Below are 57,671 nucleotides of genomic sequence, written 5' to 3' on the forward strand. Positions count from 1 at the left end.
AATTACTAATTACAATTAAACCGTTTGCTTAATACCAATTATTTCAAAGATACATAAGTTAGACAATCATAAAAATTAAAATTGACATTTTTCTTTTTCTTGAACTGAGACTGGATAATGGCTTATTTTCGTAGATTACAATGGTCGACAAAGGATTTTTTTTAAAATTATCGAATTCTTTATTTTATATAGGTTTAGGTTCCATTTACTATGATGTCCTATTGGGAGAAAAGTAAATGGATAACAAATAAATCGTTTGAATGTAGCGAAATATGATGATTAAGAGGAGGAGACATGAAGTTGGATAAAAAAAAGTATTCTATCGTACTAATGTGCATTCTATTTAGCCCATTATTAATATTATTACTAATAAGAAGAATCACAGTCATCAATATTGGAAACTTACATATAGGTGAAAAGACAGAGTAAGTGGCTACTTGAGTTCCAAAGTAACCAATTTATTTAAAAGAAGTCATTATTAAAATAGAAAACTAAACCAATTAAGAAAATGATATTATTATAATGATTAGTGTCTATATGTATTGTATGTTTCATGAAATTTATTTTATAGCTGATCCAATAAGTGGGATTTCTGAACAATCTTTCGAAGGGTGTATGCTTCTTTCTTTTTCGGTAAAGTTAAGATCTGATCCGATTTTAGCTTTACCAACTGCGTATCTACCTAATACCATATTACTTCAATAACGTTTTGTTAAAAACTTTGGTTACTTCTGCATATCCTACTAGATATTCCATAGTCGGTAATTTGGGGTTAGAATTTATTCCAAAATCTTTAATGATTTCTTCAGATTTTTCTTTTACTTTAATAAAATTAAACTCCATTTATAATCCCCCTCATCTTCCTACCAGCTGTTCACTAATTTTCTAGGTTCGCTTCATACAATTATTTCAAAGACAGCTAGTTTAGACAATCCTAAAAAGATACATTTCTTATTCCTTAAATGTACCCTATCCTTAAAAGACTTGAGCTAGTTTTGTGGCAATTTGGTTCCATAGGTTCTGGTAAATTTTAATGATGATTATTAATCGAATAATAGAATAGATCAAAATACAGCTCAGCTTTACTAATAATTAGTTATTATGACTGAATAGACTTCGAATGGTTCAATATTTATTTCACCTTCCGCCACTTCCCCTTCAATTTCTTCTACCGGAAATCCATCATGATAGGGAAATTGCAAAAATTTAATAAGGATTGGTTCTATATTATCAATAGTCTTGTAATTACGACCAAACGGTAATTTTTTGTGGAAATCAGATATAAGATTGAATCGTAGCCCTGCAGATTGCCAATCAAACCAAACATAAAAAATCATATTATGGTCACTGTTTTTAAATACTTGTTCTTTTCTATTATTTTGAACTTGATTAAAGAATAACTTTAAATCTTCAGTTGTAAATTCGTTGGCCAATTCTTTTTCCATGGAAATAGACCAGGTATTATTGGATATTTCATTATCAAGGTCGTTAATAGAATTTCCGATAAATAACCTATCTTCAATAATCTCGTCTAATTCTTTTAAAAAATCTTCTTTACTCATAGTTTCCTCCTAATTGCTTTGAAATGGTAACTTTTGTACGGTCTCTGGCAACAAGAATAAAAACTTGTTCGTGGCTCATTCCTCTATGTTAAGATTTTCTGCCACGCTTTCGAGGTTGGCGTTCTGAAATGCTTCGCTTCCTTCTTCAGAGTATATGAAATAGACCTCTTCTACTTCAACAATCCCTTCAAAATTTTCAAAAAACCATTTGTTTAAGTGCATTTTGTCGTTTATGTCTCCATTAAAAAAGTGGAACCGAAGTTCTTTGTAATAGTCAATTGACCGTAATAAATCCCTAACTGGTAAAATGCGCTTCATATAATCCTAAGTTTTGTTCAACATTTTATTTTCTTAATACTAAATATTGAATCCTTCTTGAATTTAACTGCCTGGTTCTTAGAAGCAGAACTAGACATCGTCTATACTCCTGCACCCTTTAATTGCGGATCATTTTAAACTATTTTTCGCAAAACTATTTTTCTATACATACCGTTGAAAAGTATTGGAAGGTCCTCTTCAATGGAAAGCTTCTCTTTCTGATTTTCATACATTGTTTCAAAATTTCTTCCAATGTCAGTACCAAACACCTGTATAATCGGTCTTAATATTTGCTTCAAAAAAGCAAGGTTTTTATCTTTCGGAGCGAATTTATCAAAGATCATAATTTTGCCTTGCGGCTTTAATACTCTCGCCATCTCCTCCATACATTTATCTGCATCAGGAACAACCGTCAAAATAAGGCTTGCCACGACCAAATCAAATTGATTATCAGAAAAATCCATTTCTTGTGCATCCATATTAAAAAATTCAATTCCAGAACCTTTAAATTTAGCTCTTGCTTTATCCAGCATATCATTGGAATAATCAATAGCGATAATAGTTAACTCTTTATGATTGATTAACTCTAAATCTGCTCCAGTACCCACACCAACAAAAAGAATTTTATCTTCACTCTTAAAAATACTGTCTCTAAATATTCTTTTTCGAGCTTCAAGAAACTTTCCTGTATTAAAGAACTTGTCATACACAACAGACCCAAATTTATAGATAACTTTATTCCAACGATTGTTCATCATTCACCTCATTCTAAATAATGGAATAACAAATTTATCTTTCTTCAATTAAAGCACTCGTTAGTTCAATAACTGTTGACTAACATGTTCAATCCATTTACCTCTATTGTCTGCAAGTAAAGTATTCCAACCTATTTTTCGTGCTTCAATCAAGTTTTTCTCTTGATCATCAACAAACAATACGTTTTCTTCAACGTTTAAATAGGGATTAACTTTTAAATATATATCAACTTCTGGTTTACAAAATCCCACATTACTAGAAATAGTTATACTTTTTATGTAGTCTTCAACAGGTCTAATTATATGTTTCACCCATTCAATACGATGATTACTTAAAAAATGAATATTAGCATACTTACTCCACAACGGGATTTCCTCAAGAGCGGGCAAAGGTTTTATTGAAGATAATAATTGGTTTGAAGCATAACCTATTTCGATTGTCGGGAATCTTTCAACCAATATAGCCCAAAATGTTTGTTCGTTCATTTTTCCAGTCCATAAATCTTTGCGGACTTCCTTTCTAAACGTCATAAGATCCTCATATTTAACCTCAAATTTTGAAGATAAATCCTCCCAAAATATTGGTGAAAAGTTCGTTGCTATCACTCCTGCAATATCTAATACTAAATCAGTTTTTTTGTTCAACCATTCATCCTCCCAATTTCAATCAAATACTTTATTTTGCTTATTCTAGCTTTCTGTAAGTTCAATCAAAATACTGTTTTTATTTTATCACTCTAAAAATGGCCTTAAAAAAAAGCGGCATATCAATTTAGATATACGCCCTTTTAATTGAACACTACTCTATATCTTATTTCGATATTCAAGTAATATTGTATGTAATAAATCCTTATCAAAGCCAACCTTATTCCCTATAATCTCTGTAAAGTCACTTATCGTCCTTTTAGTATCTTCTTTATATAAGCCTTCTGTTGTACTTAAAGTAATACTCCAATTGTCGAATTCCCAATGAGCCATTTCATTCTTATAAAGAACCCGACTCTCTATTAATGGTATCGGTCTAATAATATTTTGAGAGATTTCAGCAGCTTTCATAAAATATCCTTTTTCTAACGGGGTTGTTTCATACGTTTGTCTTGAAACTTTTCCATTCGGTCTGTGATAGAGTATTTCTACATGATTACGTAGTGGTTTCACCTGTATCTTTGCTGCAGGAAAGAATCCACTGAGTTTCTCATCAGTAAAATCTTCATTATGTCCATCTATTAGAATAGGCATAATCCATTGATCGCCCAAATCGCATAAATAACGATTTCCTGATTCATCTAATGCTACTACTGCTACATGGGCATCTTCAGTGTTTAGATTATGTCCTATTGGATATGCTTCTACTCCATCTTTACGAAATTCATCCAGAAGCCAAATAGCCAAATCAAAGCAATTGCCAGTAAGGCCGTATCTTTGTCTATGCTCTCTCATGAGAGAAATATCTCTTTGTTTGCCAACCTTCTCTTTATTATAAACCCATAGCTTACTTAATGTTTCCATTGGGAAGTCATCAAACTTCCTCCATGTTTTAAGAATAACTTCATTTGTTAAAATAATAACACCCCTTTTACTAAATTAATTAACATTATAATAGTGGTTCTTCCCATAATACCCTTTATTGATGAGGGCTTACATTTCAAGATTATCCTAAAATCCCCACTCTACTCTTTCACGAATTAACAAGCTTTTGTACAAACTAGCTTATCAACCATAACAATTTAGTGATTTATTTGATAACTATTTTCAGAACTCGAAACTTAAACCATTCCCCACATTTTAGTAGGTCTAGTCATCGTTTTCCTTTCACCTCTTGTGTACTTTGTTGAAATAACGAATATAGAACATCGTTATTCTTTCACTAACACTACCTTTAGCGAACAAAAAAAATACTCAATGTTTAATAAATTCCATATTATGTAAATCGTTATTATTAATGACTACATCAGCATTCAATTGAGGTGAATCTTGCTCTAAATAAAATTTCGAAGCTGCATGATATCTTTTAATGAACATTTCTTCAGCTTCTTTATAACTTCCAAAGGCTCGTTCCTCTCGTTTAGCCCCTCTTTTTCTCGCTAATTCAAAATCAGTATGAACGAATATTTTAAAATCAAATAAATTAACCAATCCCTGCTTGAATAAAAATGTCCCATCTACAATGAAAATCATATCCTTGGTTGCTACTTTTATTTCTGGATTAACATACTCATCCTTTGCTAAATCTAAAGAAACCAATTGGTAATGAAGGTTTCCGCTTGGTCCTAGAGGAATTAGAAGCTTCTGCCTAAAAGACTCATAATCATGCGCATCCTCATAATACCCAATAGCTGATATCTTCCCTTGCTTATAACGAGTGGTTCTTGGATGATGAAAATTATCTATACTTGTTCTAATTACCTTCTTTTTTCTGGATAGAAGTTCCTCAGCAAGCTCATTAGCAAACGTCGTTTTTCCAGATGCCGTTATTCCACTAACTCCCACTCGCACAGGGTGATCTATTTTTAAATTTACTATTCTATCAGCTAAATCAGAAATAAGTTTGCTCCTCAACATTTAAGTGCCTCCTCTTATTAGTCTTTTGTAGTTCATCTCTCGATTTCATTCTCTTAATCTACTAACTAGGTCTCTGATAAGAATCAAAAAGGTTGTTATAGAAGGGAAAAACTGCTCAACGCTTTTACGAAAAAGACATTCTGACCGAGGAAAAATAGATGTTAGCCACTTTTTCTTCCCTACTTTAATGTAATTCTTTTATTCCAGTAATAATAGCTAACCACAAGTTTAATGTATATTCATCATTTAACACGTCGACTTTATATTTTCTACGTTCCAAAACATTCATAAATATAAGTGAAACTAGTTCTCCTTCGACACAAATATTGCTACTTTTGTCTTCAATTACAAACTTTTTTAAAGCAAAAGTATATTTTGCTTCGTACTCCTTTTTACCAATTAAAATAGTATATTCCTTAGAAAGTTGGTTCTTCAGCTTCTTCTTATATATCGCTTTTTCACTTACTGTTGCTACAATATCATTTTCTTCATTGTAAATATCAAATTTCTTGTTAATAATATTTTTTGATAGCGTAAGTACTCCACGAAAAACCAATTGATTTTCGTCATAATAATAGTATATTGGTTTAGGTCTTATTTTGGGACGAATTCTTAAAATCTGATTCCCATCTATATCTGATAAAAAACGTTGGAAAAGAATAAAAGTGGAGCGCCGATAATAATAGAGTTCGCCTTTTTATCATATCCTAAAACATTTCGATTTAAAGGAAACATACACTTAAAGAAATACCCTCTTGATTTGGAATCCATGCAATTTTGCCGAGAAAGTTCCCTTTAACCGCCATTTCGTTTAATGATCTTTTTTACAACCCAAATCCAATAATAACATAAATATCCACCCTTACTTCTCTCCAAAAATGAAAAAAGCCGCCTATCATTATTTCTTCTTTCATCCATGCCCATCTGTAGTCGTAGAGAAAATCCAACCAAAAACATAGAATACTTTTTACTAAATAGAAATAGAATGATAGTGCGTGTTCAAGAGGGAGATTATTTCTTTCCTAGACAACGAGTAAGGAGACTATAGCTCTTTGAAACCTGAATTAATCAAACTTATTTGAACAGCTTTAAATTTGAATAAAGGAGGATTTTGATTGGTTATTTATAAAAAGCCAGATGTAGAGCAATTTTTACGTGCGTATACAATTCAAGATTTTGTCCTAAACAATGATGAAAGTCAGCTCGTTTTCAGTACAAATATTAGTGGGAAATTTAATTTATGGGGAATGGATTTACCGAATCAATTTCCATATCCTCTTACATTCAACGATCAAAATTGTAAAGGACTCTGCTATGACAAAGACGGTAATTTCATTATTGCTGCATTTGATCATAATGGAGATGAAAATTCACAACTATACATGATCACACCAGATGGAGGACAACTGAATCCAGTTAGAACCTCAGAAGGACATCAGTATTCACTTCCAATTTTATCTGATGATGGTAATCGATTATACTACACGTCAAATAAGGATGACTCTACCTATCTTAAAAGCTATTGCTATCACATTGATACCGGAGATGAAGAGACAGTCATTTCTGGAGACGCTGCCGCTACATATTTAGTGGATGTTAGCCCAAATGAAAAAAGTTTTGTGTTTCTCAAGTTTTACTCTACTACGCATATTCCAGCCTACGTAAAATTAGATGAGGAAGTGATTCCTCTTACACCAGAATCAAGTGAACAACACTCAGTAACAGATGTTATCTATACCTCAGAATCAGACATTTATTTCATTACAAATTGTGATGAAGACTTTTCTTATATTGCAAAATTTAACATAGAAGAAAAAGAGTTTAGTAAAGTCGTTTCACTTGAAGGTCAGGACTTTAAAACAATTAAGTACGATAAGAAACAGCACCTTTTATATTTGGTCAGTGAGAGCGGTGTGGAAGACCAATTATATTCTTATGACATCGACACAGCCAAATTAACAGAACTTGAAAGTCCTGTTGGAATTATCAACAAAGTAGAAGTGACTAGACAAGGTAATGTCTATTTAGTTGGTACATCCGCTACAAACCCTTCAAATATTTACAGAAAAAAAGTAAATGAACAATGTTGGGACAAGCTTACGAATAACCGTATTTTAGGCATGAATGAAGAACAGCTTGTTAATCCGGAAGTAATCTCCTATCCATCATTTGATGGATTGGAAATTGAAGCGCTATACTATAAAGCAAACTCGTCAACTAGTAACGGTCACGTCATTTTATGGCCACATGGAGGACCTCAGTATGCTGAACGAAAAACCTTTATTGGCGTGTTTCAGTATCTCTTAAGTGAAGGTTATAGTATTTTCACCCCTAACTTCCGTGGCTCTACCGGATACGGCTCGGCATTCACAAAAATGGTTGAAGGAGATTGGGGACAAGGCCCAAGGCTTGATAATATTGAAGGTCTAGAATTTCTATTTAGAAATGGACTCGCTGATCGTGAAAAAGTTTTTGTTATGGGTGGAAGTTTCGGTGGTTATATGGCCTTATTACTTCACGGTAGGCATCCAGAATATTTTAAAGCAATTGTCGATATTTGTGGACCAAGTGATCTTCTTTCATTCATTGAAACAGTGCCAGACCATTGGAAACCAATGGTGACACAGATTGTTGGGGATCCAAATAAAGATAAAGATAAGCTTATTGAGTACTCGCCGATTACTTATTTAGAAAATATGTCTAAGCCTATGCTCGTCATTCAAGGAGCAAATGATCCGCGAGTGGTTAAAGAAGAATCTGATCAAATTGTCGCTGTATTAACTGAAAAAGGTCGAGATATTGAATATATGGTGCTAGAGGATGAAGGCCACGGGTTAACTAAAAAAGAAAATGAGTTAAAAGTTTATCGGGCAATAAACGAATTTTTCACTAAACATTTGTAGCCAAATAGATTCATATTACATGTAAAGTTACAAATGACAACACACGACAAGTATCACCGTGTGTTGTCATTTTCTTATTATGGTAGATATTATTAAGCTTTTACTTCAACTTTCCCCCTTCTATTCTTTTTTCAATACATTTAAGAGAATGGCAGTAATTAAGAATGTCTGAATGACACCTATTTAGATTGCATCGTTCCTCATGTTATAACACTATTAACTATCTCAAACACCCTTCCTATCATATGAACAGATGTTTCAAGCTGTGCTGTTAAAGCAATACCTCTTCCACTTAATAGATAAAAGCCCGGGGATTTTTTGTCCTCCGAGCTTCATCCGTTCATTTATTTTGAAAATCAGGCTAGTAAAGTCGTTATAACTACGACAGTTTTATATTGTACTCCAAAACAGAGCCCATTAAGCTAATGACTACTTGGTTACACTACTCATTTATGATTTTCAATCCTCTATCAATCAATTCATTCGTTTCATGATTTATACTTTTTAATTGCTCTAATTGGCTTAATAGTTCTCCTTGCTTATCTGGTAAAATATCATTTTTAAGCAATAGCTCCAAAATTTCAATTCTTAATAGCCAGTCAATCGGTGCCTCAGTTGTCAGCTCGTCTATAATCATAGGGAGTGAACTTTCAAGGTCAACTAGATTATTTGTTGACTCTCTTAGCACACGAACGTTTCCATATAATTCTTCTAAACGAGTTGGGTTTTGTTGTTCGATTTCCACGTTAACAGCTTGTTCGATATGGTCGTAAAATGCTTCAGAATCGGCTGCACCTGCAAATACAGATACAATCTTTTCACCCACTGCCATATCATAAGAACCCCAACTTGGATCAAATAACGTTTCTCCATTAAAAGTGACGGCACAATCCTTAAAGGAAATGACTTGGATTTTGCCTGCATTGCGAATCACTTCTGTCGGAACTCCAGTAACGACAACTCCACTTTCAAACGATAGCTCTGAAGGAACCCCTATCACGATACCCGCTTCTACTAATTCTTGATTTGTCCACTCTTCTAAAGGCTTTTCAGTATCTTTTAATAATCCGATTGGTGAACCAAAACCATCAGCATGCGTTTCTTTACCATGACCATTGATTTCTTTATTTCCACTATTTAAAGTTGTTTCTCCAACAGTATTCATATAAATCGCTTCACCGTTAGTATCTTTAATAATTTTAGATAGTGTGCCTGTCACTTGAAGGCCAGAACTGTATTCTATCGTAGCGGTATGAGCAGAGTTAATCGCTTTTTCAAGGCTCTCCGTTCCCCCACGCTTCCACGCCATCGTTTCTGAAAATTGTTCTACGGCTTCAATAAGTTGCTCGAATCGCTCACAGACGAACAGCTGTGGTTGAGGTTTCGTAATATCAAAGCCAGTTTGAATGACTTGTTGTAAATCAAAAGGAATTTTCTCAACGGCATCCGTGATACTATTTTTCCCTTCAGCTACAGAAGAAAGAAGTCCCGCTCCATAAATTTTGGGATCATTTACCGTTCCAATGAGTCCATATTCTACTGTCCACCAGTATAGACGAGAAATTTGTTCTGCCTCTGATAATATGGTTACTTTCTTCTGTTTTTCTTCCATATCCTTTTTCGCTAGATTAATCTCCGCCTCAGTTGCTGTACCACTTTCTAAAAGGTTGGAATAATGACGAGTCGCTTCAAAAACATCGTGTTCTTCCTTCGTTGCAATTGCTTTTGAGCCTATATGGCCAAATAGTTTAACGTATTCAGAAAACTTATCATCACAAAGAATAGGAGCATGGCCTGCAGCTTCGTGAATAATATCTGGAGCTGGAGTGTATTGAATGTTTTCTAGCTTTCGAATATCAGATGCAATGGGTAACAGACCGTGTGCCTGAAAATCAAAGAAAATAACACCAGGGATAAATCCATCAATATTGACCGCTCCCCACTCGAATGGCGATAAAGATTCGTTCATTTCTTCAACATTAGGTATTTTCTCGATGGAAATACCAGATGCGGCCAAACCATCACTGTAAGCTGGATGTGCTGTGTTGTTTAAGAAATGCTTATTTTGTCTCATAACATATCGCCACACTGCCTGATCAATACTCGTATAACGATCATATTGTTGATCTATCACATATTTTTGTAAATGGTTTGGGATTCTTTTTTTGGTTGTTTCCATTATTAATTACCTCCAGTATTTTATTAATATTTAGCAAACAGGTTGGTATTAGGGAAGAAAGCAATCTGGATTTTCTCCACTCTTCCATAACGAAACTTGCGCCTAGAAGAATCCTGCTTCTTAAATATACGTAAAAAAGCCTCTTTGTCCCCTAATACAAGGGACGAAGAAGCTCTCCGCGTTACCACCCTACTTAACAAACCAAGTTGATTTGTTCACTCATTCAGTCAAGTCCTAACATGATAACCGTAATTCACTAAAGTTTCGCCTGAACTTTCACCAGCCGTTCAGTCTCTATTTTCTGCTAAAACTCTCGTTACTGCTTGTTATCGGACTTCTTTTATATTTAGCTTTTTATCTTAGACGCATAAACGCTTTTAAGTAATAAAGTATATAAATATATTATAACTCTTTAATAAATTTGTCAATAATAAGTAAATAGATTAGTTTTTTAAACTTTTCTCTAAAATGCTGTACTATTAAAGGGTTCCATCACGTATAGTAAATACCAATTTTTATCTATTCCTAATACTTTTTGCATATGGTACCCTGTTAACGTCACTTTCTTTATTTGTAAAGAATAGCTCTTATTGCACATTACATCTCGTCAGTAAAATGTTACATTAATTTCGCTGCATATATTAATAGTTATCAACAAGAGTTTTAATAGCTAGAAGAATCAAATAGATTACGAGAAGCAAGAATAAAAATAAGGAGGTTGTAGATTTACTATGAAAATGAACAAAAAATTCATGATTACGATTACTACCGCTTTTTTATTAACATTGGCACCGTGGGGAATGAAGGCAAATGGAGAATCTAGTACTCACAATAAAACGATTAGTAAAAGTGACACATTGATGATCACACTTAATGAACATGTAAGTGCTAAAGTTCTTTTCCACCAATTCATAAAAGACCTTGATGAAAAATTTGGTATAACCATTCATTTTAATGACTTGTCACTAAATGTTGAAGAATCACCAGTACCCTTTCCATTTTCCAATAAAATTTTCGTAATGGGCAAAACACCAACTCAAACTACAGAGAAACCGGTTGAAGCAGAGCCTACTCAAACTGCTCAGAAACTAGCTGAAGAAGAGCCTACCCAAACTGCTCAGAAACCGGCTGAAACAGAGCCTACTCAAGTTGCTCAGAAACCAGCTAAAGCAGAGCCTACTCAAGTTGCTCAGAAACCGGCTGAAGTAGAGCCTACTCAAGTTGCTCAGAAGCCAGCTGAAGAAGAGCCTGCTCAAACTGCTCAGGAGCCAGCTGAAGCAGAGCCTGCTCAAACTGCTCAGGAGCCAGCTGAAGCAGAGCCTGCTCAAACTACACAAAAGAAAGCTGAAACTGATCCTCCACAAACGACTAGTACAGTTAGTGCGTTTGAAAGGCAGGTCGTAGACTTAACAAATGCAGAGCGTGCTAAACAAGGATTGGCTCCATTAACGTTAGATACGAAATTAAGCAGTGTTGCCAAAGAAAAATCAAATGATATGCAACAAAATGGTTATTTCGATCATAATAGTCCTAAATACGGTTCTCCATTTGAAATGATGAAGAGCTTTGGCATTACTTACTATGCTGCAGCTGAAAACATCGCAAAGGGGCAAAGTAGTCCTGAAGCTGTAGTAAATGCATGGATGAATTCTAGTGGTCACCGTGCAAACATATTGAACCCAAACTTGACACATATTGGTGTGGGTCACGTTGGAGGAAGTAACATATGGACTCAAATGTTCATCGGAAAATAATTGTTTGCTAAATTGAAAAAATGATAAATATACGTTGAAAAGAGTAAAGACTTTAACCCCATTAGCTAATATTTGCTAATGGGGTATTTTAATATATTTATTTTTTACCATCACCAAATTAAGTAATAAAATTCATCTTATTGTCCACGATCGGAGTAGATTTTGAAGGGAGTCCCTATTAAAAGGTAGTGGGACTTTTTTCATTTCGCTATTAGAAGCTTTCCAGTACTCCCCCCTCTCTCCCTACCTGATTTAAGCGATTCATACGTTCAAGAACCGTCTTATAAAAGGAGCGTTCGTGTGGAACGAAGTGATGCATTTGCACTACTTTATTAAAATTTTGTTGCTCCCCACATTCATTTATTTCAAACCCTTCTATTTTCACTTCTGTTCTTTTCCCCTCAATTAATTCGCTAAATACTTGTATTGGAACCCGTCCAATCCCTGCCACTTCCTCTTTTTGTAATTTCCATTCGACGTTACCTTTTAATAGATACAAAAATACGTTGGCCAATTCATTGTCGATTAACTCATCATGGTGAACACTATAGCGGATTTGTCCTACTTCAATTAATTCTGAAAATGAAACCGCTAACCCAATCTCTTCTTCTATCTCGCGGACACCATCTTTAATGGTCTCATGTGCTAAAATATGCCCTGCTGCGGTAATGTCGAATAAATAAGGATAATCTTTTTTGGAACGACTACGTAGTTGAAAATATAGGTAATCAACCTCGTCTTCCCTTTTCATCACCCAGCAGTGAAACGTTTCATGCCAATATCCCTTTTTATGTACCTCTTCACGCGTTGCAATTCCGCACCGCTCATAGTTCTCGTTGAAAATTGTTAATTTTTCAGTCTCCACTTTCACGTTCCCCCAATTGTTCATTCATATTCCGCTACTAATTTTACCAAAAAAGGATGGAAAAATCTCCCCTTGCCATTCTCCTTTTCTTCTCTTAACTACACATGAAAAAATATAGCCTTAATGATGTAAATAAAGAATTACTCTAGGTGTGTACAACCTAGTTGCAAAGGTATATGTCGCTAATAGATCCCTTCTTTCCATTATCACTTTATCTTGGTACACAATTAGGACAACAATCATATGCTATAGAAATAGAATGGAAGGAGGGCTCGTATGGGTTCTGTTAACAAATCCTCTTGTGGTTTATGTTGTATTGCAGCTGCGCTTGCCATTTTATCTTATGTTGGTCTTGGTTTAGGGTTTGGTATTGGGCTAGGATCTGCTGCGGAAGCTATTGGGCGGAATCCAAGTGCTGTAGTGCAAGTACTGATTGCGTTAATCCTTGGTATTTTAGTTTTTCTCGTTTTTGCTATATTGGCTTTCATTATTGCATTTAAATTAGTTAAGATTGCAAAAGATTCTTGTTCAAAAGATTGTTAACCAAAGTGATTTTCAACAGCCTATTTCATATATTCTTGTAACCAAGCTGACTAATCGATTTCTTCGTATATGTCAAAACGGTGTTAAGGTTGGGTTAAAGGGATCATTTTATCAATTTTACGGAAAAGCTATTTTGGTGTTATTTAGATAAATAACATAAACATTCACTCCACAAAAAAGATCGACTATGACTTGCTATACAGCCATTCCATTTATCAAGTATGTTCGTTGAAGTTTTTCTCTATAGAATCCTTGTCTCTTTATGTATTTTCTTACAACCCATTATTTCATGAAGTTTATAAAAAATATCCATTTAGCATATTTATGTTATTGAATACACATTTAGCTCTGATGCGGTGTTAAATTCCGTTTATAAAATAAAGAGAACTCTAAAGTGAAATAGCACCAATTCGCCTTTTTCCCAAACTTCCACAAACTGAATAAGTTGGATGTATAGATATGTACTCTCCGTTTAGAAAAATAGGTATAGAAGACTATTAGGTTTTATTCAAGCTCATCTACTATTCATATATAAAAGAAATTACCTTTCATTTAATCAGTAATGACCTTCTAATTGTCGACATTCCATAACTACATTACTTTAGCCATTTGGCCTATAAAGTTCACATTGTTAACATAGACATTCTGAGATTTGTTTAACATAGGAGATTTTCGTTTGTGGATTTGTTTAATTATGTCTTTACATATTCGTGTAGAATGAAATGAATTTTAAAAATTACCAATAGCATTGCAAAACCACTTTCAAATCAAAAAGCACCCTCGAAAGGATGCCTTTTGATCAAAACGATTACTGTTTATTTTTTTTCCAAAAAGATATAATGATCGCTGCTATCCCTAACAAGATAACACTATTTGTCAAACTTCCGAAACCAGCGATTAACTCCTCTTCTTCAAATGAGAGAAGAACACCAATCCCTAACCCTACTCCTGCCAATGCTAATGTCCCTGCAAAACAACACAAGCTTTGACGTTTCTTTAATGATATAACAATAATCAAAAACGCAGCGATTAAGATCACGAGAAAAAGGATAGCCAATAAAAGAAGGCTAATTTCCTCAAAATCCCCAAATAAATCTTCAATTTTTGATAATATTATCCCCGCTCCAAGTCCGACTCCTGCAAAAGCAATTCCTCCACCTAAACAACAAAATTCCTTTTTCTTCAAAACAGATAATAGCGTGAAAATGCTTAAAAAGAGGGCGATTAGAATCAAAATAATGATGCTAATAAGGCTAATCAGATCCTCAATATCCCCACCTTCTTCGATAGCTCCCCAAACGAAGAGACCAATTCCAGCAGAAATAACTCCCAGTGCCAATCCTGCACCTAAACAACAAATGGGGTCATCCTTTTTGAATGATAATACAAGGGTTATTATAGCAAAAATGGCAGCGATCAATATAATTAAGAATCCTGTTAAGAAAATCAATTCATCCATTTTCTCACCTCCGCTATAATTCTATGTGAAGGTGAAATGAATCATGACTAACGGTTTCCAAATGGAAGGAAGTTCCTTATCCTTCATAAACCATACATAATCTAGTTTTATAGCTCTTTAATTTTCCATTTATTTATACAATTCCAATTTCAGTGACCTATTCCTCTGCATACACCAAATTACTATTATACCTGTAAAGGAAAACAGTCCTTGAATCGTTATCCTTAATGGTAAAGAACATCAGGTCGCTGCTAGAAACTGTTAAGGTTATAAGGAATGTCAACATAATTTCGTGTATTTCTGTTAAAATTTATAAGTGTTTAATTATAAATCAGCCCATCATCGCCATAAACGGATTCAGAATCCACAATTGTATTTAATCCTTACAAAAAAATCTCAAATTCATGAGATTAAGTTTATTTTTTTATTTATGATTTTTTTTCCAAAACACTGTAGTTAATATAGCAATGATCGAAAGAATGATACTTGGTAAAACATAAGCAAAAATAAACGTTAGGATAAGGGTGTTTATTATGCTCGGATTTCGTGAGATTGCAAATATTAGAAATCCAGAACTAATTCCAAACCCAATTGCTATAGCAGCAAAAATAATACTCCCACATAAACAACAGGATTTATTTTTGTCCATTTCACCACCTCCTCCTATACCTTATGAAGGGGTCGAGTGTTAAGTGATGAAGATGAACAATGAGTTTTCTGCTATATTATTTGCAGGAAAAACGAATCTATATTTTTGCCTTTACTTATGATAATTCCCCATTCAGAATAGAACGTTTTAATTGAGATTTAGATCTATGTAATATGCAGTATATTTAAAATTCTTAAAGGTGAGGTGATTGGATGAATTTCATTATTGGAGGAATATTTATTGTTTGGGGGTTGTTGGTCAAATTATCCTCTATAAAAAATGCTTACACAAAAGAGAAGGCTGTTATTGGGGCATCTGGATATTTAGAGTTAGAGTTTTTGTTTTCTTTTTTTCATAAACTATCCAATAAATCGCGAAATATCGTAAAAAGTGGTATCGGAATGATGTTTGTCATCGTTGGGATTATCAGTTTATAACCTATAGCTGATGCCCTTCAATGCCGTTCTTCCTCAATCGTCTAATTTGCACCCACTATAGAGCAGATATCCGATTTAAAGGTAGTTTATGAGAGTTACCTGCATAAATGTTTTTTAATGACAGTACCGAAGTCTGTTCAGATTTAACAACTTGTTAGGTTCATAAAATAAAAGGTGGTCAACGAGTGTCCAGTCTCTAAAATAGAGACTGACACTGCTAGTTGACCACCTTTTTTCATATTTCTTAATACATTTGCATATATTGATCGCGTTCCCAAGCGTGAACTTGAGTACGGAACATATCCCATTCGATCTGTTTCGCTTCTAAGAAGTGTTCTAAAATATGTTCTCCAAGAGCACCACACATTACTTCATCCGCTTGTAATTTTTCTAAGGCAGTGTTTAGCGTTGCAGGAAGGTCTGCAATACCTTCTTTTTCACGCTCTTGTTTGTTCATTACGTAAATATTACGATCAACTGGGCTTGGAGGAGTTAATTGATTTTTAATTCCATCAAGACCTGCACGTAACATTACTGCCATTGCAAGATATGGATTTGCTGCAGGGTCTACACTACGAACCTCTACACGAGTACTCATGCCGCGAGATGCTGGAATACGAATTAACGGGCTACGGTTACGAGCAGACCAAGCTACATAACATGGCGCTTCGTATCCTGGTACTAAACGCTTGTATGAGTTAATGGTTGGGTTTGTCACAGCTGTAAAGTTTGGAGCATGCTTAATGATACCTGCAATAAATTGGCGAGCTGTATCACTTAATTCTAATTCCCCGTTTGGATCATAGAAAGAGTTTTCACCATTTTTGAATAAGGAAAGATTTGAGTGCATTCCAGAACCGTTAACACCGAACAATGGTTTCGGCATGAACGTCGCATGTAAACCATGTTTACGAGCAATTGTTTTAACAACAAGCTTAAACGTTTGGATATCATCACATGATTTTAGTGCACCAGCATATTTAAAATCAATTTCATGTTGACCAGGAGCTACCTCATGGTGAGATGCTTCAATTTCAAAGCCCATTTCTTCTAGCTCTAATACGATATCACGACGACAGTTTTCACCTAGATCCGTTGGAGCTAAGTCAAAGTATCCACCTTTATCGTTTAGTTCTAGTGTAGGTTCACCTTTTTCATCTAATTTAAATAGGAAGAATTCAGGTTCAGGTCCAAGATTAAAGTCTGTAAAACCAAGGTCTTCCATTTCCTTTAAGATTCGACGTAGATTGTTACGAGGATCTCCTTGGAATGGTGTACCATCTGGATTATAGATATCACAGATTAAACGGGCAACTTTCCCTTTTTCAGCTGTCCATGGGAACACAACCCAAGTATCTAGATCTGGATAAAGGTACATGTCAGATTCCTCAATGCGAACAAATCCTTCGATAGAAGAACCGTCAAACATCATTTTATTGTCTAACGCTTTGTCAAGCTGAGAAATTGGAATCTCTACATTTTTAATCGTTCCTAAAATATCTGTAAATTGAAGGCGGATAAATTTTACATTTTCTTCCTCCGCTAAACGAACGATATCTTCACGAGTATACTTTGCCATTTCTAAAAATTCCTCCTTGAATTCTTTCCATTATTTATTTAGTGAAAGCGAGACATATCCCCAGACTGAATCGAAGAACGTTGGTAACGTCCAGCGCGCAAAAATTCATTACGAAGTAATTTGCGAAGCTCTTCGTCTGATAGGTCACGTCTTGCATTTTCAGCATCTTTTTTGTCCTGTTCTGAAACAGGTGATTCATCTTGAATAGAGAAGATTTTTTTAATTCCTGCCATATTCATCCCTTGTTCTAATAAATCCTTTATTTCTAGCAGCTTATCAATGTCATTTAATGAAAATAAACGACGTTTCCCTTCAGTTCGAGCAGGAGAAATGAGCTTATGCTCTTCATAGTAGCGAATTTGGCGAGCGGAAAGTTCCGTTAATTGCATCACAATGCTAATTGGAAACACAGGCATTGATCGTCGAATATTACTTTTGCTCATCACCGTTCCTCCTTTATAAGTCTATTATATGCAATGTTAAAAATAATGTCAACACCATGTTAGCTTTTCTTACATAATCCCATAAAAAAAGTAGATAGCGACAAAACTATCCACTTTTCTTCTATAATTTATCCTATTTATTGGGTAATCATTCCTCTTTTAACTAATTCATTCAACGCAATGCAAATAGCGATTTTTACGTGAGAATACGTTAACCCACCTTGAACATAAGCTACATACGGTGGACGTATGGGTCCATCAGCAGATAATTCAATGCTTGCCCCTTGAATAAATGTCCCCGCAGCCATGATGACATCATCTTCATATCCAGGCATGTAGCTTGGGTATGGTGTAAAGTGAGAATTAATAGGTGAAGCAAATTGAATCGCTTGGCAAAAAGCGATCATACGATCTTTATCGTTAAATTCAATGGATTGAATCAGATCTGTTCGATTTGAATCCCAGCTCGGATTGCTCTTCATCCCCAGTTCGTCGAGAATAGCTGCTGTAAAAATGGCTCCCTTTAAAGCTTGTGCAACAACATGAGGTGCTTGGAAGAAACCTTGATACATTTCTTGAAGGCTATATAAGGATGCCCCAGCTTCAGCACCAATACCCGGGGAAGTCATCCGATAGGAACAAGCTTCTACATATTCTTTCTTTCCAACGATATACCCTCCTGTTTTAGCTAGTCCCCCACCAGGGTTTTTTATTAGCGAACCGGCTATAAGGTCTGCTCCAACATGACAAGGCTCTACGTCTTCTACAAATTCTCCATAGCAATTGTCAACAAAAACAATGACATCTGATTTTACTTCTTTTACAAAGGCGATCATTTCTTTAATCTCAGCTATCGAAAAGGACGGACGGTTTGCATACCCTTTTGATCGCTGAATGCCAATCATTTTCGTCTTAGAGGTGATTGCTCTCTTCACAGCTTCAAAATCCACTTTCCCTTCACTGGTAAGTGGAACATCATTATAGTCTATATGAAATTCTTTTAGAGAGCCATTTCCACTTCCCCTGCTTCCAACGATTTCATCAAGTGTATCGTATGGCTTTCCCGTAATATAGAGAAGCTCGTCATTCGGCCTGAGAATACCAAATAATGCAATTGAAATTGCGTGAGTCCCTGAAATGATTTGAGGACGGACAATGCCTGCTTGTCCACCAAATACTTCAGCGTAAATATTTTCTAAAGTATCTCTTCCTGCATCATCATATCCATAACCTGTTGAAGGATGAAAATGAGAATCGCTTACTTTATTCTTTTGAAAACTTCCTAGAACACGAAATTGATTATACTCCGCACGAAGGTCTACTTCTTGATGTAGAGAGCGAATCTTTTCTTCTACTTTAGCGACTATCGGCTTTAGGGTCTCCCCATGACTTAGTTGATCAAACATGATGCCTCTCCTTTATTGGTATTTCGCAATTTCTCCTGAAACAGGATGATCCTTCATTACATATCCCTGCGCAATATAATGAGACGTTTCCTCATTAAATTCTAAAGAGGTTAAAATCGACTCTCCTTTTAGCTGAGCAATTACCTTTCCTTCACTTGCAGGAACCGTTATATGATACGCATCCATCATGGAGATCATCTTTTTTTCAATGATTTCCTTTAAATACTGTTGATCTTTTTGCTCTTTAGCACTTACAACAACCTGTTGAAACGAGCTAGCTGGGATGAAGTCATGTTGAAATAAATCCTTCTTATTGTACACCGTGATTTGTGGGATCGAACTCATATCAAGTTCTTCTAGTAATTCATGAACCGTATCCTCATGATGACGAAACTCCGCATTTGATCCATCGACAACATGAAGGAGCAAGTCTGCTTCTTTAACTTCTTCTAATGTTGAACGAAACGCAGCCACTAATGTCGTCGGTAGATCTTGAATAAAGCCAACCGTGTCGGTTAATAAAGCTTGATAACCACTTGGCAAACCTACTCGACGAGTCATCGGGTCAAGTGTTGCAAACAGCTGGTCTTCTTCATATGAATTAGCACTAGACAAACGATTGAATATGGTTGATTTCCCAGCATTTGTATAGCCAACAAGCGCAATTTGAAACACCCGGTTTTTCTTTCGTCGCTCACGGTACCTTTCGCGATGTTGTACAATTGTGCGAAGTTGAGATTTAATATCATCTAATCGACGTCGAATGTGACGACGGTCGGATTCCAACTTTGTTTCCCCAGGACCTCTCGTTCCTATTCCACCACCTAACCTAGACAATGCTAATCCTTGCCCACCTAAACGAGGCAGTAAATATTGCAGTTGTGCAAGTTCTACCTGTAGCTTCCCTTCTTTTGAACGAGCCCGTTTTGCAAAGATATCTAATATGAGTTGCGTTCGATCAATAATCTTTACATTGATATCTTCTGATAAATTACGAATTTGGCTAGGGGATAATTCGTCATTAAAAATAATTAAATCCGGCTCGAACTGCTCTACAAGTAAGACCAGTTCCTCAACCTTCCCTTTCCCAATATATGTAGAAGGGTGAACACGATCACGTTTCTGAGTTAGCGTCGCAACGACATTTCCTTCTGCTGTCTCAGTTAAAGAGGTTAATTCATCCATTGAATAATGAAAACGCTCGTCTTCCTCGTCTAACTGACAGCCTACAATAATTACTTTTTCAAGAGTTATTTTATTCAAGCAAACATCCTCATTTCTAAAAATAAGTCTATATTTCATCATATCAAATATTGGCATTAAACTCTATTGAAAAAAACAAGCACGATTTCAAGTAAAACTAGTTGCAATCTACATTTTCCGTGTTAAAATTTTTATGAATCATTTTAGGGATAACCCGTAAAAAAGGGGATAGCAACATGACTTGGGAAGTGCTCAGTATCATTGGAACGGTTGCTTTTGCCGTTTCAGGAGCCATCATTGCAATGGAAGAAAAATTCGATATTTTTGGTGTATATATTCTTGGGATTGTCACTGCGTTTGGTGGAGGCGCCATTCGTAATTTACTGATTGGTATACCTGTATCTGCTCTTTGGGAGCAAGGGATGCTCTTTCAAATTGCTTTATTATCCATTACCGCAGTGTTCATATTTCCTAATAACTTACTTAAGCATTGGAAAAGATGGGGAAATTTCTTTGATGCCATTGGACTATCTGCCTTCGCCATTCAAGGTGCCATTTACGCAACAGATATGAATCACCCTCTTAGTGCTGTAGTCGTTGCTGCCGTTCTAACTGGTAGCGGTGGAGGAATAATTCGGGATTTACTCGCCGGTCGCAAACCACTAGTATTACGTTCTGAAATCTATGCCGTTTGGGCGATTCTTTGTGGAATTGTTATTGGATTAGGATTTATTAACACTCCGATTGAACTATATGGGTTATTTGTAATGACTACAGGGTTACGCGTGTTAAGCTATTCCTATAAATGGAAACTACCTTATCGTAACATACGAGCATTTCAATGAGAGAGAAGAATTTATGTTCTTCTCTTTTTTATTGCCTGTACTAAATGGAATCAAATGACCATATAGTTGAATGTTAGCCATACTCTTCGAATTCTTTATGAACAAATTTAGAGCTAACAACGATACATGATAAAATAAAAGTATAGGAGGGATATTTTGTGAAGAATCATGAAATCGATTATTATATTCATGGAAATGATATGCAGTTTGTTGAAATTGAACTGGACCCGCAAGAAACAGTCATTGCTGAAGCAGGTAGTTTAATGATGATGGAAGAAGAAATCAGTATGGAAACGATATTTGGCGATGGATCCTCCAATGGAGTCAGTGGCTTAATGGGGAAACTAGTAGGAGCTGGAAAACGTCTTATTACAGGGGAAAGTTTATTCATGACCGCTTTCATGAACAATGGACATGATAAGAAAACGGTATCATTTGCCTCCCCCTATCCAGGAAGTATCGTTCCACTTGATTTAGATGAATTAGGTGGGAGAATCGTCTGTCAAAAGGATGCCTTCCTCTGTGCTGCAAAAGGCGTTTCTGTTGGTGTGGACTTTCAACGAAAATTAGGAACAGGCTTTTTTGGTGGGGAAGGATTTATTATGCAGAAGCTCGAGGGTGATGGTATGGCCTTCGTTCACGCTGGAGGAACTCTCCATAAGAAAGAATTGCAACCAGGCCAGAAACTAAGAGTAGATACTGGCTGCCTTGTAGCCATGACAAAAGAAATTGACTATAATATTGAATTTGTTAAGGGCGTTAAAACCGCTCTATTCGGTGGGGAAGGGTTATTTTTCGCGACGCTTAAAGGACCTGGAACGGTTTGGGTACAATCCTTGCCATTTAGCCGACTGGCAAGTCGAGTCTTCTCTGCAGCTCCAAGTAAAGGTGGGTCAAAAGGAGAAGGTAGTATTTTAAATGGTGCGTTTGATTTATTTGGTGGCGATTGAGTTTTTTCTACCACACCTGAGTAAGGGTTCTCCTTTATTTAGGTGTTTTTTATGTTTGCTCCTTTTGTTCTCTTTCATTCAATAGACGGATCATTCCAATCATTGCCCTCGTTACATATAAACTTAATGTGACTGAAACAAACGTGATTTTCCATGACCATTTTTTATATAGTATGAGTCGTGTATTCGTCACAAACCACGTCTCAAGCAACATCAGTGCTATACTAATAAACAACCCCTTACATAAAGTAACCATAAAATTAGAATGAATCGTCCACTGATTATAGAGAACGGCGGTTATAGGAAATAACAAAGCATCAAAAAGTACGCTACTTTTAAATGAACGTGGAAACAATCGTACAGGAAAAGAGATAAGCTTGGCTCCTGTTACGATCGAGGCAATGACCATCGAAAAATACCCATGAATAAAGAAAACTAATAACCAGTCCTTTGATCGTTTTTTCATTGTGAACGGAAATAAAAAAAGACCTAGCAAAGTGAGAAGCAGCAAAATGCGTTTATCTTTCTGTTCACCTCTCATCACTACCACCTTCCTTCTGTTCAAAGGTCACTATAGACTCTCCACTAAAAGAGTATCATTATCTTCTCCTACCACTGAAATTGTATCCCGTTAATTTGAAGAATGATGTCTTGTCAAGTCTCTTTTTTTCTATAAGGTTGTAGTAATCATCCATTGAATTATGAACCTAGCAAATATTCATCTCCTCTCCACATTCGTCATTTTTTAAAGACGTATAGGAAAAGAAAAAAGATTTTCCCTTAAAAGATTGGGGACCAGAAAGATAATTAGTAAAGCTTAGGTGGACATGGTAAAATATAAGAAGATTCATTACCACCTTTATGAAGTTCCATTGACCTCAGATTTTGACTCCACTTTTTGTTCTTCACTCCTTTTTCAACATATGACTTTCCGCAAATGTACTTAATTTATCGTCCATATTCCCTGCAAACAATCGTAAGTAACCTTTATTGTACTATTCGATTGGAACAAACAATAAACAAGTGTGTGGAGTGTTTCACTTCATTCATAGAGGCTATTTCAAGACCAAGTGAATGATCTTAACATACTTATTAAAGGAGGAAAAAATGGTTAACTTAATTCCTATGACCAACCTAGAATTTGAAAAATATATTGAAACATCTGTTTCCGATTTCGCAAATCAAAGTATTGCTTCTGGAAATTGGAGCGAGGGTGACGCTTTACAAAAGGCCAAAGAAAAATACCACAGCCTTTTACCCGATGGCAAAGAAACAGCAAATCAATACTTTTATACGATTTTCGACACAGATCAAGAAGTTGGGATTTTATGGTTTGCTCAAAAAACAACTGACTTAGGCTATATTTACGATATTCGGATTGATGAGAACCGCCAAGGAAATGGCTACGGAAAAGCAGCCATGTATTCTATAGAAAGAATCGCTAAAGAAGAATTGGGGTTAAAAAAAATAGGCCTTCATGTGTTTGGGCATAATAAAGTTGCAAGAGATTTATATGAGAAGCTCGGCTATGACATTACAAATCTAGTTATGGAAAAAGTAATCTAATGGAGTGGAGAAAAAAGCTTGAAGAATGTCTTCAAGCTTTTTTTCGTAAGATTTTATGAAACAATGGAATATATACATGTGTCAGTTAGGTTGCAACCGTCAGCTGATAAATCATCATTTCTTAATGTCCCTTCAAGGGTAAATTGAAGTTTTTCAGGGATGGAACGACTTTTAACGTTGGTTGATTCACACCTTATTTCCATTCTTTTAAATTTGATATGGTTCAATCCTAAGTTTATCAATTCCTTGACAGCCTCTGTCATATATCCTTTTCCCGTATAAGTTGTATTCATCCAGTAGCCAATCTCACATTTAGGAATATCCCAATCTATCCCCTGAAGGCTAGCTGTTCCAATAAAATCATTCGTATTTTTATGAAAAATTAGAAAACGAAAGCTGTCCCTTTTTAAAAATTTCATATGAGCCTCTCGCAAATTCATTTCGGTTTCTTCAACAGCAGGAACTCTTTGTGCAAATGGCAACCACTCTTTTAGCTCATTAATAGAATTTTTTATTGCCTTATTCACAATCATTCCGTCTCCACTTTGATGTGGTGCTCGAAGAATGAGTCTTTCTGTCTCTATCTGCAATGGGATATCTAATAATAAAGGATTCATCTAGCTGCCCCTCTCCACGTTTATTGATATGTTACTATACTAACCTTTTCTGGTCTAGCCTATCGATGCCTCTAAAGAACCATTCAAACGAACCTAATTGTTCATTCGCTTCACGGCTTATTTATTAGGGCAAGTATACCTCCTTTTAGCAGCTTGGAACTCTCTGTCAATATTCTCCTATCCTTCTCTTCAATAGGTAATTTTCGATATTTTTATCCCGTAAATATTCATTCTTCTTATGCAGGGTTCCTCTAATCACTTTATCTTAAAGGTCATTTTTTCTTTTTTTATGATTGGGAAATGACACAACACAAAAAAAGGAGTTCATACTCGTACGTCTTGAACTCCCTCGATAATCCATATTAAGTTAGCCGCATAAAGTTCAATAATCAGCTCGCTCTTTTTTTTCATCTTCTGGAAATACTAAATCGCTACTTGTTAACGTTAATAAATCATTTCTTGTGTAACGATTTTGCATTAAGAGCCTCATGGCCTGTGAACGAATAGACTTTTCAATGACGTTTCGTACATATCGTCCATTGGAAAAATTATGAGCCGTTATCATTGATTTCACATGATAAAGATGCTCCCTAACTTTTCGTTGTGCTTCAGGTGTGAAAGAATACTCTTTATCCTCAAGCATTTGTTGCCCAATTTGGAGTAGTTGATCAACACTATAATCTGGAAAATCGAAAACGAGCGGAAATCGAGAATGAAGCCCAGGATTTAGTGTTAAAAAATGGTCCATTTCACGTGAATAGCCTGCAAGAATTAAAATAAATTCATGTTGCTTATCTTCCATATGTTTCACTAATGTATCAATCGCTTCCTTCCCAAAATCTTTCTCCCCACCTCGGCCAAGGGAATAGGCTTCATCTATAAATAAAATGCCACCCATTGATTTTTTTACTAAGTCTCTTGTTTTTTGGGCTGTATGTCCAATATATTCACCGACTAAATCCGCTCTTTCTGCTTCGATAAGATGTCCTTTAGATAACATATCCATCTTTTGGAATAACCTACCAATCAATCGCGCTACTGTTGTTTTTCCGGTACCAGGATTGCCCTTAAACATCATATGGAGCGCTTGTTTCCCACCTTTTAAACCTTCCAGTTCCCTTTTTTTATTGACGTAAATCCACGCATAGATTTCCTTCACCATTTTTTTCATTTCTTCCATACCGACTAAGCTTCCCAGTTCCGTTTCAATCTCCTTTAACGCTAAATGTTCACTAGACGTTGTATCCTGTACAATAATATCACGCTTAATTTTGTCATGAATCTTTACGTTTTCCTTTGAATTTAACACAATATTAATTTGACCTTTGTTTTTCATCCGAATCGGTTCATTCACACCATTCACCTCACCGTTCCTAAAGTTTATGTCCAAAGTTAGGAGGGTGACCCTTGAGTTTTCCTATAACAACTCCTTATGATTTTCCCATAAAACTTCAGCATTTATGAGGTTTGTCATAATTTGCGGTTTCCCAAGAAATATACACAGCTCTATTTAAACAAGCTTTTATCTTTAGAAACTCCTCTTCCTTGTATTTTATTCGATTGAATTTAAAATAATGTCAATATCTTTCCCCATTGATAACCAATACAATAAGCGGTTAGTATTTCACTTTCATTAAATTGACGTTTTTAAAGGGCAAAAAATAAGAGGCCGTTTTAAAAAGTTGAAAAGCAACCTTTTAAAATAGCCTCGTTCAGTAAAGAAGATTCCATTTATTCTTCAAAATTAATTTGAACATTTCGTTGCGGTGCAAAAGTTGAAATAGCATGTTTATATACAAGCTGTTGTTTACCTTCTGACTCAAACAGGACAGTAAAATTATCAAACCCTTTGACCGTCCCTCTTATTTGGAAACCATTTAATAAAAAAACGGTGACTAGCGTATTATCTTTTCTCAATTGATTTAAATATTGATCTTGAATATTAATTCCTTGTTTCATCTGTTCTTCCTCCTCTTTTCTCTCTATGTTACTATTTCGCTGTCTAAGATAGCTTTCCTGCAACAAATTGAGATATCTGTTCAATTTTTTCCAATTCACTCATATCGGTTACATCAAACCAATGAACATTCATTTTATTCCGAAACCAAGTTAGTTGACGTTTTGCATAGCGACGTGAATTTTGTTTAAGCGATAAAACCGCTTCTTCTATGGTGGAGTTTCCTTCAAAATATCTATATAACTCTTTGTATCCAATTGCTTGAATGGATTGTACATTATTCAATCCTTGATCGTATAATTTTTTTACTTCCTCAAATAACCCTTGCTCCATCATGATATCCACACGTTGGTTAATTCGGCTATACAATTGCTCACGATCCATCGTTAAGCCAATTATGGTGGTATTATAAAGCAATTCTTTCTGTTGGTCTGCTTGATACTGTGCCATTGTTTTGCCTGTTGTATGATATATTTCTAATGCACGAATCACTCTTCTTGTATTATTAGGGTGGATGTTTTCTGCACTTTTTGCATCAATCTTTCTTAATTCATCATAGACAATTTGGATGCCTTCCTTCTCGATTCTTTGCTCCATTTCTCGGCGAAAGCCAGCATCACCTTCTGATTCTGTAAAGTGATAATCATAAAGTACCGATTGAATATACAATCCTGTCCCTCCAACGATCATCGGAAGCTTTCCACGCGACGTTATCTCCTTTATCTTGGCCCTTACCTGTTTTTGGAACTCTGCTACAGAGAACTCTTCATCAGGATCTTTAATATCAATTAGATGATGTGGTATCCCTTCCATTTCTTGAGGAGATATTTTTGCTGTTCCAATATCCATTTCACGATAGATTTGCATTGAGTCTCCGCTAATAATTTCCCCATTAAATTTCTTCGCTAATTGTATGCTTAATGCTGTTTTTCCGACAGCTGTTGGTCCGATAAGTACGATTACCTTTTGCTTATTCAATACGTTCACTGCTTTCTATGTATTCTGTTTCTTATCGTATCGTACCACATTCATGACAACGGAATAAACATCTGAATAGTATATCCGTATTCATATTATTTATACTATCTTTAAAGAGAATTGTTCTTTTCATACAGAAAAAACACATTAGTATTTTAAGCACTAATGTGTTAAACCGCTCTATTCGATTAGCAGTACACACAATCTATTTGGCGAAGTTTAATAGATTTTTCAGGAAATTAAAGAAATACTTAGGTTGTTGCTCCTTTACTTCCGTACGATTGCGAAGACGTTCTTGAACAAAGGAAATAAATTTTTCTTCTCTCTCTGATACCTTTTCTTTAAATAGATCTCTTTCCTTCTCCAGTTCTTCTTGATAAAACTCTCTTTCAAATTCTGATACCTCACGTAATGTATCTACTTTGTGAGATAATGATGAGATTTCTGAAGAGTGGATTCGAGTTTGCTTTGTCGTAATCGTTTCCATCTCTTCCTTGACTGCCTTTCGAACTTGAGAGACAATGTTCCCCTCCAACTGTTCTAGCATAGGGGCCATCTCATTTTGAATCGATTCCTCTTCTTTCCTTTTATCTACTGTCCGATTACAAGCTTCAACTTCTTCTCGTTGTAGTTCTCGTTCATATATTCTTTCCTTTTCACCGATAATTAATTGGATAATCTCTTCGTCACTATTTCCTTCATTTTTTAATTCTTTTATTCTTTTCAATACTTGCAAATTTTCTGCCGTGAACTTGCGGGCGTGATTTTGATCTCTCTGTATAGATAAAATCGGAGTGAAGGCTATTTCCCAAGACTTTAGCGTATGTGATGTCATATTTAATAATTTCGCAGCCTTTGAAATCGTGACCGTTGTTTTTTTCATCAGGTACCCTCCCTTTTATTTTCTTCTTTACGTTTACTTTCGCTTAGAGAGGGGTTTTTCCTGCTAAATGACAAAGGTTCTAAAAACAAGGCAAATGTTTAGGTATTCATGCATTATATGAGAAGATTCCTCAGAAAAATCGTTTTCGACGGAGAAGTTTAGGTTTTGAGGAGAATATTGTACGATTGACAGAGTGGTTATCTTGTTCGATTGAAAGTAAAAAAATAACGAACGTTACACCACCCCACCCTCTTGTTTACTTTATGAAACCTTCCATTCGTTAAGTGAGAGGCATATGATTTTATTTTTCCCTACTCCATTATTCATTCACTCTTACATAAATTGTCCTTATTCCTTACCACCCATCCTTTCTTCCGTTTGTTACATAAAATCGAAGTAATAGCGAATAACATGAAAGAAAATGGGAGCAGAGTAGGTTAAACTGTCGACTCTTGTTAAATAGCTCTCTTTTAATTTTTGAAACTTTTCAGCGTTCCCAATTAATAAATCACGCTTTAATACCCAAATAGTCAAATTACCTAAAAAACCACTAAGACTAATAATAACGCCAGATAATATGCCAAACTTCAAATCTAGCGGAGTTAAATAGGAATATAAACTGGTAGAAAGGGCTGTAGTTGTCATTAATGATAGCAGAAAGCCTTCCCAAGTAATATTCGGGTGGGCAGAAGGAATGACTCTTTTCTTTCCTAAAAATATAGAAACTAAAAACTGAACAACATCATTTGCTTGGGTAAGTACTACTAAAAAGAGAACTAAATTCGCTCCATAAATAGGGTTAGCGACTTGATAATATGCTAAGTGGCTTAAGCCAAATACCATTAGCATAATTCCCCATTGTGTTGAACTGACTGAGCGTAAAAAGCCAACGGTCCCATTTCCAATAATTCTCGGTAGAGGGAGAAATAAAAAAACATATACTGGAATAAATACAATAAACATCCCATACCACTCGATACTTATCCAATAAAATTGGATGGGAATGGCAAGATATGCCCACCAAAATAATTGACGATCCACTTTTCGTGTTGTAATCATTGAGAAAAACTCCTTTAAGGCAAAGAAGCTTAAAAAAAGGATCGATATTAAAGAAATTGTAGGATTAAACAAAGTAGCAATGGCAAAAACACCTAACATCCCCCACCACGTTTTGACTCGAGCATTAATGGTGGAAAAATCTTCTCTTTCCTTCAAGGATTTTACAGCGTAAAATAATAAATGAAAGATAGCCATTGCACAGGCCATTATTAAAATAGTGATGTAAGTATGGGTCATTTTGTACCTCCGAAACAATGATTCTAGCATTATTATGATTGAATATTCTTTATTCTTCAACAAAATTCTGCATTAATGAGGGATGAAATATGAAGAAAAAAGTCTACATTCTCCTTACGGATACCGGGACTCTTTTCACTAAATCTATTAAAAAATATACGAAAGCGCCGTATAATCATGCGTCTATTGCCTTTGATTATGAACTATTGGAGCTTTATAGCTTTGGGCGTAAACAGCCTGACAATCCACTAAATGGGGGATTTGTAAAAGAAGACATATTTAAAGGAACATATAGCTATTACCCAAATACAACCTGTGTTGTATATGAACTCACTGTATCGGAACGTCAAGTTGAAAAAATGAAACGAATCTTAAATGTATTTATTAAAAACCGCCGGAAATGGTCATATAATTTATTAGGTGTATTAGGTATTACGTTAAAAGAACCCGTTGAGATTAGTACTTCATACTTTTGTTCCCAATTTGTTGCAGAAATCCTAAGACGCTCTGGAATACAATTATGGGATAAAATCCCAGCGTTAGTAACACCAGATGACTTCCGTGACCACCCAGACCTACATCTTCTTTATGAAGGATATTTATTTGAATACGGACCTATTAAACAAAAAATGAATAGTTAGGATTTAATGTCAGTCTTTCTCACCCTATTTTAAGAAAAATGTGGAGAGGAAGACTAGAGATAAAGGGAAACATACTTTTCATTTTAAAAAATTGTAGTATTTATGGCTTGCATCTACATTTAATTCGCTTCATCTGTGGTCATGGTCTTACTTGTCATTGATCATTTGCCCCAAACTCATTTAACCATCATGCTTTACCCTAAAAATAATATTCAATTATTGAGTTTTCATTCTCTTCGATTAACTCTACAACGATATCTTCCACTTCAGTTGTAAACACAAAATCGACATGACTTGTTTCCTTTAACCCTTTTTTAAATTCACTTTTGGTATCAAATTGACCGATTGTCAAATGAGGAAGATAGTTTATCTTACAATAGATATCCTCCTATAATTTCCCTGTTTATCATTTGTCGTGAAGTCTGGTTAACGTATCATTATCTCCCTTTACTCAAAAAAATAAATACCAATTATCCGACCTTTAATGCCATGTAAATTATTTTTATATGGGTTTTCACATGCTAAAATATATTTGATATGACTTTGTATTAATTCAGTCAATATATCACTTCCAAATGGGAAGACGAGTGTAAGATGCAGTGGATTTAATTAGGAAAGAGGGTCATATTTCTCTTTCATTCTATCGTTCTCATTTAAATGTTAGAAAAATACATATTGACCTATTAATAAAAAAACAAATGTGTAAGCTAGATGACAGAAATAAGAACAAATCAGTTGTAAACTGATGTTGTTTAAGAATAGAAATCCCTTTTTTAAACATATTATTAGAAGTACTTTTTGATATCTTGTATGATAAATATTCGTACTTCAAATTACATTACTAATCATAATAAGGAGTGATGGTTTTGACGACATTAGCAGAACAACTAAAGGCATATAACGAAAATGCAGTAAAGCAAATTCCTCAAGAAATTTTAGATAAGATGGTAAAGGCAACGACGGAGTTAGCTACCTCCGATTTAGCAAAAGGGTTACAAGCTGGTGAATTAGCCCCTGATTTTGCTTTAAAAGACGCTACTGGTAAAGAAGTAAACCTTAATGAGCAGTTAAAAAGCGGTCCTGTTGTCTTAATTTTTTATCGCGGGGAATGGTGCCCATATTGTAATTTAGAACTACGTGCGTATCAGCAAGCCTTACCAGAATTTGAAGCATTAGGTGCTCAATTAATAGCCATCAGCCCTCAAACGCCCGATCATTCTTTATCTATGAAGGAAAAGCATGAGATAGCCTTCCCTGTCTTAAGTGATGCTGGGGCTAAAGTAATTAATGAGTATGATTTGTTATTCCGTTTACCAGATTATTTGATTGAAGTGTATAAAGGATTTGGCATTAATCTAGAGGAATCTAACAATAGTGATACTTGGACATTACCTGTTCCAGGCACATTTGTCATTGGATCTGATAGTAAAATCAAGATGGCGTCGGTAAACCCTGACTATACTAAACGAATGGAACCAACAGAAGTGATTGATACACTAAAATCATTGTAAATTTAATTATTATGATATTGTCACGATAAGGAGGCCAGTTCTTTTTCTTTGAACTGGCCTTTTCTAGTGTATTTATTACAAAAACGTTTACTATTTTGATTTAAGAAATGGATCAACAAATCGAATAATTGTTTTTGCTGTTTCTTCTTTACTACAACATTCAGTGATTTCATTCTTTTGATTAATAATACAGTGCTCGGCTTGAGACGTATTTAACGAGTCAGAGAAATTAGCAATCATTAAATCAGCCTTCGAAGTAGCCATTCTATCTTTCGCTTTATCTATAAGAAGGTTTTTATCCGCATTGCTTTCTAGCTTGAACCCCACTAACACGACATTAGGGTCCCATTCTTTTATTTGTTTAAGTACTTTGGGAGCTTTTTTAAAATGGATAATAGGAGGATTATCACTACTCATTTTGCCTTGTTGGGATAACACTTCCCCGTTTTGACCTAGTACTTTATCTATGATCCAATCCGATCCTGCAGCAGCCATTATGACCACATCAATTCGGTTCGATGCAATTATGCTCTTCATTTTGGCCTGTAAGTCTATTATTCCTTCAAACGGTACGAGCGATAGATTTTGTCCCTCTTTTATGGTTGGTTTTTCAGCAAAATAACCATGTAAATACGTTACATTTGCGCCTTTTGCTAACGCTTCTTCTGCCATCATTTTTCCTATTGTCCCTTTGGCTAAATTCGTATGTCCACGAACTTGATCCCATTTTTCAATACATCCTCCACTTGTAATTAACACGTTTTTCCCAAGCATTGCAATCACCTCTATATGTTTCAATATTTATATAATCTCTTTCCTTATTTCAGCTCGTTAATGAGTCAAAACTGATAAAGCGAGGAAACAAATTAATTTATTTTTGACTTTTAACTGGGTCGTTAGAAAAACCCGTACTGAAGAAGCACATTATCGCCGCAACTCCCGTGACGGTAATGGCCATCATCCACCCTATAAAGATCATCGTGACATCTTCGCCAGGATATGACGGCGTCAATGTTACAATCTTATAGATGAATATAATTGTTAAAATGATATAAAAACTACTTCCTATTATCCCTAGCATAAGACGCCCTTGCCTTGTTCCTATCCAAGCTTTATGAACGGAGATCCAAAAATAAAGACTTCCGAGTACAGCGAAAATGATAATAAACAAATGAAGAAAAGGAATTGTGAGAAAGGTCAATCCAAAAAGGATGAGACCTGTCGTAAAAAAGAGAATGGCATTTATGATGAATAAAAACATTCCTCCGAAGCGAGCATTTTGAAACCATATAGCCGTTTTTAACTTACACACTAACCAATTGTCATGACTCACTAGATTAATGATTGAACCTCTAAAGATTATAACTAGTAATAGACCTATAAAACCCAGTAAGAAAATCAATGACACACTTCCTCCTCATTTCTATATTTAGTGGAAGAAGAATTGCTATATGATGGTGAACAAACAAGTGGAAAAGGAACAACTACTAAAAAAATTAGTGCTCAACTTGAATTCGCAAACTCTTCATAACAACTGACTATATCATATTATAGTATTTATTGTTTTTCAATAAAAAAATATCGTTTTTCTTAACATGACATTTCAGTTATCACCCTCAAAATGGGAGAACAATTTGAAATAAACCGTTCGAAATTCTATATGGATTTGATGATACATTTAATCGAGGGTCATATATTCGTTGAATTAGAACACCATAAGTGTCGCTTAAAGTATTTTAAATAGACGGGTAATAATTTAGACTCTTCCATCACTTGTTGAATTGTAGTAAATATTTGTATATCTACTAAGTTTGCACTTTGAAGCCAAAGTGCAATGTTCTACCCTACATTGTACAACTCAATAAGTACCATTATTTCTTCTGCTCATCATTTTGTTTTTTTAACCTCAAGGACGGGAAATGTTAGCTATATCTTCTTGTGTTAATACAAGGGGATGATCACGCTTCGCATTTCGTATATAGGATTGAGTGAGTGAAAGCTTGTAAAAATAAAACAATTTTTATAGGTGTTAACAAAAGAAAAGTGAGATCGAATGGTTTTCTATTAATTACGAAAAAAACAACGATAATGTCATATCGTTGTTTTTTAGTAGTTGATGTTATTAACCTTGTGTACTAGATAATAACTTATCGATTTCCTTTTGTAGTTCCTTGTCTTCTACCTTAAGTTCAGCATCCTTTTTTAGTTTATCCATTACTTCTGAAATAGGCTTAGCATTGGCAACTAAGTATTGATCTTTTATTTCGTCTTTATTTTCATCAAATGTTTTTTCTGTACGTTCTGTCACCTTGATAATATGGTAACCGAATTGTGATTTTACCGGTTCACTTATTTTATTAAGTTCGATAGAGAAAGCAACTTCAGAGAATTCTGGAACCATATCACCCTTTTTAAATTCCCCGAGGGATCCTCCGTTTTGAGCTGAGCCTGGGTCGGTAGACTTTTCTTGAGCTATTTTAGCAAAATCTTCCCCATCCTCTAATTGTTTCTTTATCTCCTTGGCTGTGTTTTCATCTTCTACTAAAATATGAGAAGCTGTTGCTAATGTGAACTCATCTTTATTTTCTTCAAAATATGTTTTTAATTCTTCATCTGTGACTTTTACGCCATCCGTAATTGCCTTTTCTTGCAGAAGATTCATTTCGATTTGTTCTTTAAAAGTGTCTTCATCAAGACCACTACTTGCAAGAGCTGCTTCAAATTCCTCATCTGAAGAGAACTGCTCTTTTACCGTTTTCAATTCAGAATCTATCTCCTTTTCAGAAACAGAATAGTTGTCTTTAAGGAGCTTCTCTTGGATCATTTTTTCTAAAACAGCTGCTCCATTAACCTCAAGTAATTCTTTATACAAGTCATCTTGAGTGATGTTACCTGCATTCGTTTTTACAACTACATCATCACCAATAGAGCAAGCTGATAAACCAATTAGGGAAGCGCTTAGAGTAATCGACGTTATTAATTTCTTCATTTTTTAATAAACTCCTATCTTCAATTTAATTCATGAAGTATTCTATTTTTTGTGTGTTTAAAGAAAAGTAGAAATATACTTTTCTTTAAACACACATGATAACACAAATTATACAAAGATGATATTTTCTCAGATTACAAAAAGAATATATTAATATTACATTATTGTTATACTATTTTTATTTTAGGCTCTTTTTAATAACTCTGTTGAAATTTGAACAAAACGATTGATATAGAAAAATGAATGAGAGCGAGTAATATTCGGATAGTATTAAAGGAAATTATTAAAGAGATAAAGAAACTTAGTACCGAAAACCAATATCGCCTTTAAGAGTTTTTTACCAAATCTCTCACATCATATTCTGCAAGTGAACCAGTCTGAAATAATAAAACAATATCTAGTTAATAATCCTAGCGCACAATTTTTGAAAGAGGTTTTAGGGTTTCCGTTCACCTATTCTGAGGAAGAGTTTATGGAAAACTATTACACCAATATTTTGCAACTCATCTTGATGATTACCGAATTCCATTCTTGGATAGATGAAAAAAAGTGATTCTAATAAGTTCATCTCCGTTTTAGGAATGTAATAAAAAAGTACAAAGGACTTCATTAAATAGAAGTCCTTTGTAAAAATTAATATCAACAATATTGTTTAACGGAGCCTTATTTTAAACGAGGGTCATACATTAGTTGAATTTGAATACCATATGGGTCTCGGACAATACCGTAAGCTTCACTGAAAACATTTTGACAAAGAGGGGTAATAATTTGAACCCTTTCATCACTTGTTAAATTCTGATAAAAGCTTTGTATTTCTACTAAGTTTGCACTTTGAATACAAAGAGAAATATTATTTCCTACATTATACAACTCACTTGGTAACATCGTTTCTTCTGCAATCATTAGTTTCGTTTTTCCAACCTCAAGCACTGAATGGGAAATGTAATCTTTATTTTCTTCTGTTAATACAAGTGAATGATCCCGTTTCGCCATATCTGAATAGGTCACAACTAGTAACTCTTTTGCATTTAGATGTTTCTTGTAAAAACGTAGTGCTTCATTTGCCTTTCCATTCATAGATAAAAAAACGACAACCTCTAAAGTCATTGTAAAGACCTCCTTTTATTTTTTACACTTTTAGGATACACTAAAAAGGTATCAAACCATGACACCTTTTAAGGAGTTTTACGATGAATAAATCTGAAAGATTAAATGATATGCTGCAATTCATCAATAATAAAAAAACTTTTAACCTTAAGGATTTAATGGAAAAGTATAATATTTCTAGAAGTACTGCGATTAGAGACGTACACTCATTAGAATTATTAGGAATGCCCCTATATGTTGAACAAGGTAGAAGTGGAAAGTATGTAGTATTAGATAATCGTATCTTATCTCCCATCATCTTCACAGTGGATGAAATGTATGCGATTTATTTCGCTATGTTGACTTTAAACGGTTACAAGGCAAAACCATTTGACTACGAAATAAATAAATTAGAGGATAAACTTAAACAAGTATTACCAAGTCAAGTGAGCAATAATATTGAGAAAATGAAGAGGTTAATCGAGCTGGAAAAGACCGACCATAGCAATTTTAATCCTTATCTAAAAGAGTTGATTCAGGGAATTATTGAGGAAAAAGTTTATCAAGTTTCCTATTCAAAAGAAAAACAAAAAATAAGAATTACAGGTCAGTTTATTAAAATCAACTCTAAATTTGGTCAATGGTATGCTAAAATGTACAATTTTTCTAAGCAAACCGTCCAAAATCTCCGATGCGATAAAATAGTATCACTAGAATTGGCTGAAAAACAAAATCCATCGAAACTAGAGGATTTATTATTGTTATTAGAGAAAGATTATCACAAGCAAGAGAATGCGATTCCGTTCACAGTAATTGTAACAAATAAAGGAAAGGATTTATTTGACAAGGAACATTATCCATCAATGTCCATTCAAAAAACAGATGACCGTTATATCATATCGGGTTACTACAATGGGAACGAAGAAGATTTCATCTCTGAATATTTTATGCGCTTTGGTAAGTCCATTGTTTCTATCAACCCGCCTGCATTAATATCTTCCATTCAAAACAAATTGCATCATATATCAACTCATTTAAATAAAATGAGCTGACCAAGTTGATTGAAATAGGTTAGATGACACTTCGCAATAACTCTGCCTTAAATGACCCATTATTCTCATTTTAAAACTTCAGCAAAGACAAAATAGAAATCTTTGTATTAGCGTCTCGTTACCAGTTCTTGAAATTATGCTAATCCTTTATATATTTCATTGTTATAGGGAACCTTCCATAGGGTCTCTTGGTTATTCCATAATCTAAAGAGTATAAGTTTGTATTTAATTGTTCATGTTCACTACGTTTTCTGCAAAAGGAGAGTTCGAATGATAGGTAAGCAATAATAGGTTACAGTGTAGTATCATGGTAAAAGCTTTTCATCACGATGTACTTCATAACATGCTGCAATTGTTACGAAAGCAAATTGAACTATTCCTTTTCCCCTCGCCAAATGGCTAATATACGTAAAAATACTATTAGTATCAAAATATTTTTTATTACCTCACGCCATTAACTTCCAATTAAATGTAATCGTCAATGATGAAAGAAAATTCACTCTTTTAATGGTAAAAAATTCAATATTTCCTCATCACTACTATGTTCTACTCTTTTAATAACAGAGTGATATTTATTAATTCTTATATAACTTATCAATTTACTAGGAAAAAATAAAATAAACTACTTGTCGAATAACTGACTATTCTGATATATTTAAATTATCTCAATTACAAAGGAGTGTTGTTCTTGTTAAAAGTGCTATCAAAAAAAGGTTTAGCTCTTACTATTGCTGGTGGAATTGCGTTAGCAGGCTTCCAACTAAGTGATACCGCTGATAAAGAAAGCGGCAGCCAATATGATTTAAGCCTTGGTCACTATGTAGGTGCGTCTCCTGAATTAACCCAAAAAGCGAAAGAATTAGGAGTAGATGTGTCTAAAGTAGACCCAGCTGAAAAAATCGCAAATCATGGGAAAAAGTTTCAGCAAGCGGGTGACCATTCTGTTGCCTACAAAGAAGCTACTGGTGATGTACCAGTCCTTGTTTTATTGGCCAAGTATAAAGATGGGGATGAACCTATTGGAGACTTCGCAGGACAAGTTCCAGCGAAATACTATGAAGATTTAATTTTTGGTGAAGAGTACAATCCTTATGAACTCGATGAATTTAAGCAGTACGATGGTCCAGACGTACCAAAAGACCGCACGATGCAAAATGCTTATAAAGAATCTAGTAATGATAGGGTAAATCTAGTACGTAAAGAAAATACGGAATTTGTTTGGGTTGAGTTACCTAAAGGAGCTTCATACTATTTAGATCAAGACGGAACGTATGCTGAAAATGGCACATATGTCAATGGTAATGATAACGGTGACGCTCATACTGGTGAATTTATCCGTGACCTTCTAAGAGCTGCCGACGATCAAGTAGATTTCGCAAAGTATGCTGAAAACGGTGAAGTTCCAAATATATTTGTAATCCATGAAGGGACAGGAGCTGAATTTAGTAGTGACCCAGCACAGTTCTGGTCTCATAAATGGAGTTTATTAAGTGCCCTTTACTACGGTAAATACTATGAAACTGGTATAACTGCAGATGAGCATGCGGGTATGAGTCAAGGAGATTGGATTGATAAAACGATTGCTGAGGAAATGACGTTTGATGGGGTCGTCGTGAACAACTATAACATCCAGCCTGGTATTGGCGGAAATGTTGCAGGTTATGACCTTGACACTGAAAGTTATGATGATTCATTAAAGACTGGTCCATACCCTGCTCAAACTGGTGTTTACGCTCATGAATTCGGACACGTTCTTGGCTTGCCGGATTTCTATGACACCGTTTATTCATCTGAAGGTGTAGGAAACTACTCCATGATGGCCGGTGGTTCTTGGATGCGTTACCCAAATGATCCAGCATACTCTGGCAACTCACCAACTCACTTTGATCCATTCTCTAAAATTTTCTTAGGTTGGGCAGAGCCAATTGATGTTAAACCTGAAGATGGTGTACAAGAGATTACATTACCTTCAATCGACAAGGCTTCTGCGGAAAATGGTATCGTTAAAATGGAAGTACCTGGTTCAAATGGTACTGAATACTTCTTATTCGAGAACATTCAACAAAGTGGATTTAACAAGGGGCTAATTCGCCAAGGAGAAGACTCACATGGTTTAGTCGCATGGCATGTGGATGAAAACATTATCGAGCTATATCAATCTGCTGGCTTCCGACCTAATAATGTTGAAAATTGGATGAACAAACGATTCCAGTCCAACCAAAGCGAAACGGCAAGTGATGGTACAGTTGTAACACATTATGGTTTATCCATTCTACAAGCAGATGGAAAATATGATTTAGAGAAAAATGAAAACAGAGGAGACGCAGGTGACTTCTTCAAAACTGGAGACAAGCTCACACCAGTTTCAAGTAATGTTCATACTGGCTCATACTATTTCTGGAAAGGAAATAGCTCAACTCCAGCTAATTCCGGAATTCATGTAACGGATATTAAAGAAAACGAAGATGGATCCATTAGTGCCAAGTTCTACTACAGTTCAAACGAAAAGAAGCAATAAACTGATTTTTCAAGCCTGAGCTCAGTAATGATAGAGCTCAGGTTTTTTGTTTTTAATTGCCCTACTTCCCTTACATCCTTGAACATGAATCCCCATAAGAAAACCTCCTTCATTTACTATTAAGGAGGTTTTTTCTTTATAGAACTAATAAAATGTTGATACATCTTTCAACCTTACTATTCCATTTTACCGAAATAACTATGTGCGAAATGATAAATCAAGTTTGTTAACGAATAATCTATTGAATTGGCCCAAGTATTAAAAGCTCCACCAATAACGGATGCCTATTCCCTCAGTTAGATTGGTAGGTTCTCGGAGTAATTCACTACTTGAGAAGTGATGATTTATTTACTGTTACCGTATTAGCTAATAATTGATTGATCCAATTAACAATATCCTCAAACACATCTTTACGATTTACTTCATTAAGCATTTCATGTCTGCCTTCAGAATAAAAATAGGAAACGATATCATACTCACTGTACCGTTGCATTTGATCAATAACTTTCTGAACACCTTTTGTTTGTCTACCAACTGGATCTTTTTCTCCGCTAATGAATAGGAATGGGACATCCCTTGGAATATTCTTTACTTCACCTTCTTTATGAATCAACCGAAGGCCCTCGATTAAATCGACGAACATACTTGTTGTAGATATTTTCCCACAATACTCATCCTCTATATATTGTTGGACTGAAGATTCATCACGAGATAACCAATCAAATGGGGTTTTTGTCGGTGAAAACTGCGTATTAAATTGGCCGAAAGAAAGTTTATCCAACAACGGACTGGTTTTTTTCCAACCTTTATTCTTTCCTACACGAGTAGCTAAAAATTTTCCGATTGTCCCCATAAAAGGAGAAAAATCACCTGTCCCTGAAAGTATCACACCTTCTAGTCGGTCGTGATAGCGTTGAATATATCTCCTCACAATAAATGATCCCATACTATGACCAAATAAAATAATAGGTACACCGTGGTATTGGCTTCTAATAAAAGCATTCACCTCATGAAGATCATCTACAATATGTTCAAATCCGTTGTCGTCAGCGAAGTACCCAAAGGTTCCATTTTTTTCAGCTGTTCGTCCGTGACCTCTGTGATCATTTCCAACTACATAAATACCGTTTTCTACTAAGTACTCTGCAAATTCCTTGTACCGCATTACATGCTCAGCCATACCATGGGCAAGCTGAAGAATTGCCTTCGGTTCCGTAGATTCATTTTCCCATGCCACCGTATAGATGTGATGATCATCTCTTGTTTTTAAGAATCCCGTTGTCTCCTTCATCCTCTTCACCCCTTTTTCTTTTATTCTACCGTAGCTTCCACTGCTTCTACTAGCTCTTTGTTTAATCGATTTTCAAAATCTTGAAATTGCTTAGATGTCCATTTCAGAGAATCCCTCATCCGATTCATGACAGGCCTTTTCCATTTTCGAACGGAATCGATGTTAAAAAAGAGTGCACCTGTACGCCGAATAAAGAAATCGGATGGTGTATACGCTAGTTCCTCGTTCATTGCATATTCTAACTGGGCAAAAACTAATGGAGGTAAGGTATTATCGCCTCTTTGGTTTTGATAATCTTTCACAAGCCGGAAGAGTTCATCAACATTATTCCCATACATGCTAGCAAGCTTTTTTCCTTCCTCTGAAGAGAGGCCATAGTGTGCAGATTCCTCTGCTTTTTGTTGAATAAATCGCTCGAAACCCTCAGATCCACCAACATCACCTCCAGAAATCGGAAGGTGTTTCGTTTGAGATTGGGGAAAAGAACTACCCTTCTCTTCTGCTAATCGTTTTGTGACTAAGTTGACGACATCTTCAGCCATTTTTCGATAGCCTGTTAGCTTTCCGCCAGCAATCGTAATGACGCCACTTTCATGCTCCCACACTTCATCTTTTCGAGATATTTCAGATGGGTCTTTTCCTTCTTCATAAATAAGTGGTCGAATACCAGCCCAGCTTGATTCAACATCCTCCTTTGAAAGCAATACTTTAGGAAACATATACGATATGCTTTGTAAAATATAATCTCGGTCTTCTTCTGTCATTTTCGGGGAAGCTTTGTCTGAATCAAAAAAAGTATCAGTTGTCCCTACATATGTTTTTCCATCTCTTGGAATCGCGAAAACCATACGTCCATCGGGTGTATCAAAATACACAGATTGTTGTAGCGGAAATTTCCCTCCACTTATGACAAGGTGAACGCCTTTTGTTAACCGAAGTTTTTTATTATTTCGACTATGGTCTTTGCTCCGCAGTTCGTCTACCCAGGGACCGGTTGCATTAATGACCTTCGAACCACGAATTTCAAATACCTCTCCTGAAATTAAATCCTTTGCTTCAATGCCTGCTACTTTACTCTGTTCGTATACAAATTGTGATGCTTTCACATAATTTAATGCATTCGCCCCATTTGCTTCGGCTGCTTTCATCACTTCAATCGTCAAACGAGAATCATCCGTTCGGTATTCTACGTAGTATCCACCTCCTAATAATCCTTCTTCTTTCAATAGCGGCTCAAGTTGAAGGGTTTCTTCTTTAGAGACCATTTTACGCCTCTCTGATTTTTTGACACCGGCTAAATAGTCATACATTTTTAAACCTAGGGAAGTCGATAACCTTCCAAACGTTCCGCCTTTATGGAAAGGAAGAAGCATCCATTCTGGTGTTGTAACATGAGGGCCATTTTCGTATACGATTGCGCGTTCTTTTCCAACATCGGATACCATCTTAAATTCAAATTGCTTTAAATAACGCAAACCACCGTGAACAAGTTTTGTAGAGCGACTTGAAGTCCCCCCTGCAAAGTCTTGCATTTCAACTAATGCCACTTTCATCCCTCGAGAAGCAGCATCAAGGGCGATTCCCGCACCTGTTATTCCTCCTCCTACAATGACCATGTCATAGTTCTCTTGTTGTAATAGTTTGATTTTTTCTGATCGATTCCTGCTAGATAATCCCATGCTTCTTCACCTTACCTCTTTTCAAATTTCGATACACAAAAAGAGACCTCAACAAACAAGATGGACATTATATCCATTTTGCTGTGAGGTCTCTCCAATTCTCTACCAAAATATTAACTTACCATAATTATATCATTCTTTCGCCTTATTTAAAAGCTAACGTTGCTTGGACTGCCTTTTTCCAGCCTCCATATAACTGCTGCTGCTTTTCCTTCGGCAAGCTCGGTAAAAATTGTTTATCCACTTGCCATTGCGACGAAATTTCGTGTTGACTTTTCCAGTAACCCACTGCTAATCCAGCCAAATAGGCCGCCCCAAGAGCAGTCGTTTCATTCACGACAGGGCGTTCAACTGGGACCGAAACAATATCACCTTGGAATTGCATTAAAAAATTATTTTTTACCGCTCCTCCATCTACCCTAAGAGTATTTAATGAAATGTTTGAATCTAATTCCATCGCATCTAATACATCCTTCGTCTGATAAGCAAGCGATTCTAAAGTAGCTCGAATGAACTGCTCTTTGGACGTTCCGCGGGTCAATCCGAAAACCGCTCCTCTTACATCACTTTCCCAATAGGGGGTCCCAAGTCCCACAAATGCTGGGACAACATAAACGCCGTCAGTCGATTCTACCCTCTCTGCGTATAACTCACTGTCCTTCGCTTCTTTAATCATGCGTAATCCATCGCGAAGCCATTGAATTGCGGAGCCCGCAACAAAAATACTTCCTTCTAATGCGTACGTAACTTTTCCATTCAATCCCCATGCAATCGTTGTGAGCAGACCATGCTTAGATGAAACAGCTTTTTCACCCGTATTCATTAACATAAAACAACCCGTTCCATACGTGTTTTTCGCCATCCCATCCTCAAAACAAGCTTGACCGAATAATGCAGCCTGCTGATCTCCTGCAGCACCCGCTATCGGAATCTCTTCTCCAAAAAAGTGATAGGGAACAGTTTGAGCATATATTTCAGATGAAGGCCTTACTTCTGGTAGCAACTGAGAAGGAATGTTTAAAATTTCTAAGATTTCCTCATCCCAGCATAAATCATGTATATTATATAGTAGTGTTCGTGAAGCGTTAGAATAGTCTGTGACATGTGCTTTTCCGCCTGATAACTTCCAAATGAGCCATGTATCAATCGTACCAAATAAGAGCTCTCCTCTTTCTGCCCGTTCACGTACCCCTTCAACATGGTCTAAAATCCATCTCACTTTCGTTCCTGAAAAATAAGGGTCGATTAACAGACCTGTCTTGTCACGAAATAGTGCTTCATGCCCCAATTCCTTTAACTCTTCACAAATGTCCGCTGTTTGGCGAGACTGCCAAACAATCGCCTGGTATACAGGTTCTCCAGTAGCTTTATCCCATATTACAGTGGTTTCACGTTGATTTGTAATACCTATTCCAGCAAGCTGGTTCGCCTTAATCGAAGCTTCTGAAAGAACGGTTGCTATGACGGATAAAACCGATCCCCATATTTCATTCGCGTTATGTTCCACCCAACCTGGCTGTGGAAATAGTTGCGTAAACTCTCTTTGTGCACTATGTACTACCTCACCTTGATGATTGAAAATAATAGCTCGTGAACTTGTTGTTCCTTGATCTAATGACAAAATATATTTTTCCACTGTTATCCCCCTCATCTTCCGTAAGCGCTCTCAAAACTTACTATACTATTTATTCTCATACACCTTCCATAAAGCCTGATTTGATGTAGTGATTGCGACCGCTCCAGCAAGTAGCGCCTCCTCAACTTCTTTTCTCGTTTCAATTAAACCTCCAGCAAAAATCCGCTTACCTGTTCGTTTATGCATTTGAGTAATAATTTTCGGTACCACTCCAGGTAGTACCTCGATAAAATCAGGGTTATTTTGATTGACCAATTCGACACTACGATTTAATGCACTTGAATCAATAATAAAGGTTCTTTGCGTTGCTAATACTCCTTTTTGCTTGGCACGCCTAATAACATTACTCTTAGTCGAAATAATCCCAAACGGCTTAAACTCTTGACAAACAAAATCAGTAGCAAATTCATCTCGGCTTAATCCTTGAATTAAATCAAAATGTAAAAACATGTGTCGGTGATGCTCCTTGGCCAAACGATAAGCACTTCTTAAATGGCCAATTTGCATATCTAGAAATACACCATATTGATAGGGGCTATCAAGCATTTTCTCAAATTCCTTCATGCTGCGAATGGCAGGTAAAATCTTTTGATTATGAAAGCTCATTCCATCACCCTTTTCACAACTATACTTTAAAAATAATCGAAAACAATGGTATTAGCAAGATTTTCTAACAATCTATCTTCACATAAAATGACAACTACCCGAGAAATACGTTAGCTAGTATCATATTAATTGTATGGATAATCTATTTTACCTGCAGAAATACTTGAAACCCATTACTGAAAACGAATGTATCATTTACCTATAAGAATATACTATATCCACACATGTCGTTGTTGGTTTAACGTGATATGCTTGTTATATTGAAAGTAAACTGGATAGGAGAAATCGTAATGAGTGAGTTGAAAATTACAACGAAAAATAACTCCCCTAATGAACAAATCATTTACCGGAATCTCTACTCTTTATTGGATAGATACAATGTATCAAAGTGGTTGTTTACAGACCAGGTTGTTATTGATGAAATGGTGGAAATACCCCATAGTCATCCAACGTTAACAATTAATACAAAGTATCTAAAAAATGACCATCTATTGCTGACTACCTTTATACATGAGCAACTTCATTGGTATGCCGTATTGAATTTTACTCAAATAAAAGCCGTAATTAACGAATTAAAAACATTTTATAAACATGTCCCTGTAGGCTACCCCAAAGGAGCAAAAGATGAATTTTCAACCTATCTTCATTTGGTCATTAATTTTTTGGAAGTAAAAGCCTTACATGAACTATTAGAAAAAGAAGAGGCTGAAGCTGTCATTGCCTTTTTAATGGGTGATCATTACACGTGGATTTATGAAACCGTTAGTAAAAATAATAATTTCATTCACACTTTATTAATAAAACACAAAATTTACCTTTAGGGATATGGTCATCCTCATTTAAGCTTAATAGCTTACTGCTCTAGGTTTAAACGGGATGGACCGCTACTGATCAATTACATACCGGTATTCGTAAAAAGGTCATTACCTTACACTTTATCGGCGTACATTAAAAGGAATACATTCTACGTCTTTTCAACTAAAACTGTTTTTATCATGGAAAAAGATTGACTTCTCTTCCAATTAAAGCTATAGTAGAAGTAACAAGGGGAGTAGCGACCGGTAAACGGCTGATGAATCGTCACTACGGTACATTGAGTACCTGGTTCATTAGGCTAAGCAATACTTTTTAGTACGCAAGACCTTGGTACATTTATGTGCCAGGGCTTTTTTGTGTTCTGGCAGGAAGGAGATTGGACATGTTATATGCAGTATTTATTTTGGCAGCTATAGTCGTTGTCGGAGGTGCTATTTATTTAAATCAATTTGGTGATGTCATTAGTAAAAAATCCTCTTTAAATGGAGCAATGGTTGGTACTTTTCTCATTGCTGGAGCTACCTCACTGCCGGAATTAACGACAAGTATTACAGCGGTTTACATCGATAACCCTGATATTGCCGTTGGAAATATGTTAGGAAGCAATGTATTTAATTTATTAATATTAGCAATTGTCGATATAATTTATCGAAGACGAAGATTATTTCAAAATGTCAACCATCAAGGAAATATTCCTTCTGCACTGATTGGACTTGTGTTTCTAGGCATTATTATTGCTTCACTAATCATTCCCGAGTCCGTTAATATTTTCGGCGTCGGATTAGAGATGTTCATAATCGTTGCATTGTATTTTATTACAGTCAAGTTTATTACTAAGGGTGATTCAGACGAACTAGAAGACACCTCTTCAAATGATCTTTCATTAAACAAAGCTGTAGTAGGATTTATTATTTCCGCCATCGTTGTGTTTGTAGCTGGTAGCCTCCTATCTATATCAGGAGATCAATTAGCCGTAGCGACTGGAATGAATGCAAGCTTTGTAGGAAGCTTTCTAATTGCCGCCTCTACGTCATTACCTGAGTTCGTGACTGTACTCGCTGCATTTAAACTAGCCAATTACAATATGGCGATTGGGTCGATTTTAGGTAGTAACTTATTTAATATTCAACTATTAGCACTAACAGACGCTCTATATCGAAAAGGGCCTATTCTCTCAGCAGTTGATTCTTCACATGTGTTTATTGCCATATTAGGTTTCGTGATGACCATTGTGATGATTTATTTATTGATACGCCCAGCAAAGTCAATGAGTCAGCTAAGATATACGACCCCTTCCTTTTTAATAGCTGTTTTATATCTCGTCGTTTCCTATGTGTTATTTTAGAATCGACTACAAAAAGAAACTTCCTTCACTCGGAAGTTTCTTTTTACTTAGGAAAAAATTTGAAAGGAATTCCCAACAATAAATCAAGAATACATTTTTAATTACTTTCCTACATTCCCATTTCCTTAATCACAATTGCTTCTTCTACTCTTATACATCGTTCATGTGTACCATTTTCATATCCGTTCCATCAATCTTTATATTGATTGATTTTTCTTTCTCATCTGGATCAGGTAAAAAATCGTTGTCTGAAACAAGTGAAATTATAGCAAAATATAATAGACCACAAAGAAAAAGTATGAAAAAAAGTGTTAAAAAAAATGTAAGTAGAACTAATGTTGATTGCCCAAATAATTTAAAATGGTTTTTGGACAAAATCATAAATTACCTCCTTAGCCAGATCGCTTCTTCATGCTCCTCTATGAATCCAACCATTATTATTTTTTGTCATGGTCACAATCAGCACCCACACTCCAAACCTTCTTCAAATACGAATTTTATTTTTATTAGAACTAATCATTCGGACTAGAACACTACGCTTATATACATCAATAAGTGACGAAAAATTCTTCAACCTTTTCCGTATTACGAATATACTCACTTATAAACTCTTTTAACTTTTGCTCTGTTTCAAATTCCCTTAAGTCTTTACTATACCATTTCTGTAAATCTTCTCGATATACGACATATACTCGATGCTGAAAATCAAACTGAATTCTGTCAACATTTTGGATTAAAGCGTAAAGAAATGTAGCATTATACATGATTGTTTCATTCATATCTACTTCATTAAGGGAGGAATCTTTATATTGAATCGCTAAACCAAATGGCTTTTCATCCGTTTCTAACGAATAATTATAGAGGCTCTTTCCTGCTGGTAATTTAGCAATAATTGCTCCTACGGCGCTATTATCTCCAATATAAGATTCCTTATAATCAAACAATTCTATATTGGAATTATTCATCGGCTGACTACAACCGCTTAAAACAATTATTAGAGAGAATAAGTAGGTTAACATGCGAGCGATATGTTTCATTAATTTAGTCCCCTTTTGATTATAACCTTCGCTAATCTACATTAAATGAAATTGTTAATTGAATAGAGCTTCTCCTTTGTTAAAAGTGAAGCACATCTATTCATACGAATTTTATAGGAAAAAGATTCAAAATCATTTACTAAAAAATCTTTCTACACCTTTCCAACAGTCCTGTACCAATTGCTGGATCAACTAATAATGCTCACAAAAATTCCTAAATGTCTACTTTCTTCCTCTTCATCTCCATTCCCTCTAAAATATATTTATTTCATAATTTTGTCATAGAACCTACCTTCTTCTCAATAGGAGAAAATGACTACAATACTAAAAACGTCCTAAATCAATCGAAATTTAACCGGCGGATCATCATTTTATAGGTGGGCTTTCCTTTCTAATCGAAAAACAAAGCCGATTTTTACGTACCAAACCCATATATCACCTTTTAAGCACTAAAAAGAGGATCTTAATTAAGATCCTCTTTTTCATCTAAATAGCTTTTGCTTTAATAAGGAATCGATGCTGCTTAGCATCAAAGTAGCCATCCTTCTCTATCTTCTTATGTAATGAAAAGAGCTGCTCCTTTAAATCTTCAAGATTGAAATTAGGGATTTGCCAAGGTATTGCTTTTAAATAATATACAAGTGCTCCTATATCATAAAAGCGTTGTGTTGGAAATTCTTCCTTTTTTACCAAAACATTAAAGTGATGTTCTTCTAGCTCTTTTAAAGCCCTATCAAGATTCCAGTTTAAATATTCTTGATTAATTGGCATTCCTAATGCATCATTTATTTCTTTACAATCCAAGCCACCCACTTGTTGAGTAAGAAAGATTCCATTTTTCTTACTTATTCTTCTAACTTCTGCTGGGCAATAGGATTCATGTTTATTGATAATTAAACCAAATTGATTACTTGTAAAAGGTAGTTCATTATCTTTTTCGAATGGAAGAACCGTCACACCGAGGGGTTCTAATTTCTTTTTAGCAATCGGAATATTCGGTTTAAAGCCTTCCGTAGCAAATACATTGTCTGGAAATGGCCTCAATAAAGAAAAGAATTCTCCTCCGCCTGTTCCCATATCTAATAAGGAAGTCGCTTTTCTGACGACAGGCATAGTGATGCTCCCGTAAGACCATGATAATAACTCATTTTGTATACGTCCTGTCTCCGTTACAAAAGAAAAATCCCATCCGGAAAACTCTTGCTTTACCTCATTAAGTAATTCTATAAAACGCGTATCATTCATCATTTTTCTCCTCCTTTGTTGTGAAAAAACTATTTTAACTGTTTGACCACAATGGAGGACCTCTTATTCTTCTTAACGAGTTTTAGTGCTCATGTTCCAATGATTTCATTCTCAAACCCACTTTTTTATGATGATTTTTTTCACTCTTAACAATCCCAAAATTATACTATATTATCCTCAATTTAACATATGTTTATTATAGAATAAATATTTTTGATTAATCAAGCTTAAGCTATATATTAGAATTGAAAAAGACCCTAAAAAGTAACTTTTTAGGGTCTTAAAGAATAGAGATGGTTGCTGAAGGAGGATAACATTAAAGGGAGGTGATACAATCTCTATTCTAGTATTACTATATGTTTCATTTACTAAATTGTTTCTAGCAAACGTCTAGAAGCTTTTAATTTTTTTAAAATTTATTATTCGCTACCATACTATCTACAGTGGTTTGTGAAACTCAACACCCGCTGCAATCATTTTTTCTTCTCCATCTTGTTCAATTTGATCTTTGAACTTTTTTAAAAATGAATCGAATTCAACATGCTTTCCCATCATAAAGGTCATTTCCTTCTCAATTTCTAACCAAGTTGAAATATCTGCTTCATTATGTTGAATTTGTGCTTCTAGTTTATCTAGGGCATTCGCCACTTTTGCCTCATACGATTCTTTTTCTTCAAATTCCATCCAAAGATTATAAACCTCTTCGCCAAGTTCCTTTGGAAGTGTATTTTTTATTTTTACAATCGCTTGATGCTCTCTCTCTACCTTTTGCTTTTTCACAGTAGAATTATTCATCGTATCAAAAGCCGGTACATCGCACGCCTCCGCCTCAATAAGGTCATGAATAATGATCATTTTTAGTAGTTTAGCTATGTCAACCTTACAATCAAGATATGGTTCAATCAAAATGGCCATTAACGACACTCGCCACGTATGTTCGGCTACGCTTTCTTGTCTTCCCTGAGAAATCCAGCTATGTCGAAGTTCATATTTTAGTTTCTCAGCTAAAGAAATGATTTGCATAATTTGATTAATTGGATTACTCACTGTATTTCCACCTTACTTTAACATAGTATCGTTTTAATCGTTCTTAAGAAAATAAATGCTCACCAACTGTTATTACTAGTACTTTACTAAGACCTTTAATGGATTGATTACTTTTTTACTCAATTCTTCAAAGCAGTTTATCAATTCTTGATGGGAAATTTGATGTTGAAATATTTGTTCGATGTGTGGTACTTTTTCAACGTTACTAAAATGCCAATTAGCGTGCTCTTGATAATCCCATCCATCACTTGAGCCGATAATTTTAAGTTCTTTTTTAAAGAAATCAGCTTGTAAGTTCAAAGAATCACGATTTCCATCAGATAAAATGCAGATTTCTCCATTTACACGAATGGACTTTTGTAATGTCCTAAACGCTTCATTTGATGAAGAACACTCTAAGCCACATTCGTAAAAGTTTTGTGGGCATTCAGCTTGATTTGTATAAAAGTTACTTATACCAAACATAGTTGCGTATTCGCACCTTTTTTTATCAAGGTCTATCACATCAACATGCTTTACTTCCATATAGTTTTTCAAAAAATAAACTGTTAATAGCCCCATCGTTCCCATGCCTGTAACAAGTACTCTATCTGTTTTTTTAGGCTGCAACTTTAATACTCCCTTTGCTGCATCACAAGATAAAATACTTAGTAAGGCAAAGGGATAAGAAATTTCTCTCGGAACTCGGATTGCCTTCTTCGCCTTCACGACTCCATAGTCCTTGTGTCCATAAAAAGCAACTACTCTATCCCCCACTTTAGAAGAAGAAACATCTTTGCCTATTTTAATGACCTCTCCATAGCTTTCATAGCCTGTTTCACTAGGATAGGTTGGCTCTACATCTGTTCTATCAGATTCATTATACTGTGGTAGTTCGGCGCCAATACTAACCGCTCCAGCAATGGTTTTAATTAAAATTTCATCTTCCATTAATGGAGGGATGTTCTTTGTTCTCCATTCAAGTTGATGTCGACCTGTTAACGTAAGTGATCTCTGCTCCATTTTTTATCTCCTCATTTATCCATATGGTCATTTAGGTAAAGAAACTTTACTTACCCACTTCTTTAGAAGTAACTCTTTGTAAAGCGTTTTTGTACGAAAATAAGGTATAACGCAGAGCCTGCCAACATTAAGCTTGCAAGGATAAATACGGATTTTACACCGAACCACTCTGCGATTGACCCTATCATTAAAGAAAAAATGCCAAAGCAAATGGATAATAAAGCCTCTTGCGTACCATAAATTTTGGGTAGTTCAGAAGAAGTAGCCTCTCTTTGAATGTATGCTTCAAATGTTATCGATTTTATCTGCTCTACCAGTCCAAACAAGATAGACAGGATCAATGCTACCCAGCCTACCGAGTTTATTCCAAATAGAAAAGTTATAAAGCTAACACCGATGGAAGATAACAGCATGATTTTCTTGATCTGTTTTTTCATAAACAATGAATACCTTGAACAAAAAACACCGCCTATAAGTAAGCCCACGAAAAAGGTCGTATTAATATAACCCCACCAAGCTTCACTTTTATGCAATACCTCAGATACAAACACATAAATAATCGCTGCAATCCAAACAACATTTGCCATGGATTCAATGACAAGGACGACATGTAGCGTTCGAAATAGTTTATTGTGCCAGATAATTTTCCATCCTTCCATAAGAACTTCTAACACTTTACGGTTTCGTTCAGTATGCTTGGAAGGTGTAGGGTCAATAATAAAGCACATCATAACAGAAGAGAATAAAAATAATACAAACGTTAGCCAAATGACTTGTTGACCATCTAATAAAGCTACAAGTGCACCACCTATAGCCCAGCCTCCTAATTGAATCGTTTGATTCACCATTGCAACAAAACTATTGGCTTTAACAATTTCTTTATCACTAACGATTCTTGGAAGCATCGCTCTGCTCGCTGGCATGGCCCAGCCATCCAAAAAAGCGATGACAAAAATAAATAAAACCATTCCGATAACAGAAACATCATCCTGAAGGCTTATCCAAAAAATAAGTCCTAACAGTACGATTGTTTTACTCCATTGCGAACAAACTAAAAGCTGTTTTAATCGATATTTATTAAATAATATTGGTGAGAAGATTCCGCTAATAAACCTACCCGCTGTATTTACAAACGGCAATAAAGTTAAAGATAAGACGGACTCAGACACCGCATATAAAATGGAAATGAGACCGACAATGTAAAAGATATCGCCCAAATTTGCCAATGCTTGTCCAATCCACATATAACGAAAGGATTTTGTTTTCATTTATTACTACCCCTTTTTATCAATGTTTAAATAGATGAGAAAAGGTAGTATTTTTACATATTTTGCAATCCTCCTAAGTTTTATTTTCCAATAGTACATACCGATAGGTGAATCGTGTCATTCATTTAAGAATTCTAGTTATATAATGGGTAATAAGAATGAAAAGCTTGCGATCCTTCGTTTGTGTTTTTATTTGACTTGCCCAGCATTTTGACAAGAAATTTTTCCATCTCCACTAACATCTCTCATTATAAAGTTCCGGACAATTTTATTTATTCAACTTTTACTATATAATACTAAATTTTATCCATTACTACTATATCAAAATAGAAAAAAACGGAAAAGACCTACTACAACCTCCTTGCCATATGAATTTTATCTTCTACCGAGCAGAATCCGTTTATTTATTTATTTATTTATTTAGTTTCTAGCACAGCATAACTGCATTACTAGGTTAAAGTTCGCGACATTTTTTAGTTTTTATCATCCAAGTCCTTGATTATTCCAAGCCAATAGCTATCGGGTCGTTGAACGTGCAAGACTATCTCCATAAAGGAATTTAATGTTAAGAACCTATGAAAACGTCTAGAATCTTATCACGAATATCATGATGGGTCGTTCCATCATAATTCAGTAAGACGACTACTCCCAAATTCAAATCAGGTACCATGGACATCAATGATCTTACAGCTAGTTGACCGCCTCCATGTTCTACTATTTTATGACCTCTATAAATGTCAGTAAACCACGCAAGCCCGTAGCTTCTGACGTCGCTATCAAACTGCCATTCCTCACTAACAAGATGAATAGGGTGTTGCATCTCATCAATTAAATCCGGACGTAAAATTTTCGAGTCTTTATTTAGGTGGAAGTTTAAATATCTCCCTAAATCCTCTGCTGTTGAATACAAATATCCAATAGGAGCGGAGATTGGGTTTACAGGAAAGGAAGTTTCTATTTTCTCTTTTCCTAAATAATATTTAGCACTGTTCTTATCTGTTTGAACTATACGTGAATCACTAGTGGTTCTCTTCATCTTTAATGGGGAAAGTATCTCATTCATAAGGTATGTTTCCCAATTGTCCCCGGTTACTTTTTCAAATAAATCAGCAAGTATGACATACGAATCTGTACAATAATCCCAATTCTCTCCAACTGGATACTCCAATTCTACTTTTTTAAACCACTTTGTAATATCTTCTCTTGTTTGTACATTTGTAATCTCTTCTTCTGTAAGATTGTAATACTCTAATGCTTCTTGAAATTCTGTCGGGGTATCGGAAAAAATTTCTTTTACATTTGGAGCGATCATATTGGCGATCCCTAAGTTTGAAGGGAATCCGGCCGTATGTGACAAAAGATGCCTAATCGTGATGGTTTCGCTAAGATGTTTTTCTTTTGTTCTAAAGTATGGCAAATACGCATCAACTGTATGATCTAATGAAATAAGTTTTTTTTGAACGAGTTTCATAATTGAAAGTGCCATAAAATTCTTCGAAATACTTTGAATGCTCATCAATGTATCACCATCGATAGATTTGCAAGGCTGAGTCTGAGAGCATCCAAAGCCTCTAGAATAGATCATATTTGCGTCTTTCACGATGGCAACGCTTATCCCAACACCCTGATGCTGTATTAATATTTCATTAATATAATCTGTTATTTTGTCTAGTTTGTCATTCCATTGTTTCATAACAAGAGTATCTCCTTTCTTCACTATCTATTACCTTATAGTAATTTTTTAAAAAATAGTTCCTAATCATTAGTTATGTAAAATTTTTTAGGGACAATATAAAGGTCTCCTTGTATAAGATCAATTAAAAGGCCTAACATATTTTATATGATTAATATGATAGACCCTTTCTTCTTCCAGCTCGATCAAAAACATCTCACAAACCTTAATATTATTTCTAACAAAAAGAAGCCACTTTGAAAAAGATTGATCAAAATGGCTTCTTCTCCTGAAGGTATAATGTTGATTTTATAAAAAAGATTAATTACTTTTACTTCTGATATTTGATAATCGCACCCGTGGGACTTTATCCCGGCGGCTATACCGTCCACCCCCTACTTATAGAAACATGTTTGAGGCTGGTTGGGTAGAGACCCTGCATAACAAGCGAAGCTTTGAAACTACTAGATAGACAGTGGCTACTGTTTAAAAAAGGAGATGTGATAACGTATTAATCCAGTGATTAGCCTGGATGTCGCAAAAGGAGAAAACAACACTTCGGAAAGACCTTCAAACTTAAGGGTGGTACCAATGGATTACGTGATTTTTTTATGTTTTTTATAGAGGTGGAAAGCCGAGCTGAATTAAAACCTGTCATTGCTTTTGAATCTACAGGGCAGTACACTGAACCTATTTAACAGTTTCTCGAGAAAAAAGGACTACGCACTATTTAGTAAATCCCATTGTTTCTTATGAAACGAAAAAAAGTAGTCTTCGAAAAGTGAAATCAGATACAGCTGTTGCGGCGGGTATTCCCCTATTTATGCTATTCCATACAACCTCCTTATAACTTTTTCCACCTCTCTGCACTGTGAGATTATTTCCCTCAACGTCCAAAGCAAAAGGACTGGATATAGGAAACAAACATTATGGACTTGCCCGTTGCTTCCATCCAGAGAAGAACCAGTATCACCTGAAAAATCACAAATCGTAATACCTAATGAAACAGTCTACTGAAATCTTTATTGGTTAAATACCCTTATAAAATCATGTAGCTCAAACAGTTCTGCACTTTGCCTCTGTCCCTCTACAATATTAGTTCCTGTCTTAGGCCGTCAAAAGCTCCAATATAGTCAAAATGAATTTTCTAATTGACTTCCCTAATTCATGAGTTGTTTTAAAATGGCCTTTATGCTAAAAGGAGAGCTACTATTCTCTTTTTTGCTTTATAAAACTCTAAATAAAAAAATTTGGACATTTAAAATATGTTATAATTGTGAAAATAAAACATATCGAGGAGTGGGAGTTTGGCTGTTGTAGGAATTTTAGGAATGACGCATGATGAAGAAATGCAGAAAAAATATAAATTACCATTATCTTTAATTGAAGAGTTAATATTGGAATTCAAACCTGATGTAATTTGTGGGGAAGTCCATCCAAAAAGTTGGGAGCTGTACAATCGTACAGGTGAACCTTTTGGGATCTTAGGTGAAACACAAAATGAATACCCTAAGCTAATTTTCCCAATGTGCGAAGAAAGAGGGATTCATTTTGTTCCTGTAAATTGGTTTGAAGAAGATGTATTTCAAGAAGGTCCATTTGATAAGTATGATAAAGATACTAAAGAAGAGTTAAAGAATAAATTACATGACTGGAATGAAAGACAATTGTCGACATGGAATAAAGGCAACATTTCTTTAAACTCTTTCGAATATGATCATATAACAAAGGATATGTATAAGTGGTTACATAATATCAACCCCAATGTCCAAAACATTATATGGAATAGTAGACATTACATGATGGTTGCTAGAGTGAAGAATGCAATAAAAAAATTTCCTGACAAAAGAATCCTATGCATTCACGGTGCTGACCATAACTACTGGTACCATGAAGCACTAAGAAACGAGAAGGGGATTGAGTTAGTATACCCACTGAGATAACTATTATTCTGATTTGATATAGTATTATATTACAGGAAAGATAAACTGCTTTTGTATTCACCTTATTCCTCATTAGATGTTTTACCCATTCGTTGATGATTAAGCCATTGTCAATCTATCATATAATTATTCTATTATTAGTGCCTTTCTTGCAGAAGGGTGCTATTTTTAATACTTTGAAAAGTAAACTTCCAGTAACCTAACCCATAAAATAGGACTGGATCTGTTTCTTCTTCCAGCTTTGACTATTACCGATTTTAATGGAATCTATATATTGTGATAATTTTCAAGCTGTTTCCTGGATAATGTCTTCAGCTTCTTCCTTTGAAGCACCGGTTTTAATTTAATAGCACAGACAATTTTTAATTGATAGTTTAGTGTTGATTTAGAATAAAGCTCGATCAAAAACATCTCACAAACCTTAATATTATTACTAACCAAAAGAAGCCACTTTGAAAAAGATTGATCAAAATGGCTTCTTCTCCTAAATATTTAATGTGAATTTTTTAAAAAGTTCGATCATTTTTTTTATATCTGTTATTCAACAAATGTTCCCTTTAACGGAAGACTCGATTTCAATATAATTATATTCTCTAAAAATACAATATGGTTGGGTACACTTTTTATAAAAACAATTAGTTTTCCCATTCCTCCTCCAGAATGGCATAGGAATATTCATCCCACCAAAAATCACCACGAGGGATACATTTTTTAAAGTAACCTTCTCTTCTCATACCCACCTTTTCCATTACACGATAAGATGCAATGTTTTCTGGTTGACAGGTAGCTACAATTCTATGTAATTTTAGATTTTCAAAGCCATATTTTATTATCGCAGCTGCAGCTTCAGAAGCGTAACCTTTATTATAATATTCAGGGTTAAATACCCACCCTATTTCATAAGTATGTTTACCAAAAAACTTATAAAACTCTAAATGCCCTATTAATTTATATTCATCTGCTAATATGACTGGAAACTTCTCAGGAGAACCATCTATATTTTTCTTAATAAACCTCTTTGTTTCTTCCTCTGTTAATACACCTTCGGGCATAAATTCCATTACACTCTTTTTGGAAGTATACTCATAGACATCTTTCCAATCATCAATTTTAAAATTGCGTATAATTAATCTTTCTGTTCTTAAGAACATATCTTTCCCCTTTAAACATTTTATACAGACCGTTATTGGAAATATCCACAAAAAACCGTTTCCATAATTTACTTACTTTCATATTTTCTTCTGACAAGTTCTCCCACAATCAAAGTGGTTACCATCAGCAGAAGTGGAGATATTACACTATTATCAAACCCTTCAAATAAGGATGCAATAATAGTTCCGGACAGTAGAAACTCCTGAAATAATAAAGGAAATTAACGATGTGATGTGAAATCTTTTCTTTTAAACAAGCATCTCAATACATAAATAATAAATCCCAATGTTGACCTACTATTAAGTGATTTCATAGCGATGTACTAATTTTATTGATACTTAGGAAATAACGAAAATGAATCGTTTACCTACTCATTGTTACTATCTCTTTACGGTCATTCGCTTGCCATGATTTTCTTCATCCACA

The 57,671-nt window shown here is 35.1% G+C and carries 53 protein-coding genes and 1 pseudogene (1 of these 54 cut by a window edge); 14 read left to right on the forward strand and 40 right to left on the reverse strand.

Annotated features, from left to right (window positions below):
- Positions 1-693: 693 nt before the first annotated feature.
- From WAK64_RS06685 to WAK64_RS06720, 8 genes and pseudogenes are all read right to left on the reverse strand, one after another.
- Positions 694-843 carry a hypothetical protein gene (locus WAK64_RS06685; protein WP_336586176.1) on the reverse strand — a complete coding sequence of 50 codons (150 nt, stop codon included), beginning with the start codon at positions 841-843 and terminating at the stop codon, positions 694-696.
- A 242-nt stretch (positions 844-1,085) separates the two neighbouring features.
- Entirely contained in the window at positions 1,086-1,562 is a 477-nt protein-coding gene (locus tag WAK64_RS06690; RefSeq protein WP_336586177.1) for a hypothetical protein, read from the reverse strand.
- A 16-nt stretch (positions 1,563-1,578) separates the two neighbouring features.
- A pseudogene (locus tag WAK64_RS06695) lies at positions 1,579-1,803 on the reverse strand (IS1595 family transposase); the annotation flags it as partial.
- A 211-nt stretch (positions 1,804-2,014) separates the two neighbouring features.
- Positions 2,015-2,635 carry a class I SAM-dependent methyltransferase gene (locus WAK64_RS06700; protein WP_336586178.1) on the reverse strand — a complete coding sequence of 207 codons (621 nt, stop codon included), beginning with the start codon at positions 2,633-2,635 and terminating at the stop codon, positions 2,015-2,017.
- Between the two features lie 60 nt (positions 2,636-2,695).
- Positions 2,696-3,280 carry an HAD family hydrolase gene (locus WAK64_RS06705; RefSeq protein WP_336586179.1) on the reverse strand — a complete coding sequence of 195 codons (585 nt, stop codon included), beginning with the start codon at positions 3,278-3,280 and terminating at the stop codon, positions 2,696-2,698.
- Positions 3,281-3,439: 159 nt separating this feature from the next.
- Complete coding sequence (locus WAK64_RS06710; RefSeq protein ID WP_336586180.1) at positions 3,440-4,144, reverse strand: hypothetical protein; 705 nt, start codon at positions 4,142-4,144, stop codon at positions 3,440-3,442.
- Positions 4,145-4,534: 390 nt separating this feature from the next.
- A complete protein-coding gene (locus WAK64_RS06715; protein WP_336586181.1) occupies positions 4,535-5,197 on the reverse strand; it encodes a nucleoside/nucleotide kinase family protein in 663 nt (220 codons plus the stop codon).
- Between the two features lie 184 nt (positions 5,198-5,381).
- On the reverse strand, positions 5,382-5,753 hold the full coding sequence (locus WAK64_RS06720) for a hypothetical protein (protein ID WP_336586182.1): 372 nt from the start codon (positions 5,751-5,753) through the stop codon (positions 5,382-5,384).
- A gap of 559 nt (positions 5,754-6,312) precedes the next feature.
- Here WAK64_RS06720 and WAK64_RS06725 point away from each other — a divergent pair.
- The gene (locus WAK64_RS06725; protein ID WP_336586183.1) at positions 6,313-8,100 is read left to right on the forward strand and encodes a S9 family peptidase; all 1,788 of its coding nucleotides are present in this window, start codon (positions 6,313-6,315) and stop codon (positions 8,098-8,100) included.
- Between the two features lie 442 nt (positions 8,101-8,542).
- Here the strand turns inward: WAK64_RS06725 and WAK64_RS06730 are convergent, their stop codons facing one another.
- Complete coding sequence (locus tag WAK64_RS06730; protein ID WP_336586184.1) at positions 8,543-10,279, reverse strand: aromatic amino acid hydroxylase; 1,737 nt, start codon at positions 10,277-10,279, stop codon at positions 8,543-8,545.
- 731 nt (positions 10,280-11,010) lie between these two features.
- Between WAK64_RS06730 and WAK64_RS06735 the strand changes: the two genes are divergently transcribed.
- Positions 11,011-12,033, forward strand: a complete 1,023-nt coding sequence (locus WAK64_RS06735) for a CAP domain-containing protein (RefSeq protein WP_336586185.1) — start codon at positions 11,011-11,013, stop codon at positions 12,031-12,033.
- Positions 12,034-12,244: 211 nt separating this feature from the next.
- Here the strand turns inward: WAK64_RS06735 and WAK64_RS06740 are convergent, their stop codons facing one another.
- Positions 12,245-12,898: an NUDIX hydrolase gene (locus WAK64_RS06740; protein WP_336586186.1), complete on the reverse strand. Its 654-nt coding sequence runs from the start codon at positions 12,896-12,898 to the stop codon at positions 12,245-12,247.
- 276 nt (positions 12,899-13,174) lie between these two features.
- Here WAK64_RS06740 and WAK64_RS06745 point away from each other — a divergent pair, with 276 nt between their 5' ends.
- Positions 13,175-13,441 (forward strand): hypothetical protein, encoded by a 267-nt coding sequence (locus tag WAK64_RS06745; protein ID WP_336586187.1) that lies wholly within the window; start codon positions 13,175-13,177, stop codon positions 13,439-13,441.
- Between the two features lie 808 nt (positions 13,442-14,249).
- On the opposite strand, the gene WAK64_RS06750 is transcribed toward WAK64_RS06745, so the two are convergent.
- Positions 14,250-14,900, reverse strand: a complete 651-nt coding sequence (locus WAK64_RS06750; protein WP_336586188.1) for a hypothetical protein — start codon at positions 14,898-14,900, stop codon at positions 14,250-14,252.
- Positions 14,901-15,324: 424 nt separating this feature from the next.
- A complete protein-coding gene (locus WAK64_RS06755; protein WP_336586189.1) occupies positions 15,325-15,549 on the reverse strand; it encodes a hypothetical protein in 225 nt (74 codons plus the stop codon).
- A gap of 212 nt (positions 15,550-15,761) precedes the next feature.
- On the opposite strand from WAK64_RS06755, the gene WAK64_RS06760 reads away from it, so the two are divergent.
- A complete protein-coding gene (locus WAK64_RS06760; protein WP_336586190.1) occupies positions 15,762-15,986 on the forward strand; it encodes a hypothetical protein in 225 nt (74 codons plus the stop codon).
- Between the two features lie 244 nt (positions 15,987-16,230).
- Here the strand turns inward: WAK64_RS06760 and glnA are convergent, their stop codons facing one another.
- The 4 genes from glnA to hflX all read right to left on the reverse strand — a co-directional run bounded on the left by glnA (position 16,231) and on the right by hflX (position 20,668).
- The gene (gene glnA / locus WAK64_RS06765; protein WP_336586191.1) at positions 16,231-17,565 is read right to left on the reverse strand and encodes a type I glutamate--ammonia ligase; all 1,335 of its coding nucleotides are present in this window, start codon (positions 17,563-17,565) and stop codon (positions 16,231-16,233) included.
- Positions 17,566-17,603: 38 nt separating this feature from the next.
- A complete protein-coding gene (locus WAK64_RS06770) occupies positions 17,604-18,008 on the reverse strand; it encodes a MerR family transcriptional regulator (RefSeq protein ID WP_336586192.1) in 405 nt (134 codons plus the stop codon).
- A gap of 137 nt (positions 18,009-18,145) precedes the next feature.
- Positions 18,146-19,414, reverse strand: a complete 1,269-nt coding sequence (locus WAK64_RS06775) for a methionine gamma-lyase family protein (RefSeq protein WP_336586193.1) — start codon at positions 19,412-19,414, stop codon at positions 18,146-18,148.
- Positions 19,415-19,426: 12 nt separating this feature from the next.
- Positions 19,427-20,668, reverse strand: coding sequence for a GTPase HflX (gene hflX, locus WAK64_RS06780; RefSeq protein ID WP_419465906.1), 1,242 nt, complete (start codon positions 20,666-20,668; stop codon positions 19,427-19,429).
- Between the two features lie 185 nt (positions 20,669-20,853).
- On the opposite strand from hflX, the gene WAK64_RS06785 reads away from it, so the two are divergent.
- Positions 20,854-21,462, forward strand: coding sequence for a trimeric intracellular cation channel family protein (locus WAK64_RS06785; RefSeq protein WP_336586194.1), 609 nt, complete (start codon positions 20,854-20,856; stop codon positions 21,460-21,462).
- A gap of 158 nt (positions 21,463-21,620) precedes the next feature.
- Positions 21,621-22,412, forward strand: a complete 792-nt coding sequence (locus WAK64_RS06790) for a TIGR00266 family protein (protein WP_336586195.1) — start codon at positions 21,621-21,623, stop codon at positions 22,410-22,412.
- Positions 22,413-22,461: 49 nt separating this feature from the next.
- On the opposite strand, the gene WAK64_RS06795 is transcribed toward WAK64_RS06790, so the two are convergent.
- Complete coding sequence (locus tag WAK64_RS06795; protein WP_336586196.1) at positions 22,462-22,953, reverse strand: CBO0543 family protein; 492 nt, start codon at positions 22,951-22,953, stop codon at positions 22,462-22,464.
- 566 nt (positions 22,954-23,519) lie between these two features.
- On the opposite strand from WAK64_RS06795, the gene WAK64_RS06800 reads away from it, so the two are divergent.
- Positions 23,520-23,978, forward strand: coding sequence for a GNAT family N-acetyltransferase (locus tag WAK64_RS06800; protein WP_336586197.1), 459 nt, complete (start codon positions 23,520-23,522; stop codon positions 23,976-23,978).
- A gap of 53 nt (positions 23,979-24,031) precedes the next feature.
- Here the strand turns inward: WAK64_RS06800 and WAK64_RS06805 are convergent, their stop codons facing one another.
- The 6 genes from WAK64_RS06805 to WAK64_RS06830 form a co-directional block, all read right to left on the reverse strand.
- Positions 24,032-24,595 (reverse strand): GNAT family N-acetyltransferase, encoded by a 564-nt coding sequence (locus WAK64_RS06805; protein ID WP_336586198.1) that lies wholly within the window; start codon positions 24,593-24,595, stop codon positions 24,032-24,034.
- 382 nt (positions 24,596-24,977) lie between these two features.
- Positions 24,978-25,949, reverse strand: coding sequence for a stage V sporulation protein K (spoVK, locus tag WAK64_RS06810; RefSeq protein ID WP_336586199.1), 972 nt, complete (start codon positions 25,947-25,949; stop codon positions 24,978-24,980).
- 377 nt (positions 25,950-26,326) lie between these two features.
- Positions 26,327-26,554 carry an RNA chaperone Hfq gene (gene hfq / locus WAK64_RS06815; protein WP_336586200.1) on the reverse strand — a complete coding sequence of 76 codons (228 nt, stop codon included), beginning with the start codon at positions 26,552-26,554 and terminating at the stop codon, positions 26,327-26,329.
- Between the two features lie 43 nt (positions 26,555-26,597).
- The gene (gene miaA, locus WAK64_RS06820) at positions 26,598-27,539 is read right to left on the reverse strand and encodes a tRNA (adenosine(37)-N6)-dimethylallyltransferase MiaA (RefSeq protein WP_336586201.1); all 942 of its coding nucleotides are present in this window, start codon (positions 27,537-27,539) and stop codon (positions 26,598-26,600) included.
- A 196-nt stretch (positions 27,540-27,735) separates the two neighbouring features.
- Entirely contained in the window at positions 27,736-28,413 is a 678-nt protein-coding gene (locus WAK64_RS06825) for a MerR family transcriptional regulator (RefSeq protein ID WP_336586202.1), read from the reverse strand.
- Between the two features lie 381 nt (positions 28,414-28,794).
- Positions 28,795-29,709: a phosphatidate cytidylyltransferase gene (locus tag WAK64_RS06830; protein ID WP_336586203.1), complete on the reverse strand. Its 915-nt coding sequence runs from the start codon at positions 29,707-29,709 to the stop codon at positions 28,795-28,797.
- Between the two features lie 89 nt (positions 29,710-29,798).
- Between WAK64_RS06830 and WAK64_RS06835 the strand changes: the two genes are divergently transcribed.
- Positions 29,799-30,350: a hypothetical protein gene (locus WAK64_RS06835; RefSeq protein WP_336586204.1), complete on the forward strand. Its 552-nt coding sequence runs from the start codon at positions 29,799-29,801 to the stop codon at positions 30,348-30,350.
- 860 nt (positions 30,351-31,210) lie between these two features.
- Positions 31,211-31,861, forward strand: coding sequence for a peroxiredoxin-like family protein (locus WAK64_RS06840; RefSeq protein WP_336586205.1), 651 nt, complete (start codon positions 31,211-31,213; stop codon positions 31,859-31,861).
- A 90-nt stretch (positions 31,862-31,951) separates the two neighbouring features.
- Here the strand turns inward: WAK64_RS06840 and WAK64_RS06845 are convergent, their stop codons facing one another.
- The 4 genes from WAK64_RS06845 to WAK64_RS06860 all read right to left on the reverse strand — a co-directional run bounded on the left by WAK64_RS06845 (position 31,952) and on the right by WAK64_RS06860 (position 35,957).
- Complete coding sequence (locus WAK64_RS06845; RefSeq protein ID WP_336586279.1) at positions 31,952-32,635, reverse strand: phosphopantothenoylcysteine decarboxylase domain-containing protein; 684 nt, start codon at positions 32,633-32,635, stop codon at positions 31,952-31,954.
- Between the two features lie 97 nt (positions 32,636-32,732).
- Entirely contained in the window at positions 32,733-33,263 is a 531-nt protein-coding gene (locus tag WAK64_RS06850; RefSeq protein WP_419465901.1) for a hypothetical protein, read from the reverse strand.
- Between the two features lie 720 nt (positions 33,264-33,983).
- A complete protein-coding gene (locus WAK64_RS06855) occupies positions 33,984-34,850 on the reverse strand; it encodes a peptidylprolyl isomerase (protein ID WP_336586207.1) in 867 nt (288 codons plus the stop codon).
- 663 nt (positions 34,851-35,513) lie between these two features.
- Positions 35,514-35,957 (reverse strand): VOC family protein, encoded by a 444-nt coding sequence (locus tag WAK64_RS06860; RefSeq protein ID WP_336586208.1) that lies wholly within the window; start codon positions 35,955-35,957, stop codon positions 35,514-35,516.
- Positions 35,958-36,040: 83 nt separating this feature from the next.
- Here WAK64_RS06860 and WAK64_RS06865 point away from each other — a divergent pair, with 83 nt between their 5' ends.
- Positions 36,041-36,988, forward strand: coding sequence for a helix-turn-helix transcriptional regulator (locus WAK64_RS06865; protein ID WP_336586209.1), 948 nt, complete (start codon positions 36,041-36,043; stop codon positions 36,986-36,988).
- A gap of 697 nt (positions 36,989-37,685) precedes the next feature.
- Entirely contained in the window at positions 37,686-39,506 is a 1,821-nt protein-coding gene (locus WAK64_RS06870) for a M6 family metalloprotease domain-containing protein (protein ID WP_336586280.1), read from the forward strand.
- Between the two features lie 325 nt (positions 39,507-39,831).
- Here WAK64_RS06870 and WAK64_RS06875 read toward each other — a convergent pair whose 3' ends face one another.
- The 4 genes from WAK64_RS06875 to WAK64_RS06890 all read right to left on the reverse strand — a co-directional run bounded on the left by WAK64_RS06875 (position 39,832) and on the right by WAK64_RS06890 (position 44,718).
- Entirely contained in the window at positions 39,832-40,797 is a 966-nt protein-coding gene (locus tag WAK64_RS06875; protein WP_336586210.1) for an alpha/beta hydrolase, read from the reverse strand.
- A gap of 20 nt (positions 40,798-40,817) precedes the next feature.
- On the reverse strand, positions 40,818-42,476 hold the full coding sequence (locus WAK64_RS06880) for a glycerol-3-phosphate dehydrogenase/oxidase (RefSeq protein ID WP_336586211.1): 1,659 nt from the start codon (positions 42,474-42,476) through the stop codon (positions 40,818-40,820).
- 145 nt (positions 42,477-42,621) lie between these two features.
- On the reverse strand, positions 42,622-44,112 hold the full coding sequence (gene glpK, locus WAK64_RS06885) for a glycerol kinase GlpK (RefSeq protein ID WP_336586212.1): 1,491 nt from the start codon (positions 44,110-44,112) through the stop codon (positions 42,622-42,624).
- Between the two features lie 45 nt (positions 44,113-44,157).
- Positions 44,158-44,718: a glycerol-3-phosphate responsive antiterminator gene (locus tag WAK64_RS06890; protein ID WP_336586213.1), complete on the reverse strand. Its 561-nt coding sequence runs from the start codon at positions 44,716-44,718 to the stop codon at positions 44,158-44,160.
- Positions 44,719-45,008: 290 nt separating this feature from the next.
- Here WAK64_RS06890 and WAK64_RS06895 point away from each other — a divergent pair, with 290 nt between their 5' ends.
- Together WAK64_RS06895 and WAK64_RS06900 are read left to right on the forward strand one after the other, a co-directional pair.
- Complete coding sequence (locus WAK64_RS06895) at positions 45,009-45,539, forward strand: hypothetical protein (protein WP_336586214.1); 531 nt, start codon at positions 45,009-45,011, stop codon at positions 45,537-45,539.
- A gap of 377 nt (positions 45,540-45,916) precedes the next feature.
- Complete coding sequence (locus tag WAK64_RS06900) at positions 45,917-46,879, forward strand: sodium:calcium antiporter (RefSeq protein WP_336586215.1); 963 nt, start codon at positions 45,917-45,919, stop codon at positions 46,877-46,879.
- A gap of 150 nt (positions 46,880-47,029) precedes the next feature.
- On the opposite strand, the gene WAK64_RS06905 is transcribed toward WAK64_RS06900, so the two are convergent.
- The 7 genes from WAK64_RS06905 to WAK64_RS06935 form a co-directional block, all read right to left on the reverse strand.
- Positions 47,030-47,260 (reverse strand): hypothetical protein, encoded by a 231-nt coding sequence (locus WAK64_RS06905; RefSeq protein ID WP_336586216.1) that lies wholly within the window; start codon positions 47,258-47,260, stop codon positions 47,030-47,032.
- Between the two features lie 167 nt (positions 47,261-47,427).
- On the reverse strand, positions 47,428-47,916 hold the full coding sequence (locus WAK64_RS06910) for a DUF4825 domain-containing protein (protein ID WP_336586217.1): 489 nt from the start codon (positions 47,914-47,916) through the stop codon (positions 47,428-47,430).
- Positions 47,917-48,402: 486 nt separating this feature from the next.
- The gene (locus WAK64_RS06915) at positions 48,403-49,164 is read right to left on the reverse strand and encodes an SAM-dependent methyltransferase (RefSeq protein WP_419465902.1); all 762 of its coding nucleotides are present in this window, start codon (positions 49,162-49,164) and stop codon (positions 48,403-48,405) included.
- 435 nt (positions 49,165-49,599) lie between these two features.
- Positions 49,600-50,184: an HD domain-containing protein gene (locus tag WAK64_RS06920; protein ID WP_336586282.1), complete on the reverse strand. Its 585-nt coding sequence runs from the start codon at positions 50,182-50,184 to the stop codon at positions 49,600-49,602.
- A gap of 99 nt (positions 50,185-50,283) precedes the next feature.
- Complete coding sequence (locus WAK64_RS06925; RefSeq protein WP_336586218.1) at positions 50,284-51,210, reverse strand: alcohol dehydrogenase catalytic domain-containing protein; 927 nt, start codon at positions 51,208-51,210, stop codon at positions 50,284-50,286.
- Positions 51,211-51,272: 62 nt separating this feature from the next.
- Positions 51,273-52,478 (reverse strand): MFS transporter, encoded by a 1,206-nt coding sequence (locus tag WAK64_RS06930; protein ID WP_336586219.1) that lies wholly within the window; start codon positions 52,476-52,478, stop codon positions 51,273-51,275.
- Between the two features lie 565 nt (positions 52,479-53,043).
- Positions 53,044-54,171 carry a serine hydrolase domain-containing protein gene (locus tag WAK64_RS06935; RefSeq protein WP_336586220.1) on the reverse strand — a complete coding sequence of 376 codons (1,128 nt, stop codon included), beginning with the start codon at positions 54,169-54,171 and terminating at the stop codon, positions 53,044-53,046.
- Positions 54,172-55,457: 1,286 nt separating this feature from the next.
- On the opposite strand from WAK64_RS06935, the gene WAK64_RS06940 reads away from it, so the two are divergent.
- Complete coding sequence (locus WAK64_RS06940) at positions 55,458-56,093, forward strand: hypothetical protein (protein ID WP_336586221.1); 636 nt, start codon at positions 55,458-55,460, stop codon at positions 56,091-56,093.
- Positions 56,094-56,728: 635 nt separating this feature from the next.
- Here the strand turns inward: WAK64_RS06940 and WAK64_RS06945 are convergent.
- Entirely contained in the window at positions 56,729-57,244 is a 516-nt protein-coding gene (locus WAK64_RS06945) for a GNAT family N-acetyltransferase (protein ID WP_336586222.1), read from the reverse strand.
- A 395-nt stretch (positions 57,245-57,639) separates the two neighbouring features.
- On the reverse strand, positions 57,640-57,671 hold the 3' portion of the coding sequence (locus WAK64_RS06950; protein WP_336586223.1) for a GNAT family N-acetyltransferase. Its footprint extends 853 nt past the window's final position; the window shows 32 of its 885 coding nt (coding positions 854-885); its start codon lies beyond the right edge, outside the window; the stop codon is at positions 57,640-57,642.

It is taken from the genome of Bacillus spongiae (assembly GCF_037120725.1).
GTDB classification, from domain to species: domain Bacteria; phylum Bacillota; class Bacilli; order Bacillales; family Bacillaceae_K; genus Bacillus_CI; species Bacillus_CI spongiae.

Excerpts from the sequence above, each read along its gene's own strand:
- WAK64_RS06685 (WP_336586176.1), bottom strand. The coding sequence starts at position 843 with ATGGAGTTTAATTTTATTAAAGTAAAAGAAAAATCTGAAGAAATCATT.
- WAK64_RS06690 (WP_336586177.1), bottom strand. The coding sequence starts at position 1,562 with ATGAGTAAAGAAGATTTTTTAAAAGAATTAGACGAGATTATTGAAGAT.
- WAK64_RS06700 (WP_336586178.1), bottom strand. The coding sequence starts at position 2,635 with ATGAACAATCGTTGGAATAAAGTTATCTATAAATTTGGGTCTGTTGTG.
- WAK64_RS06710 (WP_336586180.1), bottom strand. The coding sequence starts at position 4,144 with ATGGAAACATTAAGTAAGCTATGGGTTTATAATAAAGAGAAGGTTGGC.
- WAK64_RS06715 (WP_336586181.1), bottom strand. The coding sequence starts at position 5,197 with ATGTTGAGGAGCAAACTTATTTCTGATTTAGCTGATAGAATAGTAAAT.
- WAK64_RS06730 (WP_336586184.1), bottom strand. The coding sequence starts at position 10,279 with ATGGAAACAACCAAAAAAAGAATCCCAAACCATTTACAAAAATATGTG.
- WAK64_RS06735 (WP_336586185.1), top strand. The coding sequence starts at position 11,011 with ATGAAAATGAACAAAAAATTCATGATTACGATTACTACCGCTTTTTTA.
- WAK64_RS06745 (WP_336586187.1), top strand. The coding sequence starts at position 13,175 with ATGGGTTCTGTTAACAAATCCTCTTGTGGTTTATGTTGTATTGCAGCT.
- WAK64_RS06750 (WP_336586188.1), bottom strand. The coding sequence starts at position 14,900 with ATGGATGAATTGATTTTCTTAACAGGATTCTTAATTATATTGATCGCT.
- WAK64_RS06755 (WP_336586189.1), bottom strand. The coding sequence starts at position 15,549 with ATGGACAAAAATAAATCCTGTTGTTTATGTGGGAGTATTATTTTTGCT.
- WAK64_RS06760 (WP_336586190.1), top strand. The coding sequence starts at position 15,762 with ATGAATTTCATTATTGGAGGAATATTTATTGTTTGGGGGTTGTTGGTC.
- glnA (WP_336586191.1), bottom strand. The coding sequence starts at position 17,565 with ATGGCAAAGTATACTCGTGAAGATATCGTTCGTTTAGCGGAGGAAGAA.
- WAK64_RS06770 (WP_336586192.1), bottom strand. The coding sequence starts at position 18,008 with ATGAGCAAAAGTAATATTCGACGATCAATGCCTGTGTTTCCAATTAGC.
- WAK64_RS06775 (WP_336586193.1), bottom strand. The coding sequence starts at position 19,414 with ATGTTTGATCAACTAAGTCATGGGGAGACCCTAAAGCCGATAGTCGCT.
- WAK64_RS06785 (WP_336586194.1), top strand. The coding sequence starts at position 20,854 with ATGACTTGGGAAGTGCTCAGTATCATTGGAACGGTTGCTTTTGCCGTT.
- WAK64_RS06795 (WP_336586196.1), bottom strand. The coding sequence starts at position 22,953 with ATGAGAGGTGAACAGAAAGATAAACGCATTTTGCTGCTTCTCACTTTG.
- WAK64_RS06800 (WP_336586197.1), top strand. The coding sequence starts at position 23,520 with ATGGTTAACTTAATTCCTATGACCAACCTAGAATTTGAAAAATATATT.
- WAK64_RS06805 (WP_336586198.1), bottom strand. The coding sequence starts at position 24,595 with ATGAATCCTTTATTATTAGATATCCCATTGCAGATAGAGACAGAAAGA.
- hfq (WP_336586200.1), bottom strand. The coding sequence starts at position 26,554 with ATGAAACAAGGAATTAATATTCAAGATCAATATTTAAATCAATTGAGA.
- WAK64_RS06825 (WP_336586202.1), bottom strand. The coding sequence starts at position 28,413 with ATGAAAAAAACAACGGTCACGATTTCAAAGGCTGCGAAATTATTAAAT.
- WAK64_RS06830 (WP_336586203.1), bottom strand. The coding sequence starts at position 29,709 with ATGACCCATACTTACATCACTATTTTAATAATGGCCTGTGCAATGGCT.
- WAK64_RS06835 (WP_336586204.1), top strand. The coding sequence starts at position 29,799 with ATGAAGAAAAAAGTCTACATTCTCCTTACGGATACCGGGACTCTTTTC.
- WAK64_RS06840 (WP_336586205.1), top strand. The coding sequence starts at position 31,211 with ATGGTTTTGACGACATTAGCAGAACAACTAAAGGCATATAACGAAAAT.
- WAK64_RS06845 (WP_336586279.1), bottom strand. The coding sequence starts at position 32,635 with ATGCTTGGGAAAAACGTGTTAATTACAAGTGGAGGATGTATTGAAAAA.
- WAK64_RS06855 (WP_336586207.1), bottom strand. The coding sequence starts at position 34,850 with ATGAAGAAATTAATAACGTCGATTACTCTAAGCGCTTCCCTAATTGGT.
- WAK64_RS06860 (WP_336586208.1), bottom strand. The coding sequence starts at position 35,957 with ATGACTTTAGAGGTTGTCGTTTTTTTATCTATGAATGGAAAGGCAAAT.
- WAK64_RS06865 (WP_336586209.1), top strand. The coding sequence starts at position 36,041 with ATGAATAAATCTGAAAGATTAAATGATATGCTGCAATTCATCAATAAT.
- WAK64_RS06875 (WP_336586210.1), bottom strand. The coding sequence starts at position 40,797 with ATGAAGGAGACAACGGGATTCTTAAAAACAAGAGATGATCATCACATC.
- WAK64_RS06880 (WP_336586211.1), bottom strand. The coding sequence starts at position 42,476 with ATGGGATTATCTAGCAGGAATCGATCAGAAAAAATCAAACTATTACAA.
- WAK64_RS06890 (WP_336586213.1), bottom strand. The coding sequence starts at position 44,718 with ATGAGCTTTCATAATCAAAAGATTTTACCTGCCATTCGCAGCATGAAG.
- WAK64_RS06895 (WP_336586214.1), top strand. The coding sequence starts at position 45,009 with ATGAGTGAGTTGAAAATTACAACGAAAAATAACTCCCCTAATGAACAA.
- WAK64_RS06900 (WP_336586215.1), top strand. The coding sequence starts at position 45,917 with ATGTTATATGCAGTATTTATTTTGGCAGCTATAGTCGTTGTCGGAGGT.
- WAK64_RS06905 (WP_336586216.1), bottom strand. The coding sequence starts at position 47,260 with ATGATTTTGTCCAAAAACCATTTTAAATTATTTGGGCAATCAACATTA.
- WAK64_RS06910 (WP_336586217.1), bottom strand. The coding sequence starts at position 47,916 with ATGAAACATATCGCTCGCATGTTAACCTACTTATTCTCTCTAATAATT.
- WAK64_RS06915 (WP_419465902.1), bottom strand. The coding sequence starts at position 49,164 with ATGATGAATGATACGCGTTTTATAGAATTACTTAATGAGGTAAAGCAA.
- WAK64_RS06920 (WP_336586282.1), bottom strand. The coding sequence starts at position 50,184 with ATGCAAATCATTTCTTTAGCTGAGAAACTAAAATATGAACTTCGACAT.
- WAK64_RS06925 (WP_336586218.1), bottom strand. The coding sequence starts at position 51,210 with ATGGAGCAGAGATCACTTACGTTAACAGGTCGACATCAACTTGAATGG.
- WAK64_RS06930 (WP_336586219.1), bottom strand. The coding sequence starts at position 52,478 with ATGAAAACAAAATCCTTTCGTTATATGTGGATTGGACAAGCATTGGCA.
- WAK64_RS06935 (WP_336586220.1), bottom strand. The coding sequence starts at position 54,171 with ATGAAACAATGGAATGACAAACTAGACAAAATAACAGATTATATTAAT.
- WAK64_RS06945 (WP_336586222.1), bottom strand. The coding sequence starts at position 57,244 with ATGTTCTTAAGAACAGAAAGATTAATTATACGCAATTTTAAAATTGAT.